The organism is Ignavibacteriota bacterium (genome assembly GCA_013285405.1).
GTDB lineage: Bacteria > Bacteroidota > Ignavibacteria > Ignavibacteriales > Ignavibacteriaceae > IGN2.
The window spans coordinates 2501030-2558700 of record CP053446.1; the positions used below are offsets into that span (position 1 = coordinate 2501030).

Genomic DNA, 57671 nt, shown 5'->3' on the forward strand with positions numbered 1-57671 from the left:
TCAAGTCAGCGTGTTACGTTTCGCGATGTCGCCGGAGCTGATGAAGCAAAAGTTGAGCTTCAGGAAATAATCGAATTTCTTAAAGAACCTACTAAGTTCCAAAAACTTGGTGGAAAAATTCCACGCGGTGTACTTTTGCTCGGACCTCCGGGAACAGGCAAAACTTTACTTGCTCGTGCTGTTGCAGGTGAAGCTGGCGTACCATTTTTCTCAATCAGTGGTGCAGATTTCGTTGAAATGTTCGTTGGTGTGGGTGCAAGCCGTGTTCGTGATCTTTTTGAACAAGGAAAAAAGAATGCACCTTGTATAATTTTTATTGATGAAATTGATGCAGTCGGAAGACACCGCGGAGCCGGACTCGGCGGTGGTCACGATGAAAGAGAACAAACATTAAATCAATTACTTGTTGAGATGGATGGCTTCGAGCAAAACAGCGGAGTTATTATAATCGCAGCAACCAATCGTCCTGATGTACTAGACCCGGCTTTATTAAGACCGGGAAGATTTGACAGACAGGTTGTAGTTGACCGACCTGATGTGAAAGGTCGTGAAGGAATTTTGAAAGTTCACACAAGAAATATTCCTCTGGAAGAAAAAGTTAATCTTGAAGTACTTGCAAAAGGAACTCCCGGGCTTGCTGGTGCAGAACTAGCAAATCTTGTCAATGAAGCTGCTCTGCTTGCGGCAAGGAAGAACAAGAAAAAAGTTGAAATGTCAGACTTTGAGGAAGCAAAAGATAAAGTGATGATGGGGATGGAACGAAAGAGTATGATTATTTCAGAAGAAGAAAAGAAAACCACCGCATATCATGAAATTGGTCACGTACTTGTTGCCAGAATGATTCCGGAAGCTGATCCGGTTCATAAAGTTACTATTATTCCGAGAGGACGTGCGCTTGGTGTTACAAGCTATCTTCCAATCGATGAGAAACATACATATTCAAAAGAATATCTTGAAGCAGTAATTACTTATGCACTTGGTGGTCGTGCTGCTGAGAAAATTGTTTTCGATCACTATACGACCGGTGCAGGAAATGATATAGAAAAAGCAACAAACATTGCACGTAAAATGGTATGTGAATGGGGAATGAGTGATAAGATGGGTCCGATGAGTTACGGTGCAAAGGAAGAGGAAATATTTTTAGGAAGAGAAATTCAGAAGCATCGCGACTACAGTGAAAAAACTGCAATAGAAATAGATGAAGAAGTTCGGGGAATAATAAATAATTCGATGAATCGGGCTGAGAAGATTTTAAGAGATAATATCGATTTGCTTCATAAACTTTCAATGGAACTTCTGGAACGCGAAATTCTTGACTCCGAAGAAATTGAAAGAATAATAAAAGGTGAAGAATTGCCTCCTATTCCTGTTATTCCGGAACCGAAAAAGGAAGAAGAAATTCCTGAACACGTTAAGGCAATGATTCAGCAGCGAAAGCAGAAGGATGCTTCTGTAAAAGATGACGCAAATTGATAACGGTACGATTCAGTATAAAGATGAACTATTCCGAAAGCTGATTCATCTTACTTCGCTGTCCATTCCTATTGTTTACTATTTCATAACTGCAAAGACTGCGGCAATAATTCTCGGAATCCTCACTGCAGCTGCCTTAATAATAGATTTAAGCCGTTACCTTCATCCGGAAACCGGAAAAATATTCTATAAATTTTTTGGCTTCCTGCTGCGTGAGCATGAGCTCGATCATAAAAAGAAAAATCTTAATGGCGCAACCTACGTACTAATTTCTGCTCTTATCAGTGTACTTATTTTCCCAAAGGTAATTTTCATCTCAGCTTTTTCGATTCTGATAATAAGTGATTCGCTTGCAGCATTGATTGGTAGAAAATTTGGAAAGCATAAATTTCTTTCAAAAAGTTTTGAGGGAACTTTAACTTTTTTTATTAGTGCATGCATAGTGATTTTATTTACTCCAAAAATCGGCGGTTTCTTAGAAGAATATTTGATTGGCTTTATAGCTGCATTTGTTGGTGCAATTGTAGAAAATATTTCATTCAGGCTTATCGATGATAATCTGTCAATCCCACTGTCTGTCGGATTTACGATGTGGGGATTATACCTTGCATTACTGCCGAATCTGGAATTAACACTCTCAAATGTATCAAGGTGAATATGAAACAAAAATCATCAGTATATCCGACCTGGCTGTTGCTTACAATTACAGTTGTGGTTATCGTAATTGCATTTTTGTTGTTCTTACTATTATACAATAAACCAAAGGATAGCGCAAAAGGTTCAGAAGATGAAATTTTTGTTGTGGCTGATTCTATTGAGTATGAAGCAATATCAAATTCGCTTAAATCTGTTTTTGAAAAAGAAATAACTACTCCGCAACCAGAAAAATTATACAATCTGAAAAGAATTGATTTAGACGAACTCGATAAAAATAAAAATGTAAAGAACCTCATTATCGCCGCACCAAATAATTCGGGAAGTAGCACCTCACAATTTTTAAGCAGTATAAAAGATACTTCTGTTCAAAATGAACTTAAAGCTGATTCAGAGTTTGTTGCATTTCAATATGACGTTTGGGCGAAGAACCAGATTGTTGCTGTAATATCAGCACCAAATGTTGAAGCGCTGAATGAAAATATTTTGAGCAATTCAAATAATCTGTTAAATACCTTCCAGCAAAAATCTGATGAAAGATTAATCAGTAATCTTTATAATCCTGAGTTCGAGCAAAAAGCAGTTGAAGGAAAATTGTTAAAGGAATATGGCTGGATAATTTATGTTCAAAAAGATTTTAAAATCCTTATAGATGACCCGAAAGAAAAATTTGTTTTAATGGAGAAAGCTCAGGGAAATGATATAAAACTTTTATACTTCATTCACTGGATTGATAACGCAGATCCGGATTATCTGAATCAGGATTCAATAAAAATTATTCGGGACAGATTAACGAGTAAATTCTTCCAATCAGTTGGAGATTCATTTATTGTTTTTGTTTCTGAGGATGGATTTGTTGTCAATGAAGTAGATTTTAACGGAAGATATGCGTTATTTACTCAGGGTTTGTGGATGAATGAATTCGATAACAGTGGACCTTTTGTAAACTACTTTTTCTATGATGAGAAAACCGAAAGAATTTATATGATTGATGGCTCTATCTTCGCACCGAAGTATTATAAAAGAAATTTAATTCAACAAACGGATGTAACACTTCAGTCATTCAGAACAAAAGCTGAGTTGAGTAATGAAAGAATTGATGAATTGTTAAATGCAGCAGAGAAGTGATTTTGTTTTAAATGGAATCTCTCCACATATGTATTTGGCATTATTTTGATCATATGAAATTAAGCAAAAATATATTTTCCTCCCCTCTTGACAATATCAAATCAAAAATCTATGTTCTCAGTGAGAACAAAAAAATATTGTAAATGTAATACAAAATGAAGCCTTTATGGGAGAAATTCAAAAACATAATACTCGCTGCTTGACAAAAAAAGAATCATTGTTATCTTACCATCAACCATCAACCATCAACCATCAACCATCAATCTCTTAATCTTTTTACTTTTATCTTTAATCTTAATTACACCCACGCTTAACGCACAAATAAAAATTGAAGAACGAGTAGAGATAAATCCAGAAGAATCAAAAACAATAAACCCAGCACAGAGCGGATGTGTGTTTGGAAATTGTTCTTACTATGATTGCGATTCGAGCCAGATATATATCCACTTCACACCTGCATCAGTAGAACCGGGAGGTTCGACCATAATAAAACTATGGATTACACCGAATCAATATGAATATAACGAAGATAATTATGATATTCTTCAGAAAACGATAACCATAGAGCCAGAATGCGGGCAGTTAACTTATCTTGGAGGAGGAGAATATCTTTTCACAGCACCTGATACACTCACAGTTGACTCTACAGTTGTTATAATAAACTATGAAAACTACAATCAATTCTGTGCAAGGTGGAATGCAGAGGGAGAAAGAATGATAGTTAAAGATAATTTTGATTGCATAAACTGTCCGATGCCATTATTTAACATTCTGCAGAGAGACTACGCGGCAGAACAACTCACAATTAAGTGGGACAGTCTTTTTGTGGAAGTAAGCCCAACAGAATTATTCCCCGGCGATACGGCTGATATAAATATAAAGAAACGATTACCTGATGGAACACTAACGGATTTTGATACGACACAAACTTTTGAAGCAGCAATGCTTGAAGGTTGTACACTTGGAAACATTTTAGTTGATGACAGTATTGATGTATATTTTTATGATATAAACCAGCCGATAAAATTTGTTGCAGATACAACAGCAGATAGCACAGGATTAGTATTATTAAGAATTGGTTTAGTTGAAGAAATCGCAATGTTAAAAAGTAATAATGATGAAGATGTTTTATTTGATTGTCTGCCGGGACCACCACAGACTTCGAATTATGCAATTGTACAAGCATATATAAATGAAGAACCAACTATACTGCTTGGAGAGACAAAATATTACCAGGCAAGATATAAAACAGTTGATGAATTGATGATTGAAGAAGCCCCCGTTGATGCAAATGGAATTCCTTACCTTGATGGAGGATTGTCTGAAGATGTTTGGGGTAATAATCCTGTAACAGTTATTGATACTTGTAATGATTGTGCTAAGAAAATGGGTGTTTACTGGGAGAAAAAATATCCAACGAATGAATTTGAAAATGTCCCCATCGATGTGAAAGGCAAAACATATAATCATAGTATCATTAAAATGAATCCATTACAGTCCGGATTGATTAGGTTAGTTGGTAGATACTGGGATAAAGATTCAACTTATTTTATAACATTAAAAGCAAAAAGGGAGAATGGAGATTCTGCACAAATACAAATAAAGATTGTGAAGCCATCTATGATATGGAATGGACAAAATTCTTCATTTGAAAAAGCGAAAGATGTACTTAATAATACTGTAAATATAGATTCACTATGTATTTTTTATGGGGGCATACATGGTATTCCTCCTCAATTAATTAAAGGACAAATGTTCACGGAATCAGCGAAAACATATTTCAATTCATTGTCAGATTCCGGATTTGCGCCATCTTACAGGTTTGAACCGTTTACGACTCAATATGAGCCAAATTATAAGACAAACCCTAAATATAATAGTTATTATATCTATGACTCTACTTACACTTATCCTAATATGCCAACACATTACAATGTCCAATTAATTAATTATCCATCTCAAATTTATACCGTTTGGGATATGGTGAAAAATTATTCTAAACTAGTAAACCCGAACCCTGATGTGAATTATTATGGTGGAAGAAATTCTACCACTCACAGAGTTTGGCTCGGTTACACAGTTGTCGATACTATTTATACAAGAATTGCGAATGAATTTGCTGAGTTGTATCCCGAGTTAACTAATGTTCAGAAATATGATTCTACGAATAATAAAATGATTGATTTTTTGAAAAACGAATGGACCAGAAATGATGCACCCAAGGGAACTAAAAATAATATTGCACAAACTCGAGTCGCAAGTTCTTACGGATTAGCCCAATTTTTATATGGAACAGCACGTGACATCGGTTATCCTAAGGAGGACGTTCCTGAGAATATTAATTTGATGAATTATGTGTACCTCTTTTATAAAACTCAAAAAAAATATTTGTGCGATGGATTAGGAATTAATGTTGAAAGTAGTAATAATTGGTCAGAGGGTTATGAGCATTCTTTTTGTAAATGGATATACGATTCTAAATGGAATCCCTATGATTTGGTATATTCAAAAAAAATTATCAACAATTCAAAAAGATTTTTCCCACAATAAAATTTGGTAAAGAAAATGAAAAAATTAATGTTCTTATATGTAATCTTTTTAACTACTATTCAGTTTGCACAACCAGGTGTTACACAAGAAGAAATTGAAGAAATCAATGCAGCAATTGTTGCAAGTTGTGGGTCTGATTATGGAGCATCTGATATAATGAGTGTTAATAGATCAAAAAATACAATGAGGCAATTCGGTTTCGAAGTAGTAGATACATATTCTACTTTGGAAGAATGTTTTATATTTTTGGCTTATACCCAAGATCAAGCAAACGATTTTAAATCAACTGGTATAGTTGGCATATATAGAAATCACACAATATTATGGAAAACTAATCCTGTTATAAAATGTTTTGATATGCGTAATTCTGTGATAATGGGAGTTATGGATTTGAACTTAGATGGTAACATTGATATCATTACCTCTTGGAATAGTGGTTTCAGCGGAGGATTATCGGATATATGGATCTTGAGCTGGAATGGAACAAGCGGTTGGTTTATTAATGATATTGATGAAGATAGTTCAAGTTCTGTTGGGGGCTTTACTGATGATATTGGAGTGCTGGATAGAGATGGTGATGGAATTTCAGAGTTATGTGTTAGTGCTGGATGTTTTAGTTGGAATGGAAGTCTGTATGGGAACTGGGATAATCAGCCATTTCCTGAAATCATTCCTAAAGATGCCTTAGATGCAGAAATTAATTGCAAAGTTGAGAAAGTATCCGGTAATTACAAATATTATTATAAGGTTAAAAATACTATCTCAAGCTTACAAAGAATTATACTATTCGGAATTGATGCTCAGACAGAAAATATTTCTGAATTTAATCAACCACTAGACTGGCACTTCTTTTTTAGGGGAGATGAAAATTTTATATGGGCTTTCATTGAGTCTCCAGAATGGAATTATCCTGAGGCATTTATTAAGCCTGGAGAAGAAAAAAACAATTATTTTTTCACTAGTTCCGGTCTTCCAAAAATTAATAATATTTATGTACAGGGTTATAATACAGAATGCGATTTAGAAATAGAACAGGTCAAATTAAATTCCTTTGTCACAAATACACTATCTCCAAATAATCCTCCGGATTCACTCATCCAACTAGATTTCCTTGACACACTTTTAAACTACACCCAACGCTCCTTCGAACTCGGCTGGATAGCAAACCAAGTGATAGCAGATAAATACGACAGCCTATTTGTCACAACAAAAACACTTCTTCAGGGTAATCATATTCCTTGGGTTGAGTACACACTTCAATCCGTGATTGATGAATGCAATCAAGACAGTTCAGGAAATATTACAAGCGAAGCTTATGCATTATTAAGATACAACACTGAATATTTATTAGAACACCTTCCGGAGGCTATTCCACCAGTCTTAACTTCAATCACACCTCAGATGATATTGAGATATGTATCGGGAGGCAACCCACCAACCGGTTTAACTGTAACTGCAACAGGTGAGAACTTCTCTGATTCATCAATAGCTTATTTTAATGGTAGCGCAAAAACTACAACTGTAATTTCAGACACAGTTCTTACCTTTCCAATTACTGGCTCAGAGATGTCAACTCTTGGTAGTCACCAAATATGGATTAGCACCTATGGAATCAATTCAGATATTTCTGGAATAAATGTAGTTGATAATCTTAATATATTGTTGGGGCTACTTGTACCTACTCTTCAATGTGTGAGAAATAATGGTGGAGGATCATACACAGCATATTTCGGATATGTTAATGATAACGGTGTAAGTATCTATATACCGATTGGCAGTAAAAACAAGTTTGTATCACTTCAAATTGACAAGGGACAACCAAAGCTATTTCTGCCTGGCACACATACAAATGTATTCAGTGTAAATTTCAACGGAAAAAATTTAACCTGGACTCTGGATCAGGCAAGTGTAACAGCAAATAAGAACTCTACACCGTGTCCGTAAGTATTGTAAAATGTATAATTAACAATTAAAAATTTACAATGAAAAATAAATTATTCTTACTCGTACTCTTAATCTTACTCTTACTCAGAGAAAACTTTGCACAAAACATTTACGAAATCCAGCCGGGCACAAAAGGTAACGAGATAACACTAACGATTGCAAATATTTCAGAAACAAATCCTGCAGAAAATGTTAAAGTAAGGCCTCCCCAACCCCTCCAAAGGAGGGGCTTTCAGGAAGAGCCAATTACTTTTCACCAATCAGAGAAAATTATTGAGAGGATAGAACCAACAGAAGAAGCGGAAGTAACATTCACATTTGATATAAGCAGAAATGTTTCAATTACAAAAAAAGATACAATTGAGTTTATGATAACAGATGCAAACGGACTGATGATGACAAAGACATTCATCTTCAGTTACATTGGTCCAAAAGAATTTAAGCTTGAGCAGAATTATCCGAATCCATTTAATCCAAGTACAGTAATCAGTTATCAGTTGCCGGTGATCAGTAAAGTATTGTTGAAAGTTTACGATATACTTGGCAGTGAAGTCGTAACATTAGTAAATGCAGAACAACAGCCTGGATATTATGAAGTTCAATTTAACGCAATGAACTATGCGAGTGGAATGTATGTTTATAGATTGCAAGCAGATAACTATTTATCTGTAAAAAAGATGTTGGTAGTTAAATAAATGAATAGTCGGGTTTTCAATCAATTCAACATTAGGATTAATCCTTTAACACCTGTTGTAAAGCCGGATGAAGCTTAAAGCCCGGTAAGTCATTCAATATTTTTTTAAGATAAATTTTTGCTCTGTCAGTTTTTCCAAATTTTACTTCATAATAAGCTCTGTTCGATAACATCTGCCCGACCATTCTCTCAACCTGATCAATGTAATAGTTTCTGTTTGAAGAAATTCTGATTTGAAAATCCGGATCAGGTGCAGGAACATATTCATCTCCCTGCACAACTTTGTAGAAAAATAAATGCGGAACCAAGTTATATCCATCCGGAATTTTGAATTCACCTCGTTTCATTTCCTGATCAACCAACTCAGGAGCAATAAAATAATCTCTCTTGCTTACATTCGTCTTAATCAGATTACTCATAATAGTTCTGTAAAGATTTTCCAGTCTATTGGCATCAAATTTTTCGTCCCGCTCAAACGGCTGAAGTGCGATCAGGAATTGATCAACTTCATTATTTACTCCACTAAGAATGTTCGGATCGTGATTGTTGATTTGGTTGTAGTACCACGATCGTCTCAGAAGTTCTTTGTCAATTATTGTAATATCTTTTCTCTGATTTTCAACGTACTGGTAGTAATACGAAGCTGATATAAAATAATCCCATTGATAGCTGAATATAATCGAATTTTTTGGTGAAGTATTTAATATTGCTTTGGTGTAATCTTCATAAGTATAAACACCGCTTTGATCCACTTCCCTGAAATTAAAAAATAGTTGAATTACCAAAACCAGTCCCAAGCCAATCAGTCCGTAATTTTTAGGAAGGCTTTTCATTTCCAAAATTTTTAAAGCACCAAAGGATGAAAAGAAAGCAAGCATTATAAAAGCAAGTAAAAAATAAGAATCAATATCGTGAATATCATAATTGATCGAATAAAATAAAGTGAAGAGAAAAGAGATGAGAATAAACAAGCCGAGAGTTTTTGATCTGAATAACGATACAATTAGACCAATCAATACAAAAAGTAATCCAATAAAAAATTCAAAAGGAAGAATGTTCCAAAAATGACTGAACTGTTTTCCCGCAGAATCAAATGATGTGAACAACCAAACCTGATATTGTCTTCCGGTGACGTGACGATAAATTCTTTCCCAATCGATTGGGTTTCCCCAATTCAATATTGGATTTTGTGAAGCTCTCAATGGCAGATAAGAATAAATCGCAATAAGAACAAGGATGAAAAGAGTAATCATCAGTGCTAATTTTTTAAAACTTGCTGAATTGAATTTGTATCGTGAAAAATATAAGTAAGCAGTTCCGGGAAGTATCATCAATGTTGTAAGATGATTTGTAAATCCGAGTGCGAGAAAAAATGCAAACAATAACCAGTTCGAAAGTTTATCATTCTCAAAAGATTTTACGTATGCTTTCAGAAGAAAAAATATGATGAGTGTTATTAAAAGTAAGTGAAGTGAATAAACTTCAACCGAAGTACTTTGAAACCAGAATGTTCTGCTGAATGCAAGTGAAAGTCCGCCAAATACTGCTGTGATCAACTTGAAATTTTCCGGAATTTCAATTTGTTTTTCTGTTGACTGCTCTTTGCTTTTCTTCTTCTCTTTCTTAGCTGATTCTTTTGATAAATTTTTCTTTCTGAAAACCAAAATATTATCAAGACAATATTTTATTGTGTAAGTAAAAACGCCAACTCCGATACTGCAATAAATTGTAGCAAGAATATTTAATTGAAATATTTTTGAAAATGGAAGTGGAATCAGTGAGAACAAATATCCGATCATTGTGAATAATGGATAGCCGGTCGGATGTGCAATTCCAAGTGTTGCCTGAACTGCAGCAAGTTCGCCGGAATCAATCTGAACAACAGAAGGTGCAAGTGTGAATAAATATATTATAAATACAAATATTGAAGTTAGAACAACGTAATACTTTTTTATCCGGATCATTCTGTGATATTAGTTATTGGTTTTTGGCTGATTGTTTTAGTTCTATGGTTGTCTGTTATAATTATTGAACTTACATTACCAGTAATTGTCAGGTATCTCTTAAAAATATTCTTAAACCTGAAACTTAAACATAAACTTAAACAAAGAACTGATGGACTAAAAATAAAAACAAACCAATCAGTAACTTAATTCAATTGTTGTTTTAAAGGATTAAATCACTTTAATAAACTTAGAATAATTCTCTCTGTTGAACTGGAGAACAGAATTTAATTTTTTCTTTAACGCTGAATCGTTTTCATATTTCATAAAACGCGCAAGCTTCCCAAATTTATTTTCTTCGATCGATAACTTTGAAGAACTACTGCTAAAGCTAAGTTGGTTAAAAATTTCTAAATTCTTAATGAAAATGTAATTATCAGCAAGCTCATTTAAAACTTTTTTGTGTTCTGATTTTGTAGAAAGTTCATTTAAAATAACCGGAATAGCTTTACCGATGAATTGATTTGCACTTTCAGGAGTTGAAAGCAGAAGATAATGAGCAGCATACTCAACATCATTTAATCCACCAGAAATTTTCTTGAGATCAATTAATCCCATTTCAGCAGGAAAGCTGGATATTGATTTTGATCTGATATCATTTATTCCTTTTATGATCTCAGCGTCAGATAACTTAGAAATTCTTTTTAGAAATGATGTAGTCAGTTTAGAAAATAATTCTTTATTTCCGCCAACACAACTTGCTTTCAACATTGCCTGAAACTCCCAGATTCTTGCACGGCTACTCAAATATTCGGTGTATTTATCAAAATCCCAAACCAACTGACTGCTTGCACCTTCCGGTCGTAATCTGCAGTCAACAGAAAATGGTGAAAGTTCTTTTTTTAAATCAGCCAGAAGATTCTGAAAATCATTTTGAATTTTTAGATACTTTCCTGAATTCTTTGCTGCAAATATCAGATCAATATCAGAAGCAAAAGTCATTGTCCCGGTTCCTGTACTTCCGAGAACAATAATCAGATAATCATCATTCCATTTTTTCTTTATTCCGAATTCTTCCGAAACTAATTTTATTTTATCGCTTACTGTTTCGCTCAAAGTTCTTGAAGCTGCTACAGAATCAATCTGACTGATAGTTAGCTGAACTGCAAGATTGAATAAAATATTTTTCAAACGGATTTTTTTGGTTTCATCTATTGAAATTATATTCAGAAAATCCCGACTTAGAAAACTCTCTCTTAAAATTTTATCTTCCGCGAAAAGATCGACTGCCAATTGAGAGTTTTCACAAAGCTGTAGAAATATTTGTAGAAAATTTTCATCCGTAAATTCATTATACCAGATGGAAGGGAAATCAGCTTGCTTGATAACACGAACGAAATTTGAAACACATAAATCAGGATCATCAGCATTCAGCAAATATTCGTAGAAATTATTTTCTATTTTGTTGAAGGATTCAAGTGCAGATTTATCAAACTTTCTGCTTACGGTCAATCCTTTTCCTTCACGTAAAAATGAAATGTCTTTCGATGCTTTTTGTGGATTTGTAAACTTTATTTTAGTCAAAATTTTATTTTCATCTTTTGTTTTTTCACTTTCACCAACAATTGAATTGTAAATATCTCTCACTTGTTTTCGAAATACTTTTACATTTTCCTTAAATTCATTCAATGATTTAAATTCAAGATAAGTACTCAGCTTCTCTGCAATTTCCCCGCTTTCGGGAATTGTGTGTGTTTGTGTATTATTCATCAATTGGAGAAAGTGTTCGATTCTTCTATAAAACACATAAGCATCGTGTAGAATTTTATATTCATTCTTCTTCAAAAGTTTTGTATCACTTAGTTTTTCTAAGGCAGAAAAAGTATTACCTGATTTTATTAATTCATCTTTCCCGCCGTTAAGAAGCTGTAATGCCTGAACCGTAAATTCAATATCTCTGATTCCACCGGGAATTAATTTTATGTTTGCATCTTCTGAATCACGTTCGATTATTTTTCTCAGTTTTTTCATTTGCTCAATTGGTGAAACGAAATGAACAGTCGGATAAACAAACCTGTCTATGTATTTCATAAACTGTGAATAAAGTTTTTCATTTCCGCCAAGAAATCCGGCTTTGATGAGCATTTGTCTTTCCCAATCACTTCCACGAATTTCATAATAATCGAGATATTCCTGAATACTTCTGCACACCGATGAACTTTTACCATCAGGTCTCAATCGAAGATCAATTCTGTACAAACTTCCTGCTTCTGATGATGTACATTTTTCAAGAAATAACTGGATAGTTTCTGAAAGTATTTCACTGTAGTATCTGTTTCCGATTTTGCTCTCTTCATTATAAAAAATTATAATATCAATGTCTGAACTATAATTCAATTCACCACCACCGAGCTTGCCAAGCGAAATTATACAGTACTCTTGTTTGACTGTATCGATCTTATATTTATTAAGTACGAAATCGTAACAACTTTCAAATAATTTATTAGTTAACGTTGTTGCAATAATCGAAAGTTCAGATGTGATTCCTCTGACCTCTGCTTGACCAAGAATATCTTTCAAACCTATTCTCAGAATTTCTCTTCTCTTCAGTGAATTTAGAGCGTGAGTTATTGCATCGAGTGATGAGTAACGAGAAATTCTATCCTCAACTTCAGCTTCAAATATTTTTTTATCCAGCTTTGAATTAAGAATTGATGAATCGCTAACGAGATAGAAAAACTCCGGATTGATTACGAGAATATCGCTTAAATAATTACTGTTGGATGCAATGCTAACAAGCATTTCAGCATAATGAGGATAACGCAGACACTCACTCAGGAAAAAGTATTTATCAAACATTCCATTGATTATTCTCAGCAGATTTGATTCGGATGAATGAGTAAAGTAATGCTTATTAATTTCGGTCGTGAACAGTTTTATAAGACGTTCAAAATCCTGCGGTGGAAGTGAACCAGTAGAAAAGCCGGCAAGCTTATTTATAAAATTGTCAGATAATTTTTTTAATCGCAATGAAATGAACTCTTAAATTCAAATAATCAATTATTACTCAAATTTAAGGATAAATGAGATTGTTAGCACTGGGGTTGGATGATGTTATAGTAATGACTTTTTGATAATACCGTTTTTTAATTTAATCTTTATTTTCTTCAATGATTTTATCAACTAATTTTTTTTCCCCAACAATACTCTCATCGCCAAAGAATCGTGATACTTCCATATGTCCATCATCGAAAACGTCTATTTCTGTTCTCTCACCAACAATAGTTAAACTAACACGAATAGTGTCTGGTCTACTTCTTCCAAGAGTGAAAAAAATGTGCGCATCTTCTAATTTTTGAAGTAGTTCATATAGTGGATGACTCATATGCGTAAATTATTCTTCTTTTCTTAAAATATAAATTTCAAATTCAGATTTTTTAGTAAATAGTTTTGAACTTGGAACATTTAGTGATATAAAAACGAATCATTATGATTAGGTTTTATATTAACGATATTCATTACGAATATCCTCAATCTCTCAAAAACAATCAACAAAAATTTAAGAATGATAAACTTTAGCCATATTAGTCGTAATTATTTGTTAAACTTGTTCTTGTTTACAGGAGGTAAAAAATTATCCCCGGTTACTACGTTTCTACCGGTTTTTTGTTCAAGAGCTTTCCTTGCATCTTTAGCAATTTTCCCTCCTTTTTTTGCAGGGATTTTATTTTCTTCAATTCCTTCAGCATTTTCAGATTCTGCTATCTGCCTTGTCGAAAGCTCTGCAAGAGCAGTAAAAATAAGCTCCGCTTCACTCATGTGATCCCGCAGATTCTGGGTCTTTAATCCTTTGAGAGATTTATGCTCCTTAACAGTTAAGTCGCTCCATTCTTTATGGATAATATTTGTAAGTATTGCAAACTCATCATCTTTTTTAACGCCATGTTTATCCCAATAGTCAGTCAGCTTATTGCGAGTTTCCTGTCCAAGCATACGTTGTTGAATCCACTTTTTGCTTCTTCCTTGTTTCTGCCAATATTCGCGTGAACGGTTTAGTGCTATTGCCGGATCATTCATTTCTTCAATTCTTTGATAGCCAACTTTAGCAAGCCAAAGCTTTATTGGTTCAGCTTTTTTGCTTGGAACTGATTGAACGATACGAAGAATTGTTTCAACATCTGCTACGTCGGTTTCTCTCATTTTTCCATCCTGTGCAGTCATTTTCAACCGGTGACAATTTGTCACCACTTCACTTCCTTCACTTTTAAGTCGTTCACTAAGTTTGTTCCAGTATTTTCTAGCTGTTTGAAAATCATGCTGCTCAGTTAGTGCAGCAACAATATCAATTACAGAAAAATACCAGGTTTCTCTTTCTTCATCATAATGGCGGCGGATTTTAAAAGTTTCAAATATTGCAAGTGATTTGTTTTGATTTTCTTTCATAGGAGTCTCAAAATTAATTTTATTTATAAACTCTTTTATTTCTTTAATTATAAGAAAAACTATTTAAAGCCGTTAAGCAAATTTTCCACAAATAATTCTCATATACATCTCAATTATTATCTGTCGTACAAACTTTCCCAATCTAAAAACAATATTCAATAAAATTTTTGGAAAATATTTATTGTGTATGAAACCGATAAATCGGATAATGAATTGAAAAGTTTTAATAACCGTTTCAACGGTTTTTAATCGAATTACGAAATCGAAATACTAATTTGCTTCTTAAGCCCGACTTCAATTATTCTGCTAAAAGTGGAAAATTGAATATCACTTTTCCCGGCTTCTATTCTTGATATATAACTTTTTTTCGTTCCGGTTTTTTCCGCAAACTGTTCCTGTGTTAGATTGGCTTACTTTCTTTCCTCTTTCAGCATTTTTCCAAGTCTGAAAGCGAGTGATTCAGCTTCAAACTTTTCTCGACTTGCAGTTCCTTTTCTGCCATATCGTTTGTTTAAATGCTCTTCGAATGAAGTTAACTTTTTCATTAAGTGCTTATTATTCCTCTTTCATTAAATTTTCTCAACTAAATTACTCTGTGAAACTTCCTAAATCTTCAAATCACAAACAACAAGAATTTTAAGAAAATTATGAACTCACCCTTATCCCTCTCTTAACAAGAGAGGGAATTATTTTCAATAAAACGTAAAATGAAAATTTTTCTGTCAGTAAAAATAATTGAATGGAATTCTAATGATAATCCCTTCTCTTCTGAAGAGAAGGGTAGGGATGAGTTAGACTAATTGTTCTATTACTCAAATTTAAGGATAAATGGGATTGTTAGCACTTATAGGCAGTAAAAAGCAGCTAATTATTTTTTAACTAACCTGTTGACATCGTTTAAAACTCTTTCAGCGAATGAAAATGATTCCTTGCAAATCTTTTCATCAGGATAAAAATCAGGAAGTGCACTTCCGATTGGATACTTTGTTGGCAGATAAATGCTATCGAGAAAATCACATTCGTCATCAGTTAGTTTTATATTAACATCATATTTCAATAAAATAGTTTTCAGTTCCATTATGTTATGTGTTTTCTTAAATGGTATTTCATTTTCTATAAAGAGAGTTTTTAAAGCTTTCTCAATTGATTGTTGAACGGATTGAAGACAGGGATTGAAAAGTTTGCTTTCAAGTAGGACTTTTGCAGCTTTAAGATTTTCTTCTGAATATATAAGCCAGTTTTTAGTTTCCTCTTGCATAAATAATTTCTCCGTTAGTAACTTCATTTAAGAAAAAGTTATTATCATTTTTCTTTGAGATCGGAAATATATCTATTGCAATTTCTTTTGAAATATTTCTTATCAGCTTTCTGTATTTCAATGCAAGAGTTAGATAATTTTCATTGCTGTTTTGAATTACAGCAATATCAATGTCATTTGGTGTATTGCTTTTATTAAACGAGCCAAAGACAATAATTTTTTCAATTTCTCTTTGCTCCTTTAACGAATTTACAATTCTATTTTTTAATTCAGCTTTGTTCATAGTAATTACGGAATTTATTTACTTAAATATAGAACACGTTTATCTTATTTGCTAAATATCCGTTAACAGAACCTCTGCAAAATCCTGCGGTGGAAGTGAGCCGGCAGAAAAGCCGGCAAGCTTGTTTATAAAATTGTCAGATAATTTTTTTAATCGCAATGAAATGAACTCTTAAATTCAAATAATCAATTATTACTCAAATTTAAGGATAAATGGGATTGTTAGCACTTTGATATATTTATTAATTAAATGTGTTGTCGGAATAAATTGAATGGGTAATTCAAATTATTTGCATGATATTTAGATCATAAATTATAAACTGAAATACTAAATGGTTAATGTTCAAATTTGTTGCCACATCTGCTTATTAAATTCTGATATTTTATTCTTATTAAAACTCCCAAATACATAATGACTTATTATAATTATTAAATTACTTCTACCAAATATTTTTATTGCAACAAAAACATTATCTGCTGAATTCTCACCATTAATCTCAACATTATAGGATAAATTTTGCTCCTCATAAATTGGTTCATCAAAGCTAAAATTTCCATTACTTCTCAATTGTAATAGATTTATTCGAGCTTCAATATTTTTAACTATCGTTTCAATAATGTTATCTTTTGACAATGGTGCCCTTTTAGCAATCTGATAAGTAATTTCAATCGTTTCTGTTTTGGATTTATGCATTAATGAAATGTTTTGTTTATCAGAATTGTCTTCCCATTCACCATCGATTGAAAATGAGATGTATTCATCATTATAAATAGAATTATTCCCATCGAATAGTATTTTGGTCTTCTTTTTAAAAAACATATCAATCACCTAAATATTTTCTTTCATCAAACTTCCTCAATCTTCAAATCACAATCAACAAGAATTTTAATAAAATTATGAACTCACCCTTATCCCTCTCTTGCCAAGAGAGGGAATTATTTTCAATAAAACGTAAAATGAAAATTTTTCTGTCAGTAAAAATAATTGAATGGAATTCTAATGATAATCCCTTCTCTTCTGAAGAGAAGGGTAGGGATGAGTTAGACTAATTGTTCTATTACTCAAATTTAAGGATAAATGGGATTGTTAGCACTTATAGGCAGTAAAAAGCAGCTAATTATTTTTTAACTAACCTGTTGACATCGTTTAAAACTCTTTCAGCGAATGAAAATGATTCCTTGCAAATCTTTTCATCAGGATAAAAATCAGGAAGTGCACTTCCGATTGGATACTTTGTTGGCAGATAAAGCCCGATTAGTATTACCGCAACAATTCCTCCAACAAATAAAATAAGCACTGGTTCAAGTAAGGAAGTAAGATTATCCAGGTAATGATCAAATTCACTACTATAGTAAATGCTCATTTGCATCAATACTTTGTCGAGCTCTGCACTTTCTTCGCCTGCAGCCAGTAATCTTGTAAACGTTGGGTCGAAGAATTGAGAAGACTTTACGTTTGAAGATAAAGTTTCCCCTTAAATTGTTTTCTTTAGTAGCAGGTCAATCTGGTTTTTGAATAAATGATTGGAGGTTATGTTTTTGGATATTTTAAGTGACTCTACTAACCCAACTTTGCTCTTTAATAATATTGCCATACTGAGCGAGAACCTCGCAAGCAAACCGGTTATATACATTTTAGAAACTACCGGTAATTTTACAAGAGATTTATCTACAAAATTTTTCTGGAACGATTCATTATTTTTTCCAAAATAAATTAATCCAGCAACCGACAGCAAAATAAAGAACAACAGAGTACTGTTATTTACGAGTCCCCTGCTCAGGATTAATAAAAGTTGAGTAATAACAGGAAGATCTGCCTGCACGGATTGGAAAAGCCCTTCAAAAGTTGGGATGATGAATAGAAGCATAAACGTTACAACACCAACTGCGACCACAAGAACCATTATTGGGTAACGCACTGCCTGCAGAATTTTACCTTTTAAACTTTGCATCTTTTGAAGATAGAGGGAATACTCAACAATCACCTCAGCAATTTCTCCTGTTTCTTCACCAACTTTTAAATTTGCAATAAATATATCCGCAAATTCACGTGGGTGTTTTGAAAAACTTTTTGAAAGGGAGGATCCACTTTTTATATCTTTAAGAATACTCTTTACAATAGCTTTCAACTTTTCATTTTTTGTCTGCTTTTGTATCAGCTCAAATGCCTGGATAACAGAAACCCGCGAGTATAAAAGAAGACCCAATACTCTTGTAAACTCTACAATTTCCTTATGAGGAATTTTATTGAACAAAGTATTCCTGTTTTTAACATTTTTATAATTTACCTGAAGTATTTTAACTTTTTGGAGGGTCAAATGAATCAGTATAATTACTGATATTTTTACTACGTAGTATCTCTGATAATAAATGAAATAACATCTAAACTCTGAAGTGCAAAATTGTTCTATTATGGTTGGTTCATAAGAATGGATGATAAACTCTTACCCGGAATATTTACTCTCACTGTTTCAAGCAGGCAGTCTTCTCTTTCCAGAGAAAGACTTATTGTTAACAATGTCTACACATTTAACATTCTGTCAGAAAAAATAAATGAAATGTTGTACAATGCTAATAGGTCTCTCCCTTTGTAGGGGAGACTTGTCCGCCACTGGCAGAGATTAAAGAGAGTTCAAATAAATTCCCATCTTAAAAGAAAGTGAGACTTACTAAAGTATTAAATAAAGGAGATTATTAAATAATAGATTTTCAGAGAAACAGTTTTCAAATGAAATTATGTAATTAACGCAATATATTTGATATCGTTTTTAAGTAGTAAACTATAGTTTATTTATTATATCATTATTAATGATATTAATTATTTTGGTCATTTTCTTTGCTTCTTCAACTTGGTACAATTCTGGATTCACATAATGATAACATCTATATCCAAGATCATTGCCAATCTCAACTATATATAAGCTTCCATCTAAAATAACATTACTATGAATAACCACCTCTTCATCTGGTAAATTCAGAATATCATTTCCCATTAGCTTTGCCCATAAAAGTTTCGTTTCAATTAAATTACTATCTAGTAAATTTATCTCCGGTTTATATAAACCAACTATATCTAGAATTCTATCGAAGGAACTTTGTAAATCATCCAGATAGTAAACACTCATAATATTATTTTTATTAACAATAAATACACCGTCACATCCATTTGAAACCGAATTCCAAATCCTCACTTCAAAATCAGAATCCTTAAACTCTTTTTTTGTAGGTCAGTTAAATCGTATTTTTCTGTGAAGTCTCTTGCAATTTCTTCATAACCAACTTTAAATGTAGAGTCATTGGGAGTAAAATTATAGTAGGATAATTGTCCAAAGATAGTGAATGTAGTACTCAACATGATAATCAACGCCATTATAAATAACTTCATTGCGGTATTTTATATTGTTTGATTCTGTAATAAAGTAGTTATTCTTAGACTAAAAGATAATAAAAAATTTTAAACTAGATTATATTTTTTTTTGACATACATAAAGTTATAATAGATAGCAAATCATAATTTACTATGATATCCTCACTTAAACCTATAAAAGTATCTCCCCCAAAAATTTATCTGACTATAATTTAACATAAAATAGTTTATAGACAAACCGACATTTGTGTAGCCCCCTCCATTAATTAAATAAATGTTCCAGCAGTCAATTACCGGTGAATCAATCAATCCTTGTGTCAAATCGACTTCACTCGGACCACCTGGGATCGTATGAGAGTGAATAGTCTGAGTTGTGCCTGGTGGAAGAAGTATTTCTTTTCTAATTTTTCTCCCTTCAGTAATTGTTTCACTTTGTTTCCATTTTCCCTTGAGTTGATCACCTTCGAAGATTGACCCCGCTTCATTCCCTTCGAGATGAGCTTCCCTTATTGCATTATCTATTTCTTCCCTATTTTCATCTAGCACAGGAATACCAGTTTTTCTATTATATCTAATTGTTTTTTCAAGATAATAATCGCCAACACTTATTAGACCTCCAATTAAAGCATTTTGTAAATAAGCTTCCTGTGAATTAATTCCGGCTGCTAATCCTCCGCCTACAAACGAAGCAAAAGGTCCCCCTATAGACTTTATTGAACCACCTAAGAATCCAGCTCCGAAACTTCGCCAAAACTCATTGGGCTTATCACCCGATAGCCAAGACATAGCCAAATCATTTAAACTACCGCTAATACCTGCACCAATCCCAGCAGATATCATTGCAGAAGAACCTGCAGTAATAGTCGATGTAAAGCCTGTGAAGGCCATTCCTAAACCAGCTGTTGCTACATTTATTGCCATAGAAGCCCCTATATATCCTAATAATCCAAAACCAGTTACGCCTTTTTCTCTAGCAATTTTTTCACCCATAATAGCTCCCAGAAAGAGAGGTACAACAAACCACCTACCATTTCTATCTACTCTAATAACAGGATTATTTCCCGCATAACCAAAAGGAGAGAAGTTCTGCATAGCAGGATCGTAGGCATAGAACATACCAAGCTCAGCATCGTACATTCTTGCTCTAAAGTTGTACAAACCGTTCTCGTCATCAAACTCCTGGCTTGTAAACTTATATGCTACATCTGTACTTACAGAGGAGTACATTATTCTCCCAAACGGAGAGTAGTTATATTTTGAGTCAACTTGATTACTGCTGTTTAGCACCATCCTTGTAGAACCAAGATGATCTTTAAGCACATAATTAACAGTACTGCCATCTTTGATTGCAACCAAACCTGTGGGACCATATATATAAAGGATTGTATTAATTAGAGTCGAAAACTCGTAATTTTTCTCAATCAAAGGATAATCACTTAAACCTCTAAAGTAAAAAGTTTTAAAAGTATGATCGTACAAAAGGAATTGTTTTAAGACCCGTTCATTCGCAGCATCATAAATGGACGATCCAATACTATTATATTCATCATCAATCGTGGTAGATGTTAAATTAAAATACGAATCATAGGTTAACGATATACTTTTAGGTGTAGAGTATATAATATTTCCATTTTTATCATGACTATATACTGTGTTTGCTGATCCATCCGTATTTTTAATAAGATTTGTGGCATCAAAATATTTATAGTTACGGTTAGTTCCTTCATTTATAAATAACAGGTTGCCGTTTGCATCAAATTTTGTTTCATTGTTAGTTCCGACACCGATATCATAGTTATTATATCCAGCCCACATACCAAAATGGTCTGCTACCTGCATTCTTCCTAAATTATCATACTTAAATTGAGTGATATAGTCGTACAGATTAGCAATACTCTTATCCATAAATGCTATCTGTGAAATATTACCGGTGTAGTACCCGCATTTCCATAACCGTCGGAATGATACAACAACTCTTCTGACATATAGCTATCTTCTATTTTGCTGAGCCATCCATGGTTGTTATAGGTTAATGTACGGGTTACAGCATTGTTGTTAAAATATTCCCATTTCAATGTTCTTATACTCATCTGATTATCTTCTTGCAAGAATCAACTTTTTATTTCTTAAATATCTTTAATATTTAAAAAACAAACAACAAAAATCTTGAAATACCGTTTAACAAAATTAAAAGTCTATTCTAACCAAAATTTCTTAAATTGCATTTCAAAACTTACATAAGTATGTTAAACGCACTTTTATTAAGGAGTTAGACACTGAATGTTAAATGTAATTAAGAAAATATTTGGCGATAAGCATGAGAAAAGTCTTAAGCTTTTATGGCCGGTAGTTGAAGAAATAAATCAGGAATATGAAAAGCTGAAACAGCTTTCCGATGATGAATTACGTGCAAAAACACAGGAATTCAAAAATAAAATAAATGAATTCACCGCTGAAACAAGAAAACAAATTGATGAGTTAAAATCAAAACTTCAAAGCGATGAAGATTTTGACAGAGGTACGGCTTACGATGAACTTGATGGATTAAATGATAAACTTGATGAAGAATATGAAGAAATATTAAGTCAAATTCTTCCTGAAGCATTTGCAGTTGTGAAATCAACCTGTGAAAGATTGGTTGGAAAAAGCTGGACAGTTGTCGGAAATAAAATTACCTGGGATATGATTCCGTACGATGTTCAGCTTATCGGTGGAGTAGTTCTTCATCAAGGTAAAATTGCAGAAATGGCAACCGGAGAAGGTAAAACTCTCGTTGCAACACTTCCTGTTTATTTGAACGCACTCACCGGTAGAGGAGTTCATCTTGTAACTGTGAACGATTATCTTGCTCAACGTGACAGCGAATGGATGGGAGAGATTTATAAATTCCACGGACTTACTGTCGGCTGCATTCTCAACACGATGGAACCTCGCCAAAGAAAAGAAATTTATAATCGTGATATCACATTCGGAACAAACAATGAATTTGGTTTCGATTATCTGCGTGATAATATGGCAATTGATAAAGAAGGACAAGTTCAACGTGGACATAATTATGTAATTGTGGATGAAGTTGACTCCGTTCTCGTTGATGAAGCAAGAACACCACTTATTATTTCCGGTCCGGTTGATGTTGATGATCATAAATTTATGGAAATGAAACCCAGGATTGAAAGGATTTTTAAAAAGCAGAAGAATATTGTTGCAAGCATGTTGGCTGAAGCAGAAAAAATTCTTGAGGAACAAGGTGCAACGCCTGAAGCTGGCGTTCATATTTTCAGAGCATTCAGAGGTTTACCGAAAAATAATAAGCTGATGAAAATTCTAAGTGAAGCTTCTAACAAAAAACTTATGCAGGAAACCGAACTTGAGTATCTCCGCGAAAAAGCAAAGAATATGTACATAATTGATGACGAACTTTATTTTGTAATTGATGAAAAAAACAATAGTATTGAATTAACAGAAAAAGGTCGTGAAGAACTTGCTCAGGGGAGCGGAATGGAAAAAGATTTCTTTATTCTTCCCGATCTTGGAACAGAGATAAGCAAATTTGAAAATGATCCGGATCTTTCCGAACAGGAAAAAATTCAAAAAAAAGATGTGCTTTATTCAAAATACTCTGAAGCAAGTGAAAGAATACATACGCTTCATCAGTTGTTAAAAGCGTACACATTGTTTGATAAAGATGTTGAGTATGTTGTAACAGAAGACGGAAAAATTGCCATCGTTGATGAGTTTACAGGTCGTGTTCTGCCGGGAAGAAGATACAGCGATGGACTTCATCAGGCAATTGAGGCAAAAGAAAATGTAAAAGTACAAAGAGATTCACAAACACTGGCGACAATCACACTCCAAAATTATTTCAGGATGTATAAAAAACTTGCTGGTATGACCGGAACTGCTGAAACTGAAGAGAATGAGTTTTTCCAGATATATAATCTTGAAGTAGTTGTGATACCTACAAATAAAGATTGTGTAAGAGATGATACGGATGATTCAATTTATAAAACTAAAAGAGAAAAATATAATGCAGTAATAGAAAAAATTGAAGAATTGAAAAAAGAGGGAAGACCTGTACTAGTAGGTACAACTTCAGTTGAAGTGTCTGAAACAATCAGCAGAATGTTGAAAAGAAAAGGAGTTCAGCATAATGTTTTGAATGCAAAACAGCATCAGAGGGAAGCAGAAATTGTTGCACATGCAGGTGAAATAAGTGCTGTTACTATCGCAACGAATATGGCAGGAAGAGGAACCGATATAAAACTTGGTGCCGGAGTAAAAGACAGAGGCGGGCTTTATATTCTTGGAACTGAAAGACACGAATCGAGACGTATTGATCGTCAGTTACGTGGTCGTTCAGGAAGACAGGGAGATCCCGGAACATCTAAATTTTATCTTTCACTTGAAGATGATCTGATGAGATTATTTGGTTCTGATCGTATTTCATCTATCATGGAAAGAATGGGATTGAAAGAAGGTGAAGTTATTCAACATCCGTTAATAAGCCGATCAGTTGAAAGAGCGCAGAAGAAAGTTGAGGAAAATAATTTCTCAATCAGAAAACGTCTGCTCGAATACGATAATACAATGAACTCTCAAAGAGAGGTTATCTATACAAAACGAAATCGTGCACTTCAGGGAGACAGGCTGAAAAGTGAAGTTTTCGATTTACTTGATGAATACATATCAGCATTAGTTGACACTTATTTTGATAATGCAGAAGCAGATCTGCTGCGGGAGGAACTAATGATGAAACTTCTTGTTGATATCAAGATTGAACCAGACGAATTTGATAAACTCGGTAAAGATGGATTGAAAGAAAAGATTCTTAATGCTGCAAAAGATTTTTATAATAAAAAAGAACAGATGCTTGGTTCAGAATTAATGGCGCGATTAGAACGTTATGCAATGCTGAGTGTGATAGATACAAAATGGAAAGAGCATCTCAGGGAAATGGATGACCTGAAAGAAGGAATTGGACTTCGGGCGTATGGTCAAAAAGATCCGCTTGTTGAATACAAAGGTGAATCATTTAAATTATTTGTTTCACTGCTTGAACAAATAAGAAATGACGTTGTGTCATTTACATTCAAATTTTTCCCGCACGCGCCGGGAGAAGTTCAGCAGCAGAGACGACAACCTGTAACAAGAATGACTGAGAGTAAAGCTGTGACTACAAATATTGGATTGCAGCAAAAACCTGGCTCACCGCAGGTTGCCGGGAAGATGCAGCCCATTCAGGTTGCAGAAAAAGTTGGAAGGAATGATCCCTGTCCTTGTGGCAGCGGAAAAAAATATAAAAACTGTCACGGAAAATAGGAGGTTCTGTGAAAAAAATAGAAGCGATAATACGACCATTCAAACTTGAAGAAGTTAAGGAATCTCTTGTTGAAATTGGAATTCGAGGTTTGACAATTTCTGAAGTAAGAGGTTACGGCAGACAAAAAGGTCATACTGAAACTTACCGCGGAAGCGAATACCGGATTGAATTTGTACCCAAAATAAAAATCGAAGTTGTGGTAGAGGATTCCAAAGCAGAAAAAATTATCGATGCAATTATGAAAATTGCAAAAACGGGTCAGGTTGGAGACGGTAAGATATTTATTTATAATGTTGAGGATGTAGTCAGGATTAGAACAGGGGAATCAGGCAAAGACGCCCTTTAAATTGCCTTTTTGTTTTATTTATTCTTTAATAGTTTCAAGTGCAATGATCACCGATCTCTTTAAAGATAGAATTTATTTTTTATTTTCAATTTTGATTATTCTAACCGGTTGCGGTGTCTGGGATAACTTCATCACTTACTTCAATCTTTACTATAATGCAGATGAGCTCTACACAAAAATTGAAAAACAGATAACAGATCAGAAAAAAGACCTGTTTTCTGTTGAACCATCCACAATTCCTCCGGCTGCAAATGCAGACGTTCAGAAATTAATAGAAAAATGTTCAGCCATTCTTCAGTTCCATTCAAATTCTTCTTATGTAGATGAAGCACTGTTGATGCTGGGAAAAGCTTTTTACTATCAGAAGAACTATATGAAATCCCAGCAGAAATTTAAAGAACTAATCGCAAGTGATCCGGAAGGTGAGTATGCACTCGAATCAAAACTTTGGATCGGCAAGTGTGATATGAGATTAAGAAATTATTCCGATGCTTTGGCAACTCTTACAGAAGTAAGAGACATAGGAATAGAAGAAGATGAAGAAGAAATTGTTGAGCAGGCTTATATTGAGGAGATTGTTTACAGAAAAACTATAAATGATATTCCTGCTGCAATACAGGTTGCAAATGAATTCCTCGGAATATCAGATAATGAAACAATCAATGCTGAGCTTTGGCACGAAGTAGGTAACCTGAATATGCAGATTGGTGATATCCAGAATGCTGTAATAGCATACGAACAGGTATTTGAACATTCACCAGCGTATGACCTTGAAGTTTCTGCAAAACTCAAACTTGGTAATGCACTCAGGCAAATCGGCGAACCCGAAAGAGCTTATGATATTTTCACTAACATGCGTTCAGAAGATAAGTATGCTGATAAATATTCAGATATAGATCTTGAAATTGGTATTACAGAAAATGCTCTTGGTAATTATGAGGCAGCAATTACTAAACTAACTGTGGTTGATACCACTTATAAAAATACTTCCGTTGCTGGTGCTGCCAAATATGAAATTGGCAGCGTTTATGAACACGGATTAAAATTGCTGGATAGTGCAGCGGTTTATTATCAAAAAGCCTCAACTTCTCAGCTACCAAAAGAATATATTCAACCTGCAAAAGAGAAGCAGCGTTTATTCAACCGGTATGTAATTATAAAGCGGGAATTGACTAAATACGGAAAACAGTTGTTCTATTTGCAATATCCTGAGCAATTCGCAATGGATTCAATAAAGTACGTACAGGATTCATTAGCTATCGCAGAAGAAATTAAAAATGTTCAGGAACTGCAGGAAAGCTGGTCGGGACTTGAGACATTACTTCTTGGTGATACCGATACAACGGGATTTTATTTTGATTCTTTAAAAGTAGCTGATACTCTGGTTGTTCATCTCAAAGACTCGCTGGAGTTTATAAACAGAGATACGATAATGACAAAAGTACGATATCCCAAACCGGAAGATTCATTACTCGTAGCACAATTTGATAGTATGTTTACTAACCGGACTTTCGATCCGAATGCGAAAGTTCTCCTCGAACAAAAAATGCGCGAACGCGAAGCGCTTGCTAACCAACTGATTTCAGCTTTGCCTGACACACTTAAGTTTAAAAATAATCCTCCGAGAAAACCGAAAATAAGTGAGGATTCTCTAAAAACACTTGTTGCAAAAAATCAACTTGATCTTGGCAATCTATTTTTATCTGAATTTGATCTGCCTGATTCTGCTTATAAATATTATTACAGCAACCTCACCGAGTATCCTGACAATTCATATTATGCAAATTCATTGTTTGCAATGGGCAGCTACTATCTTACAGAAGATAATCAGAAAAGTGCTGATAGTCTTTTCAACATTATTTACGATAATTATAAAAATGAAAGTATAGTTAACGCAGCAGCAGTAAAGCTGAATAAACCACTTATAGATTTGAAATATGATCCGGCGGTTAATGAATACAAACTTGCAGAAGAATTTTTACTTGCAGGAGATTATTATTCAGCAATTAACAAACTGAAAGAAATACCTGAGTTGTATCCAAATTCTGATATTGCGCCAAAAGCTATTTATGCTTCCGGCTGGATAGAGGAGAATGAGCTTAAAGATTATCCGGCAGCAGTTACAGCTTACGATACACTCATCTTAAAATATCCTGCGTCTGAATATGTTCGCGTGGTTGCACCAAAAGTTACAGCATATAAACAGGAAAAAAAGAAACAGGAAACTGCATTACTTGATTCTTTGAATGCATTAGTGGTAGCAGATTCAAATGGAGTTAACAATATGGTTAATGTTGACTCTTTAGCTGTTACTCCACTTGATACGATTCAGGTCGCTTTGGAAGAGGAACAGCAGCTTCCCGAACAAAAACAAACAGTAAGCGAGAAGAAAAAGCTCCCTGTAAATAAAGAGCCTGTCTGGAATCCACGCAGGCGAAGATAGTTCCAAGATCAAAGAAGAAAGAATAATATTTTTAATCTTTTGACTTTAATCTTTTATCTTAATTTTTAAACTGTTCATCTCATTTATCTATTTCAATTGAAACATGAACCGACGTCATCTTTTAGAGTTGATCGAAGAAGGGGAAAATCTTCAGGTTGAATTCAAAAGACATTTTACCACACCAGAGAAAATTGCAAGAGGGATGATCGCTTTTGCTAATACAAAAGGGGGTTATATGATTTTTGGTGTAGATGATGACAGAGAAGTCGTTGGTGTTGATAGCGAAAAAGCAGAATCTGAAATGATTAAAAATGCTGCTGAGAATTTCTGTGAACCTCCTTTAAAGTATTCGATAGATTATATTGAAGTTTATGGAAGGGAAGTTGTTGTAGTCAGCATTCCTGAGTCAGATAATAAACCTCATCGTCTTCAGGATTACGAAAATGAATTGGATATTAATAAAGCAATTGTGCTTGTAAGGGTGAATGATAAAAGTGTTACAGCAAGTAAAGAGACGGTTAGGATACTGAGAGCAAATTCTTCAAATCTTGCATTAAAAAAATATCAGATCGGTGATGTTGAAAAAAGAGTTTTTGAGTATTTATCTCTTTATGAAAAAATTTCTGTTAAGGAATTAAGTAATCTTGTAAACATTTCCGAAAGAAGAGCGTCGAGAACTCTTGTAAAAATGGTTCGTGCAAACCTGTTGTTAATTCATACTAAAGATAACGGGGAAGAGTTTTTTACTGCGGCAGTGTAGTGGAAATTCCAAGTCACAAAAAACAAATTACAAATCAAATATTTCTCTTAATCTAAAAACCGATACCCCATAAGCTACTGCAACATTTAATGATTGCTTAATTCCGAATTGCGGAATCTCAATCGAAAAATCACACATATCTAAAATTTCCTGCGATACTCCTGTAATTTCATTTCCAACAACAAGACACAAAGGGAAAATATCTTTCTTCAGTTCATAATAAGGAAAACTTTTGCTCGTTAGTTCGAGCGCACAAACTTTTATTCCATTCTCTTTCATTCGTCTCACAACTTCTTTAGGATCTTTAACATATTCCCATTTAACACTTTCTGTTGAACCGAGAGAAGTTTTCAAAACATCTTTTTTGCCATTTGGAAGTTCAGGATGTGGAGGATACGGTGTGTAGCCGCAAAGGAAAAGTTTTTCGATCATTGCTCCATCGGAAGTCCTGAATATCGAACCAACATTATATGAACTTCTGATACTGTTCAACACAACATAAACAGGAAGTTTTTTCACTTTGTGTAATGAATCTAAAGTACTTCTGTTCTTTGCTATTTCATCGTGAGTAAGTTTTCTCATCATAAAGCCCCTTTCCTTAGGAAAGGGGTAGGGGGATAGGCAAGTTGTCCACAAGCCGCAGCAATATCATCACCTTGTGTATTTCGCAGCATAATAGTAATATTTTTTTCTCTTAGTTTATCAGCAAACTCCTGAATTCTCTCCATTGAAGTTGAACGAAGTTTTCCTGAAAAACCTGTTGGATCCATATGTTCAAGTGAGTTGAACGGAATAATATTTAATTTACTTGGGATTGTACTCATCAATCTTGCAAGAGCTTTTATATCTTCATCCCGATCATTTATTCCGTCAAGCATAACATACTCAAAAGTGATTCGAGTATTAGTTTTCGCAGCATAACTTTTTAACACTTCGATGTTTTCTTTGAGAGAATACTTTTTGTTGATCGGCATTATTTTATTTCTTATCTCTTCAAAACAAGAATGAAGCGAAAATGCGAGCTTAACTTTCAATCCTGTTTCTTGCAGCTCTTGAATTTTTGGAGCAATACCTGCGGTTGAAACAGTTATTTTCTTCAAACTTATTCCTGTCGTTAATTCTTCTGCAAATATTTCCAGAGACTTTAAAGTTTCTTTGAAGTTCAGAAGTGGTTCGCCCATTCCCATATAAACGATATTCGTTATTTCACTTTCTTTATAATCTTTACTTGCAAGCTTGTACTGATCAAATATTTCTCCTGATGTTAAATTTTTTTTGTATCCCATCAATCCGGTTGCACAGAATTTACAATCAAGAGGACAGCCAACTTGAGTTGAAATACACAGTGTCGTTCGTTTTTTCTCTGGAATTACAACTGACTCGATTTTATCTCCGGTATGGGTTTCAAAAATATATTTCTTTGTTCCGGTTGATGGAGAAATTTCGCTGATAGAGTATCGGAGAGTATCGATTGTCAATTTTTCAGAAAGATTATTTCTCAATGATTTTGGAAGATTGCTCATCTCATCAAAACTGTCAACCATATCACCGTACATCCATTTAAATACCTGTTTGGCTCTGAAAGCAGGTTGGCTTTGTGTGATAAAATATTCCCTTAATTCTGAGAGAGTTAATCCTTTAAGTGTCTCTATTGCTTTAATCATAATCCAAAAATAATCTAAGACATCACCTTTGACAACACGAATAATCAATTCAATTTAAAAAATTCGTTGTCTTAGATTTCAGATTGCATTATTTTTGTCAAAGAAAATTATTCAACTCTAATATCTATCTAACTTGTTAAAATAAAATACGGGGTAAAGAATGAATTTTGATTTTACTGAAGAACAATTGATGATCCAGGAATCTGCTCGTGATTTCGCTCAAAACGAAATTGCTCAATCTTCTGTTCAAAGAGATATCAATGCAGAATTTCCAGCAGATATAATTAAAAAAATGGGAGAACTTGGATTTATGGGAATGATGGTTTCACCGGATTATGGCGGAGCCGGATTGGATACGATTAGCTATGTACTTGCAATGATAGAAATTTCGAAAGTAGATGCAAGTGTTGGAGTAATAATGTCAGTCAACAATTCACTCGTCTGCTGGGGTTTAGAAGAATACGGTTCAGAGTATCTGAAGCAAAAATATTTAGTTCCGCTGGCAAAAGGTGAAAAGCTTGGTGCATTTGCTCTTTCAGAACCCGAAGCAGGCAGTGATGCAACCCAGCAGCATACAATGGCTGATAGAGATGGTGATTATTTTATTTTGAATGGAATGAAAAATTGGATTACAAACGGAACGACTGCTGATTATTATTTAGTGATGGCAACAACTGATAAATCTAAAGGACACAAAGGTATTTCGACATTCATTGTTGAAAAAGGAACACCTGGATTCGGTCAGGGAAAAAAAGAAGATAAACTTGGAATAAGAAGTTCGGATACTTGTTCGTTGACTTTTGAGAATTGCAGAGTTCCAAAAGAAAATATTGTTTGGGAAGAAGGTAAAGGATTTAACTTTGCAATGAATACATTGAATGGTGGAAGGATCGGGATCGCATCCCAGGCATTAGGAATTGCAGAAGCTTCACTTGAAGCATCAATTAAATATTCAAAAGAAAGAAAAGCTTTCGGAAAAGAAATTGCAAATCTTCAGGCAATTCAGTTTAAGCTTGCGGATATGGCTTTAAAAGTTGACGCGGCAAAATTATTAACTTTAAAAGCTGCTGCTTTGAAAGATGTTCACAAAAAATATTTTGCAGAAGCTGCGATGGCAAAACTTTATGCTTCAAAAGTTGCAGTAGAATGTGCACTTGAAGCTATTCAGGTTCACGGCGGATATGGTTATGTCAGAGAATATTTAGTTGAAAGATATCTGCGTGATGCCAAGATCACAGAAATTTATGAAGGCACTTCTGAAATTCAGAAAATAGTGATTGCAAGGTCGCTGCTTGATGCAAAGTAAAATCAAATTATTATTGATTTTTCTTTTATCTTCCTCTGCTGCTTTTAGTCAGATTGAAAATCTCAAATGGCAAAAGGCAGATATATCATACGAAAAAGAAATTCATTTTACTAAAAGGAATTATTCATTTGAATCAGAAAGTGCCGGAGAGTTTGTGAGCAAATCACTGGCAAATGCTTACTGGTTTTTTATTTCTGATGTGGATGGTGACAATTGTCCATTCAGACCAACCTGTTCATCATTTTTAATTCAGTCTGCGAAAGTGACAAATATTTTCCAGGCATCTTTGATGTTCTTCGATAGATTTACCCGTGATATGAATATTATAAAGAATCATAATCATTATCCGCGGGTAAGTACAGGTTATTATTATGATCCACCTGATAACTACACTTTAAACAGAAAAAATATCAAATATTTGCCACCAGAATTTATAGTTGATGATGAATGAGAAAATATCTTACACTTTTCTTTCTGATCCATTCAGTAACTTTTGCACAATCTTCTTCTTTCGATTTTTATTCACATGAAAATATAAAAAAATTCGCTGATCATCTTTTTTGCGAAGGTGATTATCTTCGCGCTATAGAGCAATACGCACAAATTGATAATCAGTTAGTTAATGATACCATCCATTTTAAGATTATGATTGGATATTCTGAATTAAGTCTTTATCAGAATTCAAACGACTATTTGAAAACACTTTCAGCCGGCTCAAAACTCTTTCCTGATGCGTATTTATTATCTTTAAAAAATAAAATGCTGATTGAAACAAAACCACTTTCTGTCTCCGATAGTTTATTATTTGAAAATCAGTATGTATCAAGAATAAATAAGCTAAATAGCGTTTCGATGTTATATGCTGACTCAATTATGATATTAAAAGAAGATTTAATCAGACCTTTCAGCGAAGAAGAGAAAAGAATCGTTTCGTTGTATTATGATTTAAAAACAAATCCACCATATAAAAGTGCTGAACTTTCAGGAATTATGTCTGCAATTATTCCGGGCAGCGGAAAGATGTATGTTGGTGAATGGAGTGATGGAATTGCAGCTTTTCTGGTAACTGGTCTTTTCGCATTTCTTGCGTATGATAATTTTCGGGCTGATCACACAACACGTGCCTGGATATTTACTGGTCTTGGAGCTTTTTTCTATGCAGGAAATGTGTATGGCTCAATTGCATCTGCGCAAATATTTAATGCACGCGTTGATTTTAAATTTAACGATGGTTTAAAATTATTTCTCGAAGAAAAAAATTATTTTGTCCCTGAATATGATTTCTGTAATTAAACAATCATTCATCGCAGCTTTTTTGTTATTATCAGCACAAAAGTTGTTTGCTCAAAATGTTTTTGAACAGCAATTCAATTTTGCAAAGAATTTATTTGATGAAGAAAAATATTTTGATGCTGTTACTGAATTTAAAAGACTTCTCTTTTTTGATTCATCAGGAGTTTATGATTATGACGCAAATTTTAAGATTGGACTTAGTTATAAAGTAGGAGCTTACTTTTCTGATGCAGTTCATTATTTCACAATTGCTGAATTACGTTCAAAAACATTCGATGAGTTATTCAAATCCCGAATTGAAATCATCAAAATAAATATATTGAGAAGAACAACCGTCAGAGCTTTTGAACTACTGGATTCATTGCAAAATGATTCAAGATTTGAAAATAAAACTGATGAAATAAATTATTGGCGTGGATGGACATTTATTTTTTCAGATGATTGGGAAAAAGCATCACAGTCTTTTTCTAAAATAAAAACTGACCATCAACTTGCAACTTTCTGTGATTCAATTGCTGAAGACTTGTATAATCCAACTCTTGCAAAAACTTTGTCAATAATCCCTGGTGCAGGACAATTTTATACTGGAGAATATCTTAACGGATTAATTTCTATTGGCTGGAATGTTCTTTGGGGCTATCTTACGATTAATGCTTTTATAGAAGACAGGATATTTGATGGATTTGCTGTCGGAACTCTTTTATGGTGGAGATTCTATTCAGGAAATATTCAGAATGCAGAAAAGTTTGCTGTTGATAAAAATCTGGAAACAACCAATACAGCTCTTAGTCATTTACAAAATAATTTTAGTGGAATAAAACCTTAAAATTTTCAGATAATACAAAATAATTAGAATTATATACTTCATTAATCGTATTTTGGCTTGTCAAGGATTGTATTTTTTATAAATTTCAGAAGAACTTTTCAGAAATTTATCCTGTTTTAAAAATAGGGTTCAAAAATAGAATTAAAATTAAAGGAGAACTGTTATGGCAATTATGATAACTGAAGAATGTATCAACTGCGGTGCTTGCGAACCTGAATGTCCGAATACTGCGATATATGAAGGTGGAGTTAATTGGGAATTATCTGGTAAATCTTATGGTGATGGTGACGCTGCTCCATCTGGTGCAAACGGATTTTATTCTGCCGAATTTTTCTACATAGTACCTGATAAATGTACAGAGTGTAAAGGATTTCATGATGAACCTCAATGTGCGGCAGTTTGTCCGGTTGATTGCTGCATTCCGGATCCAAAACATGTCGAAACAGAAGAGCAGCTTCTTGCCAGGAAAGATTATCTAGATGGATTAGGAAGGTAATAAATTTATTTACGATGAACCCCGGCATTGTCGGGGTTTTTTATTTTAAATCTTTTCTTTCTGTGAATTGAAATCATTCTTTTTTATTTTGGGGAAGAAACAATAAATCAAATTGATTAATTCTAATGAAAATCGGTAAATATAAACTCGGGATTATCAATTCAGGTTCTTTCGGGCTTGATGGCGGTGCTATGTTCGGGATTATTCCAAAACCTCTCTGGCAAAAAACAAATCCTGCCGATGATGTAAATCGTGTCAGACTTGCAACAAGAAATTTATTGCTTGAAAGTGATTCTAAAAAAATAATCATCGATACAGGAATGGGCAGCAAGTGGGATGAAAAATCAAAAAATATTTATGCTATTGATGAAATGTTATCAATGAATTCAGCACTGGAATCCAAGGGATTAAAAGCTGAAGACATTACAGATGTTTTCCTGACTCATCTTCACTTTGATCATACTGGCGGTTCAACCTTTTCTGTAAATGCTAAATTTCAGCCTGCCTTTCCAAATGCAAAATATTATGTTCAAAAGCAGAATTATGAATGGGCAATCAATCCTTCCGACAGAGATAGAGGAAGCTATATAAAAGAAAACTTTCAGCCGTTGATGGATGAAGGAGTACTCAAATTCACAAACGGTAATTCAATGTTTGATGATGAAATTGAATTCTTAGTTATAAACGGACATACATTCGGTCAGCAGATGATTAAAATCTCTGATGGAATCAACACAATATTATTTTGTTCTGATCTTATGCCGTTCATCTCACACATTTCACTTCCCTATATAATGGGATATGATCTTCAACCTCTTGTAACTCTCGAAGAAAAATTAAAGTACCTAAAACTCGCATTGGATGAAAACTGGAAATTGTTTTTCGGTCACGATCCTGATTTTGCTGTTGCAACAGTTAAAAAACTAAATGAAAGATATGCAGTTGATAAATCGTTCAGAACATTTGATGAAACTTGAAGAAGATGGTTATGTTTTTCTTTGTGTAAAAAGTGATTTACAAGAAAACATAGGTAGAAAATTTATTATCAATGATATTGAGATTGCTGTATTTAAAATAAATTCTGAAATATTCGCATTGAGTAACACTTGTCCTCATCAGCAAACTCGTTTAATTTATGACGGATTTGTAGAAGATGAATTTGTTGTCTGTCCAGCTCACGGTTGGAAATTTAATCTTCGGACCGGGAAAAAAGATTCAGGAAGCAATGGTTTGCAAGTTTATCCGGTAGAAGTTGTTGATGATAAAATTTATGTGAAGGTTTCACCAAAAGAATTGAGATGGTAATGCCCCACCTAAATCCTCCCCAAAGGGGAGGACTTTTTTAATCAAACAAATATGAAGTTATCGAATGAAATAGTGGTTGAAAAGGCGAAAGCAGTTGGTTTTGATCTGATCGGTTTTGCCAAAGCCGAAATTCTGAAAATCGAATCTCAGAATCTTCAGAAGTGGTTGGACAAAAATTATCAGGCTGGTATGAATTATATGGAAAAGAATTTTGAAAAGAGGAAAGACATAAATCAAATTCTTACAAATGCAAGATCAGTTATTTCACTTGGACTTAATTACTATACTCCGCATTCATTTTCAAATGAAATTACTAAAGGTAAAGTTTCAAGATATGCCTGGGGAAAAGATTATCATCTGATTATCTGGTCAATGCTTGATAAACTGGAAGAAGATTTAAAAAGTATTGATCCGGCGTTTGAAAGTATTTCGTATGTTGATACCGGACCAGTGATGGATAAAGCCTGGGCAGTTCGTTCTGGAATTGGCTGGCTTGGAAAACACACAAATGTAATCAATCGCGAAATCGGGAGCTGGTTTTTTATAGCTAACATAATTACCAATTATGAATTTGATTACTCCGATCAGATTCCTGATTTCTGTGGTACCTGTACTGCATGTCTTGATGCTTGTCCAACTGGTGCAATTGTTCAGGAATATGTTGTTGATGCAAATAAATGTATTTCTTATCTGACGATAGAGAATAAAGGAAAAATATCAGAAGAATTTATTGGAAAGTTTGATAACTGGCTTTTCGGTTGTGATATATGTCAGGATGTTTGTCCATGGAATCAAAAATTTTCAGTTGAAACTTTAATAAATGATTTTCAACCTCAAAACAAAGAGTTGAAATTGATCGATATTTTTGAAATGAAAGAAGAGGAGTTCAAAGAAAAATTTCGAACTTCGCCTATTAAAAGAGCAAAGCTGAATGGATTAAAACGCAATGCATCATATCTTAAAAATCGTTGAATTAATAAAGGATTTCTCGTACTAATCAACAAATTCATCTATTATACTAATAGCATGTATGCATAAATGCATGTATGTATGATCGTATTCAAAAATGCATTCATGCATGCTCTGTGAATCTTTCGTAAATTTGTAGAATCAAATCTTCAGAAATTAATTTTTAACTATAATTCATTTAAAGGAAAGAAATGTCAGATAATCATCACAAAATAATAATTATCGGATCAGGCCCTGCGGGATTTACGGCAGCGCTTTATACAGCAAGAGCAAATCTGAAACCTGTTATCTTTGAAGGAATGCAGCCCGGTGGTCAATTAACAATCACAACTGAAGTTGAAAACTATCCCGGATTCGAACACGGCATTCAGGGTCCTGCATTGATGGACATAATGAGGAAACAAGCGCAAAGATTTGGAACTGAAAGTATCTACAAAGAAATTACAGAAGTCGATTTTTCAAAGCGACCATTTGTTCTAAAATCTTATGATGATGTTTATACTGCTGATGCAGTAATAGTTGCAACCGGTGCTTCAGCAAAACTGCTCGGTTTGGAAAGTGAAAAGAAATATATGGGATATGGAGTTTCTGCTTGCGCAACTTGTGATGGATTCTTTTTTAAAAATCAGAAAGTACTTGTTGTTGGCGGCGGAGATACTGCAATGGAAGAAGCAACTTATCTTACAAACCACGCTTCAGAAGTTACAGTTGTGCATCGAAGAGAAGGTTTCAGAGCTTCAAATATTATGTTGAATCGAGCCGAGAAAAATCCGAAAATAAAATTCATGCTTAATAAAACAATTAAAGAAGTTGTTGGTGTTGAGCAGAATGGAATAAAGAGAATGACAGGAGTTGTTCTTGAAGATACACAGAATCATTCAACTGAAGAATTTAATGCTGATGGTTTATTTATCGGAATTGGTCATCAACCAAATACAGCAATATTCAAAGGTCTGCTTGATATGGATGAAGTTGGTTATCTGAAAGTTAAGCCCGGTTCAACTTACACTAACATCGAAGGAGTTTTTGCTGCCGGTGATGTGAGTGACAGTAAATATCGTCAGGCTGTAACTGCGGCTGGATCAGGTTGTATGGCTGCTATCGATGCTGAAAAGTGGCTGGAAGCACAAGAGGCCTAACCCCAAACCCCTTCCCAAAGGGAAGGGGCTTTCATTCTAACTACTAGCCTTTTTTTCTAAATCGTATGCACGTCTCAACCTGTTTCCATAGATGTTCGCAATTACAAAACCAATTCCTGTGAAAATAAATATTGAAGCAGGTGTAACTACTTCACGGGTCTCTTCCGCACCAGACATTAAACCGATTCCCAATCCTATTCCAAAGAAAATAGAGATGATGCCGATTTTCATAAGCCAGAAAGGATCTCTCTTCTGTTCAAAGAATTTTTTTATATCTTCAGAAGATAATCCTTTTTCTATCAGCATTTGTCTTTCTCTGGAACGGTAATATATAAATGTAACCCAGATCAATCCGATAATTAGAAACATTACTATCGGAATAAATACGGCAACTACTTCTTCTTGCATTTTCTTTTCCTTTCTGTTGTTTAATAGTTGAGACTTTTATTCCTGCTGTTAGGTTACACTATGTTAGCAAGATTAAAATTACTTTTAGCGTTCATTTATTGTTTTTGTTGTTTTCGCAATATATTTTTCAAAGGAAATAAACTTTGTGTAACCAATATCACCAACTCAGAGTCTAACATTTGAATGAGAAATCTTTCTGATCAGGAAATAATCGATTCGGTTAGAAAAGGCAATAGTTCTGATTATTCAATTTTAGTGAATCGATACAAGAATAAAGCATTTTCAATGTTAAAGAGAATGCTGAAGAATGATTTCGATGCCGAAGAAGTTTTACAGGATTGTTTTTTGAAAGCTTATAAGTCGTTGGTGAATTTTAAAGGTGAATCAAAATTTTCAACCTGGTTTTACAGAATTGTCTATAATTCAGCTGTAACGAAATTATCTTCTCAGAAAAGAAAAACAGAAACTGAAATGACGTCTGTAGAAGATTACATCAATCTTGAAAGTGAATATAATTCTGATGAGATCGAGAAAACAGATGTTAAGGATCTTGTTCATAGAACAATTAGTAAATTACCGGAGAGATATTCAGCGATTATAACAATGTTCTATTTAAATGAAATGACAATTGATGAGATAAGTGATGTAACGGGGATGAGCATTTCAAATGTTAAAGTTATGCTTTACAGATCAAGAAATGCATTACGGGATTTAATCTTAAAAAATAAATTAGCCGAAGAATTACAATGATTCAGATTACAGATGATATATTAAATAAATATCTTGACGGTGAGTTGAGCAGCGCAGAAGCTGATCAGGTAAAATCCATTATTCGTAATTCAGAAGAGCTGCAAAGAAAATTCAATGCACTAAAGTTAGTTCACGATAATTTATCTGCAATTACTGAAGATGAAGTTACTGCTGGCTTTACCGAAAAGTTGATGAAGCAAATAGTAAAAAGATCAACAGTTCCAAAACAGCAGAAATATTTTATTGCTTCAGTAGTAACATTTATAGTATTACTTTGCCTTATAATGTTTGGTATTTCTATCTCTGCAATGATTTCAGCAACTACGTCTGCTGCAAACGGCTCTGAATCTGTTTTTGATTCTGTATCTGGTCTAAGCGAAGGACTGGTCAGAACCATCCATAATTTATTCAGTGGAACAAGCTTGTCAATTATTGGATCGGTCTTTTCTCTGATCCTGTTGATATCTGGTTATTTCTTTTTTGAAATGCAGAAACGGACTAAAACTAATCTGGGGAATTAACTTCTTCCTGCCATTTTTCTAACTTATTTGAAAATATTTATCCATTATTAAGAATTGTTGCATTGCTTTAATGCTGTATTGTTATATCAATTAACTGTTCTCCAACAATAAAACAATTTAACAATATAGCAATTCAATTCCTTCGAGAGTATTTTTCCGAAGTCCTTTTAATTCACTTTGGAATATTCATAATAGATAATGACTAATCACCGGACAGGTTACGCTGCAATACTTGGTTTACCCAATTCAGGCAAATCTACTCTGTTAAATGTTCTGCTCGGACAAAAGCTTTCAATTATCACATCAAAACCACAAACAACAAGAAAAAGAATTCTCGGAATTTTAAGTGAAGAAGATTACCAGATAATTTTTCTTGATACTCCGGGCATTCTTTCGCCATCATATCTTCTTCAGGAAAAGATGATGGAAGATGTTAAAACTTCACTTGATGATGCAGATGTTATTTTATTAGTTATTGATGTAGCTGAAGATCCGTTAGGTGAAATTCTGCTTAATCAGGAATTTATCAGTGAATCAGTTTTGAAATCATCAAAACCTAAATTACTGGTGATAAATAAAGTTGATTTGAGCAACCAGGAAAAAGTCACTGAGCTGTTAAAGCATTTTGAAAAAAGGAAGTCATTTGAAGAAATTATTCCAATCTCAGCAGCACTCAACTTTAATATTCAAAGAGTAAAAGAAGAAATAGTTCGCTTTCTTCCCGAAGGACCGAAACTTTTTCCTGATGATCAGGTGACTGATGCTAATGAAAGATTCTTTGTCTCAGAAATTATACGAGAAAAAATTCTTGAGCATTACCGTGATGAGATTCCGTACAGCAGTGAGGTATTGATTATTGAATTTAAAGAAAGAGAAGAAGGAAAAAATTTCATCAGTGCAGAAATTGTAGTTGAACGAGATTCCCAGAAAGCTATTATTATCGGCAAAGGTGGAACCGCAATTAAAAAACTTGGACAGGCTGCAAGAGAATCAATCGAGGAGTTTTTGCAAAAAGATGTTTTTCTTGAACTGAGAGTTAAGGTCAGAAAAAAATGGCGAAGTGATGAAAATCTGCTGAAGAGTTTTGGGTATTCAATTAGGAACAAAACTTAAATATAAAATTTTCTAAATATGAATATGACTTTCGGGAACCAATGTTCTGGATTAATTGCTAAATTGTTTTATTGTTATATTGCTTTTATCAATTTAACAATAGAGCAATAAAACAATTTTTATTTATAAATGGAAGTTCGTGCTGAAATTGTTGTTAATGGCTTGGTGCAAGGAGTTGGTTATAGATATTTTGTTATTCGTCAAGCGCAAATACTTGGATTAAAAGGCTATACCCAAAATCTTTATACCGGTGAAGTCCTCACAGTTGTTGAAGGTGAGAAAGCCATTATTGAAGAGTTAATTAAGAAATTAAAAGTCGGACCAATCCACGCTTCTGTTAAATCCTGTAAAGTAGATTGGCAGGAAACAAAAAATGAATTCACAGATTTTGAGGTAAAATTTTGATTATAGATTTAAGAACCGGAATTGGATTTGACGTCCACGCATTCGTTGAAGGAAGAAAACTGATTCTCGGAGGAATTGAAATTGCTCACGATAAAGGATTATCAGGGCACTCTGATGCTGATGCACTTTTGCATGCAATTACCGATGCAATGCTTGGTTCACTTTCACTTGGAGATATTGGCACTCACTTTCCTGATGATGATGTGAGATATAAAAATGCTGACAGCACAGTATTTCTGAAGAAGGCTCACGAACTTATACGTAACAGGGGATTTTATGTTAACAATATTGATGCTGTGGTAATGCTTCAGCAGCCAAAAATTTCTCCCTACATACAGAAGATGAAAGAAAAAATTTCAAAGATTCTTGATATCGGCTCTGATCGTATTTCAATCAAAGCAACAACAACTGAAAAACTTGGATTCGTTGGAAGGGAAGAAGGAATATCAGTTATGGCAGTTGCAACAGTAGTAAGAAAATAATGTTTGAAGATATTCTTTCCAGGATTGCAACATTTCCGCCATTCTGGATTTACATTACACTTTTCTTCTTTGCATTTATTGAAAATGTTTTTCCACCATCACCAAGTGACTTTGTTACAGTTGTGGGTGGAACACTTATTGGTACCGGCGATATTAATTTTTTACTTGCACTTTCATTTGCAACTCTTGGTAGCATTCTGGGTTTTTCATTAATGTTTTACATTGGAGCGACTGTAGATAAAAAATTAATTCACTCAGGAAAATTCAGATTTATTCCTGTTGAGTCGCTTAATAAAGTTGAAACCTGGTTCAGAAAATACGGCTACGTCATTGTCGTAGTTAACCGTTTTATGCCCGGAACACGAGCCGTGATTTCTTTCTTTGCGGGGATTAGTAATCTTGACCCAAAAAGAACGATAGCACTATGTTTAATATCGGCTTTATTTTGGAACGCAATCTTACTATACCTTGGATTTATTTTTGGAGATAATGTTGAATCTGTGGATAAATATTTAACAACTTACAGTAATATTGTAATTGTAGTTACTATCGTGATTATTTTATTTTTCATTGTAAGATATTTTTTCAGAAAAAGAAAATCAGCAGTTTGAAATTATTTTCTAAATACAAGGTCCAGCTTTCCCCTGAAGAAAAGAAACAACGAAGAAAAGAAAGATTATTGTTAATTCTCAGTGGAATTATTCTTGGAATATCTTTCCCACCATTTCCTTTCCCCTTTACACTTTTGATTTTTGTTGGACTGATTCCTTACTTCATTGTGATAAAAAGAAGAACAACTCTTGCTTCGATAAGCAGCGCAACTTTTCTTTTTTCATTGGTATTCAGTTTGATTACTATTTATTGGGTTGGAAGCTGGTCATCCGAAGCTGATCCATATTTGATGTTAGCTGGTGTTGCACTGCTTCTTGTTTATCCGTGTGTGATGTTAATTCCATCTACACTTTTTTATCTGACCAGAAAAGTATTTCCAAAATTTGATGCAATCTGGTTCTTTCCGTTATTCTGGGTTACACTTGAATATCTTTTAACACAAACCGATTTAAGATTTCCATGGCTTCTACTTGGGCACGGACTCGCAAAGTTTAATTTGTTTATTCAAGGTGCAGATATTGTTGGAACAAACGGCTTATCATTAATTGCTGCATACCTAAATGTTCTTCTCTTTAAATCTTTCTTTGAAAAGAATTCGGAAAGAAAATTTAGATTGAAACCATTACTGATTGCTGTGTTTATTTTTCTCTGCATGATTATTTACGGAATTTACAAAACATCAACGTTCAGGATTTCAGAAAGAAAAGTTAGAATCGGAATAGTTCAGCCAAATTTGAATCCATGGGATAAATGGTCAACAGGAAATCTAAGTGACCTGTTAAATATGTACCTTACACTTTCACAAAAATGTGTAGATGAAGGTGCTGAAGTTATTCTCTGGCCTGAGACAGCTCTTCCTGTTTATGCGTTTGGTGGAACTTACCCAATGGTTGAAAATTCTATTTATAATTTTCTCGACACAAATCATGTCTCACTTCTAACAGGAATGCCGGATATAATTTATGATCTGAATCAGAATAATATTCCTGAAGATTCAAAATATTCCGGACCGGGAAATTATTATTACAGAACTTACAATGCAGTTCTTGGACTCAATCCTGGTTCAAGAAATATTCAGCGATATGGAAAAATGAAACTCGTACCTCTTGGCGAACGCGTACCATTTGTTGATCAATTTGCTTTTCTTGGTGATTTACTGAAATGGGGAGTTGGTATTACGGGATGGAATATTGGGAAAGATACAACTGTATTTAAAATTAAGAATGAGAAAATTGATACAATAAAAGTTGGTGGTCTTGTTTGTTACGAATCTGTTGATCCTGTTTTTGTAACTGCTTTTGTTCAGAAAGGTGCTGAGTTAATTACTGTAGTTACCAATGATAGCTGGTACGGAAAATCAAGCGGACCTTATCAGCATAAAGATTTTGCAATGCTTCGGGCTGTAGAAAACAGAAGATCTGTTGTTCGCTGCGCAAATGGTGGTGTAAGTTGCATTATTAATGCGAAAGGAAATATTCTCGCTGAAACAAAGATGTTTGTGAAAACAACTTTAGTTGGAGAAGTACCTTTGCAAGATGAAAAAACATTTTATTCAGAGAATCCATTAATTGTACCTATTCTTTGTTCGGTTTTTTCTTTCTGGATTTTTGGAATGAATATCTTAATTTGGCTGAAAAGTAAGTTTAAAATGTAGTAATTGATGAATAGCGATAGATTCTTTATCTTTTAGTATGCAAAAAACAAATAAAAAAAATAAGAAGTTGATTATAACACTACCTCGTGAATCTTTGAAATATCTTGACAATAAAGTAGTTCAGGTTGAAGTGGATGAGAACATCTTAAAGAAAGAATTAAATCTCGAAGTTATAAAGAAAGCAAGAGGTTTGTTAAAAAAATATAATGTTGATGGTCTTGAGTACCAGAAACAAATTAGAAAAGAATGGGAGAGGGAGCTTGCCGTCGGATAATTTCGTATATGATACCAATCTCTTCATTTACTACCTAAATGGTAATCAACACGTCGAAAAATTTTTTACCTCTGAGTTTTTATCAAGCAACAATGTTTATTATTCTATTATAACTGAAATAGAATTACTTTCATTTCCAAAACTTACAGACAATGAAATTTATTCAATCAAATCTTTTCTTAATGGTTTTATTAAAATAAATCTTAATGAAGATATAAAAGACAAGACTATTGCAATAAGAAAAAAACATAAAGCCGGATTAGGAGATTCAATTATAGCAGCATCGTCAATTATTTATCAAGCAAGATTAGTAACCCGCAACATTGATGATTTTCTAAAAATTTCAGATTTAGTAATTTCAAATCCATTCGAGTGAGTTTTGATTGACCTCCGTAGCGACACAGTAACTAAACCATCACCTGAAATGCGGAAGGCAATGTACGAAGCAGAAGTCGGTGATGATGTTTTTAAGGAAGATCCAACTGTAAACAAGCTTGAAGAATATATTGCTGAACTTCTTGGTAAAGAAGCAGCTCTATATGTTCCAAGCGGATTGATGGGAAATCAAATCTGTTTAAATGTACTTACTGAACCAGGTGATGAAGTTATCTGCGATCGCGAAGCTCACATCTTTAATTATGAATCTTCTTCACCTGCACGATTAAGCGGAATACAACTCTATCCGCTTGATGGAGAACTTGGTATTCTGAGATCAGATCAGGTTGAACCTTATATCAGAACGACTGCATATCATATGCCTCGCACAAAAGTTATTGAAGTTGAAAATACTCACAATAGAGCCGGTGGAACCATTTGGTCGCTTGATAATATTATAGCTTTGAAAAACTTAGCGAAAAAACATCAACTTTATTATCATCTGGATGGTGCAAGATTGTGGAATGCTTGTGTTGAAACCAGAGTTTCACCCAAAGATTATGCTCAACACTTCGATACAATTTCCTGTTGTTTTTCAAAAGGACTTGGTGCACCAGTTGGTTCTGCAATTGCAGGATCAAGAGAATTTATCCACGAAGCATATCGGGTCAGAAAAGCATGGGGAGGTGGAATGAGACAGGTTGGCATCCTCGCAGCAGCGGCATTGTATGCAGTTCAAAATAATCGTGAAAGATTAAAAGAAGATCACTGGAGAGCAAAACATCTTGCCGAAAGAATAAAAGAAAATCCAAATCTTGAAATAAATATGGAAGCGGTCCAGACAAATATTATTTTGTTCAAACCACTCAATATGACACCCAAAGAAGGATTGATTAAATGCAGAGAATTAGGATTGATCCTGACTCCGGGTACAATAGATTCACTTCGTGCAGTCACGCATCTTGATATTAATGATGATGATATTGAGAAAGCTGCAAACATTCTTGATGAGGTTTTCAAATGAATCAACAGTTAACTTTAAAGGATTTCAAACATAAATTTTCAGTAACAGTTCGATTTCACGAAGTTGATATGCTCAGGGTTTGTTATAACGCCGTTTATATTAATTATTTTGAAACTGCAAGATTAGAATATGCAAAAGCTGCGGGATTAATTCCTAAAGGTGGAATTTTCTCGGATGGAAATTTGTTTTTTATTGTACGTAATGAAATAAATTACAGTGGTTATGCGCACCACGATGATATCCTTGACGTGTATTCAAGAATAAGTTTTATTAAAAAATCATCTTTCGGATATGATCATTTGATTGTAAATCTGAGAACAAACAAAGTTATCGTTGATGGAAAAGTAGTTATCGTTCATGTGGACCCAAAAACAAGAATGTCTGCTCCACTGCCCGAAAGTTTTATTGAAAAAGTAAAAGTGTTTGAACCAACAGTTCAAATTTTAAGATAATAATCATTTTGTCATAGCGAATCTCTATTTATAGGGATGAAGCAATCTTATTTTAGTCTTAAGATTGCTTCGCTCCTGCCTTGCCGGCAGGCAGGTCGCTCGCAATGACAACAATAAAAAAATAGGAGGCAAAATGAGAAGAATAGTTTTCGATATTGAAACCTGCGCTTATCCTTTCGAATCACTCTCCGAGAGTCAGAGAGAATATCTCCTCCGTTATGCAGATAAAGAACCTGATCCTGATAAACGACAGTTGATGATTGATGATGCTGTGCGTTACACAAGTCTTTATCCGTTTACTTCAAAATGTATAGTAATTGGAATTTATGATGTAGAGAAAGAAAAATCTTATGTCTATTATGAAAGTCAAATGAAAGAAGAATGGACAATTGAATCCGCCACAGACGGAGGAAAAGTGCAATACAAAGGACTTTCAGAAAAAGAAATGCTCGAATCCTTCTGGCGAATCGTAAAACAAATTGACCAGTTTATTACGTTCAACGGAAGAAATTTTGATGTTCCTTTTTTAATGATGAGATCAGCGATGGTTGGAGTTAAAGTCACAAAGAATTTAATGGGTTACCGTTATGGCGATGAACACATTGATTTACTGGAGCAATTTACTTTTTATGGCTCAACAAGAAAATTTAATCTCGATTTTTATTGCCAGTCATTTGGAATCGAATCGCCAAAATCAAAAGACATTTCAGGAATGGAAGTTAAAAATCTTTATGAAGCCGGAAGGATAAAAGATATTGCAGTTTATTGTTCGAAAGATGTTTATGCGACTTATCAACTTTATAATATTTGGGAAAAGTACATTAGTATTAAATAATAGAGTGGTAGCCTCAACCTTTAGGTTGAGGTTTGCAAAGTCAGAAATTTTTCTCAGGCTAAAGCCTGAGACTACCAGATCTAATTTGAAATGAAACCAATACGAGAGAAGAAACACAGGCTTGATTCTGAAATCTATAGAGGTGAGAGAGTTGTATCATTTACAATTTGTATAAAGGATAGGAATAAGCTATTTGTAGAAGAAAGCATCTTTAGAGTATTTGAAAAAATATTATTAGCTGAGTTGATAAAATATAATTGTTCTGCTTTTGTGTACCTCTTCATGCCAGATCACGCTCATTTAACATTGACTGGAGACAAATCAAATTCAGATATAAAAAAATGTTTGGATATGTTTAAGCAAAAAACCGGATACTGGTTATCTAAAAATGATCCTGAGATTAAATGGCAAAAGGGTTATTATGATCATATTCTGCGACGCAAAGAAAATCTTGATATACATATAAAATATATTTTGAATAATCCGGTAAGAGCCGGACTGGTTGAACATTGGAAGCAATATCCTTTTAAAGGATCAACGAATTATAATTTAGAAGATTGGGAATCAAATTGGTAGCTTATCTGGTAGCCGCAAGCTTTAGCTTGCGTAGGATAACGAATATTAGACCCAAGAAATATTTTACCTCAACCTGAAGGTTGAGGCTACCTGCTTTCAATAACATTTACAAATCCTTTATATTTCTTACCTAAAATTTCACACTTAAATTAAAAACAATTGAATTGATGAAACAACCTGAAGTAACTCTCGAACTTGCAATAGAGCACGGACTCAATAAAGGAGAATATGAAAGAATATTAAAGATATTAGGCAGGACGCCAACTTTTACCGAGTTGGGAATCTTTAGTGTAATGTGGAGTGAACATTGCAGTTACAAAAATTCAATAGCTCAATTAAAAACTTTGCCGAGAAGCGGTGGAAGATTGCTTGTTGGTGCTGGTGAAGAAAATGCCGGACTTGTTGATATTGGAGATGGACTTGCAGTTGCATTTAAAATTGAAAGTCATAATCATCCTTCTGCAGTTGAACCATATCAGGGCGCAGCGACAGGTGTTGGTGGCATAATGAGAGATATTTTTACTATGGGTGCAAGACCAATTGCTTCCCTCAATTCACTACGATTCGGAAATCTGGATGATGCACGCACAAGATATTTATTTGCAGGATGTGTAAAAGGAATTGGTGATTACGGAAACAGCTTTGGAGTTCCAACTGTTGCCGGTGAAGTTTATTTCGATGAATCATATCAGGGAAATCCATTAGTTAATGCAATGGCAGTTGGAATTGTAAAGACGAATACATTCGCAAGTGCTGTTGCAAAAGGTGAAGGAAATCCTGTGATGATTGTCGGTTCATCAACTGGAAGAGATGGAATTCACGGCGCAACTTTTGCATCTGAAGAACTTTCGGAAAAATCTGAATCGAAACGTCCTTCGGTTCAGGTTGGAGATCCGTTTACTGAAAAACTTTTGCTCGAAGCTTCTCTTGAAATTATTCGCAAAGGATATTTGATCGGAATCCAGGATATGGGTGCAGCGGGAATTTCCTGCTCAACAAGTGAAATGAGTGCAAAAGGTAAATCAGGAATGAAAATAAATCTTGATAAAGTTCCATTACGTGAAGAGGGAATGAGTGCTTATGAAATTATGCTCTCTGAAAGTCAGGAAAGAATGTTGTGTGTTGTGAAGAAAGGCTATGAAGAAAGAGTTAGAGAAGTTTTTGAAAAATGGGATCTGCATTGTGAAATTATTGGTGAAGTAATTAATGATGATAAACTATTCATCAATTACAAAGGAAAACTCGAGGCTGAACTTCCTCCTTTTGAATTAGTACTTGGAGGTGGTGCACCTGTTTACATTCGGGAACAAAAAGAACCATCTTATATAAAAGAAAAAAGAAAATTTGATTTCTCATCTTTGCCTGAACCAAAAGACCTGCCTGCCGGCAGGCAGGATATCCAGGAAACTTTTCAGAAAGTATTTTCTTCACCAAACATTGCTTCCAAGAAATGGGTTTACGAACAATATGATTCAATGGTTAGAACAAACACAATTGTTGGTCCCGGTTGTGATTCAGCAGTGATTTACATCAAAGGAATAAATAAAGCTTTCGCGATGAAAACTGATTGCAATGCAAGATATGTTTATCTTAATCCGAAAGAAGGTGCAAAAATTGCAGTAGCTGAATCAGCACGAAATATTGTTTGCTCGGGAGGAATTCCATTAGCAATCACAAATTGTTTGAACTTTGGTAATCCCTACAAACCTGAAATATATTGGCAGTTTGCAGAAGCAATTGCCGGAATGGGAGAAGCCTGCAGATTTTTTGATACTCCGGTTACCGGTGGTAATGTAAGTTTTTATAATGAATCTCCTGATCCCGATAAGGTCGGAACAAGTCTCGCGGTTTATCCAACTCCAACAATTGGAATGCTGGGATTAGTTGAAGACCTTTCACACATAACAACTTCCTATTTCAAAAACGAAGGTGATTTGATTTATGTGTTAGGAGAAGATAAAGAAGAGCTTGGTGGCAGCGAGTATTTAAAAGTAATTCATAAAAAAGTTGAAGGTGATTGTCCGCAGCTAAATCTGCATGTAGAAAAGAAATTACAAGATACAGTTCTCGAACTCATCAGAAATAAATTAATTAATTCTGCTCACGATATTTCAGAAGGAGGAATAATTTGTGCACTCGCTGAGTGTTGTATCATAAATGAAGAAAAAAAGTTTGGTGCTGAAGTATCAATCCCGATCAAGTCAAGAAAGGATTTTTCATATTTTTCAGAATCACAATCACGAATCATTGTTTCAATATCACCAGATAAAAAAGATGAATTTGAAAACATCGTTCATACATCCATGCAGCCATGCATTCATGCAGGGGAAGTTGGTGGTTCAGAGTTAAAAATTAACGATGATATTAAAGTTTCAGTGGATGATCTTGCAGATATTTATTTCAACACAATTCCGCGGATAATGACCGGTGATTAATAAACTGCTCGAGAAAATAAAGGAGACGAAAGTATATGAATCATTCAGAAAGCTGCGTTATTTTCTTCATCTGATTCCTGCCTGGCACTGGTTTGAAAAATTTAGCAAACATTATTTCGGAGGATTGTACAACAGAACAGATCACCATCATCTCTTTCTCCTCTCTGGCGGATTAGCATTTTCATTGTTTGTCTGCATAATTCCAATGACATTAATTATTTTCTGGCTGCTTGGAAAATTTCTGAACTCAGTTGAAGTAGAAATGCAAATTAATACTCTTATTGATACTGTAATACCTTATTCAACTTACGCCAACTTTGTAAAGGAAGTTATTTTTGATCGGGTCAAAGAGGTAGTTGAGTATAGAAATATTGCCGGATGGGTTGGTATAATCGGTTTGTTTTTTGCAGCCAGTGGATTTGCAAGTAGTCTCAGAACTGTGTTAAATAAAGTTTTTGGAACAGACACAGACATCAACATATTTCTTGGAAAACTGCGTGATTTTCTGGTAATTATAATTATTGTATTGGTGTTTCTTGTTTTCATTTTAACAATCCCGATACTTGATTTTCTTGTTTCATTTGCTCAGTCAACTCCTTATCTGCAATTTTTTAATCATCCTTTGTTGCAAAGAGTTTTTACTGCATCGTTTTCATTCTTTGTGATGTTTTTCATCTTTGCTGTCGTTTATAAGTTCATACCCATTATCAAAATTCGCAAACGGTCTGTTGCAATCGGTGCAATGTGGGCTGCAATTTTCTGGGTGGGTGCTAAAATTCTTTTCGGTATTTACTTATCTAATTTTACTACATTCAGCAGGATTTACGGCGCTTATGCGTTGGTAATTGTAGTTGCGTTCTGGATTTATTATTCTGCTGCGGTTTTTATTCTCGGCGCTGAAATTGCCAAGTTGTTTGATGAAAGATTGACTGCAAAGATTGTAAAACGAAAAGAAGCTGAACTCATTACACCTACCCCGGATTCGACTGTCTGATTCATAATTAATTATTTCAAACAACTGTTGACTAAGATTAAAATTTTTGTTAATTTTAATCAGACAATTTTATCTGATTATGTAAAATCCTAAAAAATCCCTATTTTTCGATAGAAAAAAGTAAAATCACATCAAACTAATACCATAATAAAGGAATAATATAAATGAGAGTTAGAATAAAAAATGCCTTATCTGAAAATGCCATAATTTCATTAGTGACTGTACTGATGATTTTCTTTTTGTTCGCTTGTGGCGGAGAAAATAAAGAAGGTGATACGGGTAAATCAGTAGATCAGAAAACCAATACTTCCGGACTTTCTGATTGGGAACTTGAAAACGGTTTTGGTCCTGTTAAAAAGAAACTAAACCTTGGACCGATTGACAAAACAATGGCAGCAGATGGTGAGAAAATATTTGAATCGAAATGTGCAGCCTGTCATAAACTTGATGAGAGATATGTTGGTCCGGCACAAAGAAATGTACTGCAAAGAGTCACACCTGAATTTTTTATGAACACAGTTTTAAATCCTGATGAAAATCTTGAGAAACATCCACACAGTAAACAAATGCTTGCTGAGTATATGACAAAGATGACAAATCAAAATGTTTCTCTTAAAGATGCACGTGCATTGCTTGAGTATTTCAGACTTCTCGATGAAGAACTAAAAAATCAAAATACAAAGAAATAATAAAATGGGAGGAAAATTTATGAACCGCAAATATTTGAACACAATTCTTGTTGGTCTTGCAGTAGTAGCTGCATTTGTGATTTTACATTATGGCTGCCAGGAATCAAAAGATTTAACGGCTGGGGATGTAGCAGAAAGAGTTTATGTTGCACCCGGTACTTATGATGACTTTTATCTTTTCACTTCTGGAGGATTCAGCGGACAGATTGGTGTCTATGGTCTGCCAAGTGGAAGATTGTTTAGAGTAATTCCTGTTTTCTCACAAGACCCGGAAAAAGCCTGGGGTTATTCAGAAGAATCAAAACCAATGTTTATGACCTCACATGGTTTTGTTCCGTGGGATGATGCTCATCATCCAAAACTTTCTCAGACAGATGGAATTGCAGACGGCAGATGGATTTTTATTAATGGAAATAATACTCCAAGAGTTGCACGAGTTGATCTTTCAACTTTTAAAACGGCTGAGATAATTGAAATTCCAAACTCGGGTGGTAATCACGGTTCTCCATTCATAACTGAGAATACCGAGTATGTTGTTGCTTCAACCAGATTCAGTGTTCCAATTCCTGAAAAAGATGTTCCAATCAGTTCGTACAAAGAAAACTTCAAAGGCACTATCAGTTTTATAAGCGTTAATAAAGAAGGGGCAATGGATGTTGCTTTCCAAATCCTTGTTCCGGGATTTGATTATGATTTAGCTCATTCAGGAAAAGGTGTCTCTCACGGCTGGGCTTTCTTCACAAGCTACAACACAGAACAGGCAAATACTTTGCTTGAAGTTAATGCTTCACAAAATGATAAAGATTTTATTGCAGCGGTAAACTGGAAAAAAGCCGAAGAGTATGTTAAACAAGGTAAAGCAAAAACTTTTAGTACAAGCTACTTAAGAAATTATTTTGATGAAAAGAAACATATGGGAATTTCGGAAGAGAAAAAGAGCGTGAAAGTTCTGCTTCCTGAAGAATGCCCCGGTTTAATTTATTATCTGCCAACACCAAAATCTCCTCATGGTGTGGATGTTGATCCAACAGGTGAATACATAGCAGCCGGTGGTAAACTTGCATCTATGATACCTGTTCATTCATTCAACAAAATGCTTAAAGCAATTGAGAACAAAGAATTCGAAACTACTATTGATGGAATACCAGTATTAAAATATGAAGCTACGATCGCAGGTGAAGTTCAAAATCCTGGACTTGGTCCACTACACACAGAATTTGATGATAATGGTTATGGTTATACATCTTCATTCATTTCATCAGAAATAGTAAAATGGAAAGTTGGTTCCTGGGAAATTGTTGACAGAATTCCTGCATATTATTCTATTGGTCATCTCTGCATTCCCGGAGGCGATACAAGGAAACCTTGGGGTAAGTATGTAATCGCTCTAAATAAAATTACGAAAGACAGATATCTGCCCACCGGACCAGAGTTGACACAGTCAGCCCAGTTAATTGATATCACGGGTGATAAGATGAAACTGCTTTTGGATTTCCCGACAATTGGTGAGCCGCATTATGCTCAGGCAATTCCTGCAGACATCATTATGAAAAATTCTAAAAAGATTTATCCTATTGAAGAAAATTCTCATCCGTATGGAGTTAAAGCAGAGAAGGATGCTCGTGTTGTCAGAGAAGGAAATGTAGTACACGTTATCATGTCAACAATCAGAACACACTTTGCACCAGATAATATTGAAGGTATTAAAGTTGGTGATGTTGTTTATTTTCACGTAACAAATCTTGAACAGGATTGGGATATTCCTCATGGTTTTGCAGTTAAAGGAATGCAAAATTCCGAATTGCTGATTATGCCCGGCGCTACCGAGACTATTGTGTGGACTCCACAAAAGGAAGGAATATATCCATTTTACTGCACTGATTTTTGTTCAGCACTTCACCAGGAAATGCAGGGATATATAAGAGTATCGCCCAAAGGTTCAAACGTGGCGATCACTTATGGAACAGGGAAATAATTAATTTAATGAAATCGTAGCACAGATTATTTAATCTGTGCTACATATTTATCTTATGAAAACTCAATCTAAAATATTAATCATCGTTGCTTCACTTATTTTAATTTTAACTTTCTTTTTTCCGATATGGTATATTGATCTTGAAGCTCCTCAATATCCTGAAGGAATCGGTTTGGAAATCTGGATAAATAAAATTACCGGACAACAAGAACATGATCTTGAAAACATTAATGGTCTAAACCATTATATTGGAATGAAAAGAATTGAACCGGATGCTATACCTGAGTTAACAATTATGCCCTTCGTAATTATTTTTATGACGCTGTTCGGTCTGATCTCAGGCATACTCGGGAAACGTATTCTCGTTTATATCTGGATTGTACTTTTTGTTGTAATGGCTGCTGTCGGACTTTATGATTTTTATTTGTGGGGATATGATTATGGTCATGATCTTGATCCGAATGCTGCAATAAAAGTTCCCGGAATGGCGTACCAGCCCCCATTAATAGGTTCAAAAATGCTTTTAAACTTCAATGCGGTTTCAATGCCGCATTTTGGTTCTTTGATTATTGCTGTGGTCGTATTAATTGCTGTAATCGCTTTATTTTTGGATAGAAAAAATAAAACAAGCTAGGATTGAATTGTTTAACCGTAACCAATCATCATTTTTATTCTTACTCGCACTCTTTTTTTTCGGAACCACATCTTGTGGAAGCAATCCTGAGCCTATAAATTATGGACAAGATGAATGTGAGTTTTGTCGGATGTTGATCTCAGATAATCGCTTCGGTTCGGAGATTGTTACTGATAAAGGAAAAGTATTCAAATTTGATGAAGTTGGATGCATGATTGATTATGCATTGGTAAAAAATTTAATCGGAGATGCTAATCAAAAATTTTTAGTAACAGATTTTGCAGTTCCTGAAACTTTAATTGATGCTAACTCAGCGTTCTATGTTCACAATGAAAATATCAGAAGTCCGATGGGATTAAATGTGATGTCGTTTGAAAGTGAAGTTTCCAGACAAAAGTTTATAGCGGAAAGTAGTGGTAGCATATTAAACTGGGTTGATGTGATTGAACTAGTTAAACAAAGAAGTATGTGAGCGGATCGTCATTCCGGATTTACTGCTTTGGCAGGAAAGTCCGGAATCTCAAAATATATATTGATTGATATTGTCAGATGCCAACTCAAATAAAACTAATATTCTTTCTTTCCTTTACATTATTTGCAACCCTTACCTCTGCTAAAGTAATTATCGTCTCCAACTCCGGACCAATCAATACAATTCTCAAAGCTATTTCTCAATCAAATGATTACGATACAGTTTTAGTTAAATCTGGAGAATATGCTGAAGGGAATATAATTGTCAATAAAAAGCTAACGATCATCGGAGAAAATTTTCCTGTCATCGATGGAAAAGGTACCGGAGAGATATTTACTATTGTTTCAAATGATGTTCAAATATCAGGTCTTACGATTAATAATTCCGGAATAAGTTTTCTTGAAGAAAATGCAGGGATAAGATTAAAAGAAGTACGGCATTGCGTAATAACTGGAAATAAATTTAATAACAATTTCTTTGCTATTTATCTTGCCAAGTCAGCTGATTGTATTGTCAGGAATAATTTTATCAGAGGCGAGGGAAAAAGAGAATCGAACTCAGGAAACGGAATTCATCTATGGTACTGCCGCGATATTACGATAGAAGGTAATGAAGTATATAACCATCGTGATGGAATTTATTTTGAGTTTGTTCGTCACGGGAAGATAATTAATAACCACAGCGAAAGAAACCTTCGCTACGGGCTTCACTTTATGTTTTCAGATAGTTGTTCATATTCAAATAACACTTTTCTGAATAACGGAGCCGGAGTAGCAGTTATGTACACAAAAAATGTACTGATGTTTGAAAATCATTTTCTAAAAAACTGGGGTGCTGCATCCTACGGAATATTATTGAAAGATATTTCTGACAGTCATATTGAAAAAAATATTTTTGATGAAAATTCTATCGGATTATACATGGAAGGCAGCAGCAGAGTTACAGTTGAAAAAAACAATTTTACCAAAAACGGCTGGGCATTGAAGCTGATGGCAAACTCAATGGAAAATTATTTTTATGATAACAATTTCGCAGCAAATTCATTTGATATTTCAACTAACAGCAGACAGAATTTTAACACATTCGAAAAAAATTATTGGGCTGATTATGATGGATACGATCTCAACAAAGATGGATTCGGTGATATTCCTTTCCGACCGGTTACAATGTTTTCGATGATGATTGAATCTCATCCAACTTCTTTGGTACTTCTGCATAGTTTATTTATAGATATTCTGAATATTGCAGAAAGTATTATTCCGGCAATAACTCCGGAAGCACTCACCGATCCGAAACCACGAATGAGGATGGTGAATTGATAACAGTAGCCAATCTCGTTAAAAATTTTGGAAAGAATCATGTTCTGAAGAATATTAATTTAACTATTGAAGCAGGAAAAGTTACTGCTGTTGTTGGTCCAAATGGTTCCGGAAAAACTACTTTGATAAAAACAATCCTCGGACTTGTAAGACCAACATCCGGAATTATCGAAGTTGATGGAACAATAGTAAAAGATGATTATCTCTACAGAAATAAAATTGGTTACATGCCACAGATAGCAAGGTATCCTGAAAACCTGACTGGTAATGAAATTATTTCGCTGATAAAGTCAATTAGAAATAGTAATGAGTTTGATGATGCAGAAATTCTTTCATCACTGAAGCTTACGCCTGAAATGGAGAAGCCGTTTAAAAATCTTTCCGGTGGGACAAAGCAAAAAATATCTGCTTTGATCGCATTTGCTTTCAACCCTAAAATAATAATTCTTGATGAACCAACTGCAGGACTTGACCCGATTTCAAGCAGCTATTTCAAAGATCTTGTTCTGAAACAGAAAGAACAAAAAAAGACAATAATCCTGACTTCGCATCTAATGAATGAAGTACAGGAACTTTCAGATGAAATTATTTTTTTACTTGAAGGAGAAATAAAATTTAAAGGCAGTGTTCAGTCGTTGCTCGAAGATAAAAATGAAACAAAGCTTGAAAGAGCAATTGCTGAGTTGATGAGTCAGAATCAGAACTCATCCTAATCCTTCTCTTGGGAAGAGAAGGACTTATTGGTATAAGAACAAAACACTTTATATGCTGACAGAAATAAAAATTAAGCCTTATATATTGATAACGATTCTCTCTCTTTTTAAGAGAGAGATACAGAGAGTTGTATTAGTCTCAACAATAAAAGGAAATTAGTCGAAGTTGCCAAGTCTGTGTGTCGTGAACTTAGGAAGAATTCAACCGAATCTGAAAGATTACTTTGGGAATCAGTTCGAGCTAAAAAATTAGGGAAGAAATTTTATTGACAGTATCCGATCTTTCACGATTTGACAGGTAAGGAAACTTTTTTCGTATCTGATTTTTATTGCCACGAAATGAAACTTATAATCGAACTTGATGGAAAATACCATCAATATAGATTAAAAGCAGATAAGGAAAGAACAAAAATCTTAAATCATCTTGGATTGAAAGTGATAAGATTTAAGAATGAAGAAGTGATAAATTATTTGGATGGCGTAGTTGTGAAAATCAAAAAAGAATTCGGAGTGAAGACTTAATTAATGTGAACTCATCCTAATCCTTCTCTTGAGAAGAGAAGGACTTATTTGAGTTCACACTTTTAAAATTTTTTGCTGACAGAAATAAAAATTAAACGTTTTATATTGATAACAATTCTCTCTCTTTGTAAGAGAGAGATACAGAGAGAGTTCGCCAATTAAAATTAGAAATGAAACTCGTTAAAAAAATATTACTTTACGAAATCCACAACACAATCAGAAGCAAGTGGGTTTTGCTTTACACTTTCTTTTTCTTTCTAGTTGGATATGGATTATTTACTTTTAGCGGAGATGTAAACAAAGCATACATCAGTCTGATGAACATAATTATAATAGTCATTCCGCTTGTGTCAATCATTTTTGGCTCGATATATTTTTATAATTCAAGAGAATTTATCGAGATGATGCTGAGCCAACCGATTGACAGGAAATCCCTTTTCCTCGGAATATTTTTAGGAACGGCAATTCCTCTTTCTGCAGGATTCGCAATCGGATTTTCTGTGCCGTTTTTGTTGTTTGGAAAAGTTGGTGAGCAGATTGATGGATTTATTTTATTACTGTTGATCGGAATTTTACTCACGTTCATCTTCATTGCACTTTCGTTTTTGATTTCTGTAAAGCAGGATGACAAATCAAAAGGACTTGGTATTGCAATTTTAATCTGGTTGGTACTTGCAGTTGTTTACGACGGAATCATTCTTTTGGTTATATATTATTTTCAGGATTACCCGCTTGAAAATGCAATGATAATTCTGAGTACTCTAAATCCAATTGATCTTGGAAGAATTTTATTTTTAATGAAGTTTGATATTGCCGCTTTGATGGGTTACACCG

57 protein-coding genes and 2 pseudogenes (2 of these 59 running past the window's edge) are annotated in these 57671 nt (G+C 34.1%); 42 read left to right on the forward strand and 17 right to left on the reverse strand.

Going from position 1 to position 57671, the window contains the following annotated elements:
- From HND39_10880 to HND39_10905, 6 genes are all read left to right on the forward strand, one after another.
- Positions 1–1473: the 3' portion of an ATP-dependent zinc metalloprotease FtsH gene (locus tag HND39_10880; protein ID QKJ96742.1), read on the forward strand. Its footprint begins 606 nt before the window's first position; 1473 of the gene's 2079 nt are visible here — the last part of the coding sequence; its start codon lies beyond the left edge, outside the window; it ends in the stop codon at positions 1471–1473.
- Positions 1460–2128: a dolichol kinase gene (locus HND39_10885; protein QKJ96743.1), complete on the forward strand. Its 669-nt coding sequence runs from the start codon at positions 1460–1462 to the stop codon at positions 2126–2128. Before HND39_10880 ends, HND39_10885 begins: the two co-directional genes overlap by 14 nt.
- A 47-nt stretch (positions 2129–2175) precedes the next feature.
- The gene (locus HND39_10890) at positions 2176–3255 is read left to right on the forward strand and encodes a DUF4837 family protein (protein QKJ97974.1); all 1080 of its coding nucleotides are present in this window, start codon (positions 2176–2178) and stop codon (positions 3253–3255) included.
- 393 nt (positions 3256–3648) lie between these two features.
- A complete protein-coding gene (locus HND39_10895) occupies positions 3649–5805 on the forward strand; it encodes a hypothetical protein (protein ID QKJ96744.1) in 2157 nt (718 codons plus the stop codon).
- Positions 5806–5820: 15 nt separating this feature from the next.
- Positions 5821–7749: a hypothetical protein gene (locus tag HND39_10900; protein QKJ96745.1), complete on the forward strand. Its 1929-nt coding sequence runs from the start codon at positions 5821–5823 to the stop codon at positions 7747–7749.
- Between the two features lie 38 nt (positions 7750–7787).
- Positions 7788–8444 (forward strand): T9SS type A sorting domain-containing protein, encoded by a 657-nt coding sequence (locus tag HND39_10905; protein ID QKJ96746.1) that lies wholly within the window; start codon positions 7788–7790, stop codon positions 8442–8444.
- Positions 8445–8481: 37 nt separating this feature from the next.
- Here HND39_10905 and HND39_10910 read toward each other — a convergent pair whose 3' ends face one another.
- The 14 genes and pseudogenes from HND39_10910 to HND39_10975 all read right to left on the reverse strand — a co-directional run bounded on the left by HND39_10910 (position 8482) and on the right by HND39_10975 (position 21826).
- The gene (locus HND39_10910) at positions 8482–10407 is read right to left on the reverse strand and encodes a DUF2723 domain-containing protein (protein ID QKJ96747.1); all 1926 of its coding nucleotides are present in this window, start codon (positions 10405–10407) and stop codon (positions 8482–8484) included.
- A gap of 210 nt (positions 10408–10617) precedes the next feature.
- A complete protein-coding gene (locus HND39_10915) occupies positions 10618–13416 on the reverse strand; it encodes a hypothetical protein (GenBank protein ID QKJ96748.1) in 2799 nt (932 codons plus the stop codon).
- A 121-nt stretch (positions 13417–13537) separates the two neighbouring features.
- Complete coding sequence (locus HND39_10920; GenBank protein ID QKJ96749.1) at positions 13538–13771, reverse strand: hypothetical protein; 234 nt, start codon at positions 13769–13771, stop codon at positions 13538–13540.
- 209 nt (positions 13772–13980) lie between these two features.
- Positions 13981–14829, reverse strand: coding sequence for a hypothetical protein (locus HND39_10925; GenBank protein ID QKJ96750.1), 849 nt, complete (start codon positions 14827–14829; stop codon positions 13981–13983).
- Between the two features lie 254 nt (positions 14830–15083).
- Positions 15084–15374: pseudogene (locus HND39_10930) on the reverse strand (helix-turn-helix transcriptional regulator).
- 323 nt (positions 15375–15697) lie between these two features.
- Positions 15698–16087, reverse strand: a complete 390-nt coding sequence (locus HND39_10935; protein ID QKJ96751.1) for a HEPN domain-containing protein — start codon at positions 16085–16087, stop codon at positions 15698–15700.
- Positions 16071–16370, reverse strand: coding sequence for a nucleotidyltransferase domain-containing protein (locus HND39_10940; protein QKJ96752.1), 300 nt, complete (start codon positions 16368–16370; stop codon positions 16071–16073). The genes HND39_10935 and HND39_10940 overlap by 17 nt, the downstream gene beginning before the upstream one ends.
- A gap of 342 nt (positions 16371–16712) precedes the next feature.
- Positions 16713–17189 (reverse strand): hypothetical protein, encoded by a 477-nt coding sequence (locus HND39_10945; GenBank protein ID QKJ96753.1) that lies wholly within the window; start codon positions 17187–17189, stop codon positions 16713–16715.
- A gap of 298 nt (positions 17190–17487) precedes the next feature.
- Positions 17488–17781 carry a hypothetical protein gene (locus tag HND39_10950; protein QKJ97975.1) on the reverse strand — a complete coding sequence of 98 codons (294 nt, stop codon included), beginning with the start codon at positions 17779–17781 and terminating at the stop codon, positions 17488–17490.
- Positions 17782–17844: 63 nt separating this feature from the next.
- Entirely contained in the window at positions 17845–18624 is a 780-nt protein-coding gene (locus HND39_10955) for a hypothetical protein (protein ID QKJ96754.1), read from the reverse strand.
- A gap of 525 nt (positions 18625–19149) precedes the next feature.
- Positions 19150–19494: a hypothetical protein gene (locus HND39_10960; protein ID QKJ96755.1), complete on the reverse strand. Its 345-nt coding sequence runs from the start codon at positions 19492–19494 to the stop codon at positions 19150–19152.
- Between the two features lie 62 nt (positions 19495–19556).
- Positions 19557–19754, reverse strand: coding sequence for a hypothetical protein (locus HND39_10965; GenBank protein ID QKJ96756.1), 198 nt, complete (start codon positions 19752–19754; stop codon positions 19557–19559).
- Between the two features lie 144 nt (positions 19755–19898).
- Positions 19899–21641, reverse strand: a complete 1743-nt coding sequence (locus HND39_10970; GenBank protein ID QKJ96757.1) for an RHS repeat-associated core domain-containing protein — start codon at positions 21639–21641, stop codon at positions 19899–19901.
- A 5-nt stretch (positions 21642–21646) separates the two neighbouring features.
- Positions 21647–21826, reverse strand: a complete 180-nt coding sequence (locus HND39_10975) for a hypothetical protein (protein QKJ96758.1) — start codon at positions 21824–21826, stop codon at positions 21647–21649.
- A gap of 190 nt (positions 21827–22016) precedes the next feature.
- Here HND39_10975 and secA point away from each other — a divergent pair, with 190 nt between their 5' ends.
- The 4 genes from secA to HND39_10995 all read left to right on the forward strand — a co-directional run bounded on the left by secA (position 22017) and on the right by HND39_10995 (position 28605).
- Positions 22017–25055, forward strand: coding sequence for a preprotein translocase subunit SecA (gene secA, locus HND39_10980; protein ID QKJ96759.1), 3039 nt, complete (start codon positions 22017–22019; stop codon positions 25053–25055).
- Between the two features lie 8 nt (positions 25056–25063).
- A complete protein-coding gene (locus tag HND39_10985; GenBank protein QKJ96760.1) occupies positions 25064–25402 on the forward strand; it encodes a P-II family nitrogen regulator in 339 nt (112 codons plus the stop codon).
- Between the two features lie 43 nt (positions 25403–25445).
- Positions 25446–27845 carry a tetratricopeptide repeat protein gene (locus tag HND39_10990; GenBank protein ID QKJ96761.1) on the forward strand — a complete coding sequence of 800 codons (2400 nt, stop codon included), beginning with the start codon at positions 25446–25448 and terminating at the stop codon, positions 27843–27845.
- A 103-nt stretch (positions 27846–27948) separates the two neighbouring features.
- Positions 27949–28605, forward strand: coding sequence for an ATP-binding protein (locus HND39_10995; GenBank protein ID QKJ96762.1), 657 nt, complete (start codon positions 27949–27951; stop codon positions 28603–28605).
- 27 nt (positions 28606–28632) lie between these two features.
- Here the strand turns inward: HND39_10995 and HND39_11000 are convergent, their stop codons facing one another.
- Together HND39_11000 and rlmN are read right to left on the reverse strand one after the other, a co-directional pair.
- Positions 28633–29187 carry an RNA methyltransferase gene (locus HND39_11000; protein ID QKJ97976.1) on the reverse strand — a complete coding sequence of 185 codons (555 nt, stop codon included), beginning with the start codon at positions 29185–29187 and terminating at the stop codon, positions 28633–28635.
- Positions 29187–30269 (reverse strand): 23S rRNA (adenine(2503)-C(2))-methyltransferase RlmN, encoded by a 1083-nt coding sequence (gene rlmN / locus HND39_11005; GenBank protein ID QKJ96763.1) that lies wholly within the window; start codon positions 30267–30269, stop codon positions 29187–29189. The genes HND39_11000 and rlmN overlap by 1 nt, the downstream gene beginning before the upstream one ends.
- 160 nt (positions 30270–30429) lie before the next feature.
- On the opposite strand from rlmN, the gene HND39_11010 reads away from it, so the two are divergent.
- The 9 genes from HND39_11010 to trxB all read left to right on the forward strand — a co-directional run bounded on the left by HND39_11010 (position 30430) and on the right by trxB (position 37603).
- The gene (locus HND39_11010; protein QKJ96764.1) at positions 30430–31575 is read left to right on the forward strand and encodes an acyl-CoA dehydrogenase; all 1146 of its coding nucleotides are present in this window, start codon (positions 30430–30432) and stop codon (positions 31573–31575) included.
- The gene (gene yidD, locus HND39_11015; GenBank protein ID QKJ96765.1) at positions 31565–32026 is read left to right on the forward strand and encodes a membrane protein insertion efficiency factor YidD; all 462 of its coding nucleotides are present in this window, start codon (positions 31565–31567) and stop codon (positions 32024–32026) included. Before HND39_11010 ends, yidD begins: the two co-directional genes overlap by 11 nt.
- On the forward strand, positions 32023–32868 hold the full coding sequence (locus HND39_11020; GenBank protein ID QKJ96766.1) for a hypothetical protein: 846 nt from the start codon (positions 32023–32025) through the stop codon (positions 32866–32868). Before yidD ends, HND39_11020 begins: the two co-directional genes overlap by 4 nt.
- The gene (locus HND39_11025) at positions 32852–33694 is read left to right on the forward strand and encodes a hypothetical protein (protein ID QKJ96767.1); all 843 of its coding nucleotides are present in this window, start codon (positions 32852–32854) and stop codon (positions 33692–33694) included. Before HND39_11020 ends, HND39_11025 begins: the two co-directional genes overlap by 17 nt.
- Before the next feature lie 163 nt (positions 33695–33857).
- Positions 33858–34190 carry a 4Fe-4S dicluster domain-containing protein gene (locus HND39_11030; GenBank protein ID QKJ96768.1) on the forward strand — a complete coding sequence of 111 codons (333 nt, stop codon included), beginning with the start codon at positions 33858–33860 and terminating at the stop codon, positions 34188–34190.
- 125 nt (positions 34191–34315) lie between these two features.
- Entirely contained in the window at positions 34316–35167 is an 852-nt protein-coding gene (locus tag HND39_11035) for an MBL fold metallo-hydrolase (GenBank protein ID QKJ96769.1), read from the forward strand.
- Positions 35157–35495: a Rieske (2Fe-2S) protein gene (locus HND39_11040; GenBank protein QKJ96770.1), complete on the forward strand. Its 339-nt coding sequence runs from the start codon at positions 35157–35159 to the stop codon at positions 35493–35495. The genes HND39_11035 and HND39_11040 overlap by 11 nt, the downstream gene beginning before the upstream one ends.
- Positions 35496–35546: 51 nt before the next feature.
- Positions 35547–36467 carry a tRNA epoxyqueuosine(34) reductase QueG gene (gene queG, locus HND39_11045; protein ID QKJ96771.1) on the forward strand — a complete coding sequence of 307 codons (921 nt, stop codon included), beginning with the start codon at positions 35547–35549 and terminating at the stop codon, positions 36465–36467.
- Positions 36468–36655: 188 nt separating this feature from the next.
- Positions 36656–37603, forward strand: coding sequence for a thioredoxin-disulfide reductase (gene trxB, locus HND39_11050; GenBank protein QKJ96772.1), 948 nt, complete (start codon positions 36656–36658; stop codon positions 37601–37603).
- A gap of 36 nt (positions 37604–37639) precedes the next feature.
- Here trxB and HND39_11055 read toward each other — a convergent pair whose 3' ends face one another.
- Entirely contained in the window at positions 37640–38011 is a 372-nt protein-coding gene (locus tag HND39_11055; GenBank protein ID QKJ96773.1) for a hypothetical protein, read from the reverse strand.
- Between the two features lie 183 nt (positions 38012–38194).
- On the opposite strand from HND39_11055, the gene HND39_11060 reads away from it, so the two are divergent.
- From HND39_11060 to HND39_11170, 23 genes and pseudogenes are all read left to right on the forward strand, one after another.
- The gene (locus tag HND39_11060) at positions 38195–38761 is read left to right on the forward strand and encodes an RNA polymerase sigma factor (protein ID QKJ96774.1); all 567 of its coding nucleotides are present in this window, start codon (positions 38195–38197) and stop codon (positions 38759–38761) included.
- Positions 38758–39282, forward strand: a complete 525-nt coding sequence (locus HND39_11065) for a hypothetical protein (protein QKJ96775.1) — start codon at positions 38758–38760, stop codon at positions 39280–39282. The genes HND39_11060 and HND39_11065 overlap by 4 nt, the downstream gene beginning before the upstream one ends.
- Positions 39283–39480: 198 nt before the next feature.
- Complete coding sequence (gene era, locus HND39_11070; protein ID QKJ96776.1) at positions 39481–40395, forward strand: GTPase Era; 915 nt, start codon at positions 39481–39483, stop codon at positions 40393–40395.
- Between the two features lie 129 nt (positions 40396–40524).
- The gene (locus HND39_11075; GenBank protein ID QKJ96777.1) at positions 40525–40800 is read left to right on the forward strand and encodes an acylphosphatase; all 276 of its coding nucleotides are present in this window, start codon (positions 40525–40527) and stop codon (positions 40798–40800) included.
- On the forward strand, positions 40800–41282 hold the full coding sequence (locus HND39_11080; protein ID QKJ97977.1) for a 2-C-methyl-D-erythritol 2,4-cyclodiphosphate synthase: 483 nt from the start codon (positions 40800–40802) through the stop codon (positions 41280–41282). The genes HND39_11075 and HND39_11080 overlap by 1 nt, the downstream gene beginning before the upstream one ends.
- Positions 41282–41893: a DedA family protein gene (locus HND39_11085; protein ID QKJ96778.1), complete on the forward strand. Its 612-nt coding sequence runs from the start codon at positions 41282–41284 to the stop codon at positions 41891–41893. The genes HND39_11080 and HND39_11085 overlap by 1 nt, the downstream gene beginning before the upstream one ends.
- Positions 41890–43548: an apolipoprotein N-acyltransferase gene (gene lnt, locus HND39_11090; protein QKJ96779.1), complete on the forward strand. Its 1659-nt coding sequence runs from the start codon at positions 41890–41892 to the stop codon at positions 43546–43548. The genes HND39_11085 and lnt overlap by 4 nt, the downstream gene beginning before the upstream one ends.
- Before the next feature lie 67 nt (positions 43549–43615).
- Complete coding sequence (locus HND39_11095) at positions 43616–43822, forward strand: hypothetical protein (protein QKJ96780.1); 207 nt, start codon at positions 43616–43618, stop codon at positions 43820–43822.
- Positions 43809–44198 carry a type II toxin-antitoxin system VapC family toxin gene (locus HND39_11100; protein QKJ96781.1) on the forward strand — a complete coding sequence of 130 codons (390 nt, stop codon included), beginning with the start codon at positions 43809–43811 and terminating at the stop codon, positions 44196–44198. Before HND39_11095 ends, HND39_11100 begins: the two co-directional genes overlap by 14 nt.
- 3 nt (positions 44199–44201) lie before the next feature.
- Positions 44202–45221 carry an aminotransferase class I/II-fold pyridoxal phosphate-dependent enzyme gene (locus HND39_11105; GenBank protein ID QKJ96782.1) on the forward strand — a complete coding sequence of 340 codons (1020 nt, stop codon included), beginning with the start codon at positions 44202–44204 and terminating at the stop codon, positions 45219–45221.
- Positions 45218–45673: an acyl-CoA thioesterase gene (locus HND39_11110; GenBank protein ID QKJ96783.1), complete on the forward strand. Its 456-nt coding sequence runs from the start codon at positions 45218–45220 to the stop codon at positions 45671–45673. Before HND39_11105 ends, HND39_11110 begins: the two co-directional genes overlap by 4 nt.
- A 133-nt stretch (positions 45674–45806) precedes the next feature.
- Complete coding sequence (locus tag HND39_11115) at positions 45807–46508, forward strand: 3'-5' exonuclease (protein ID QKJ96784.1); 702 nt, start codon at positions 45807–45809, stop codon at positions 46506–46508.
- A gap of 90 nt (positions 46509–46598) precedes the next feature.
- Positions 46599–47084, forward strand: a complete 486-nt coding sequence (locus HND39_11120) for a hypothetical protein (GenBank protein QKJ96785.1) — start codon at positions 46599–46601, stop codon at positions 47082–47084.
- Between the two features lie 167 nt (positions 47085–47251).
- A complete protein-coding gene (gene purL, locus HND39_11125; GenBank protein QKJ96786.1) occupies positions 47252–49519 on the forward strand; it encodes a phosphoribosylformylglycinamidine synthase subunit PurL in 2268 nt (755 codons plus the stop codon).
- Positions 49512–50513, forward strand: coding sequence for a YihY/virulence factor BrkB family protein (locus HND39_11130; GenBank protein QKJ96787.1), 1002 nt, complete (start codon positions 49512–49514; stop codon positions 50511–50513). The genes purL and HND39_11130 overlap by 8 nt, the downstream gene beginning before the upstream one ends.
- 164 nt (positions 50514–50677) lie before the next feature.
- Complete coding sequence (locus tag HND39_11135; GenBank protein QKJ96788.1) at positions 50678–51202, forward strand: cytochrome c; 525 nt, start codon at positions 50678–50680, stop codon at positions 51200–51202.
- Positions 51203–51221: 19 nt separating this feature from the next.
- Positions 51222–53177 (forward strand): Sec-dependent nitrous-oxide reductase, encoded by a 1956-nt coding sequence (gene nosZ / locus HND39_11140; protein QKJ96789.1) that lies wholly within the window; start codon positions 51222–51224, stop codon positions 53175–53177.
- A 55-nt stretch (positions 53178–53232) separates the two neighbouring features.
- Positions 53233–53811 (forward strand): hypothetical protein, encoded by a 579-nt coding sequence (locus tag HND39_11145; GenBank protein QKJ96790.1) that lies wholly within the window; start codon positions 53233–53235, stop codon positions 53809–53811.
- 7 nt (positions 53812–53818) lie between these two features.
- A complete protein-coding gene (locus HND39_11150; protein QKJ96791.1) occupies positions 53819–54283 on the forward strand; it encodes a nitrous oxide reductase in 465 nt (154 codons plus the stop codon).
- 77 nt (positions 54284–54360) lie between these two features.
- On the forward strand, positions 54361–55602 hold the full coding sequence (locus HND39_11155; GenBank protein ID QKJ96792.1) for a nitrous oxide reductase family maturation protein NosD: 1242 nt from the start codon (positions 54361–54363) through the stop codon (positions 55600–55602).
- Entirely contained in the window at positions 55599–56315 is a 717-nt protein-coding gene (locus tag HND39_11160) for an ABC transporter ATP-binding protein (protein QKJ96793.1), read from the forward strand. Before HND39_11155 ends, HND39_11160 begins: the two co-directional genes overlap by 4 nt.
- A gap of 132 nt (positions 56316–56447) precedes the next feature.
- Positions 56448–56837, forward strand: a pseudogene (locus HND39_11165) (endonuclease domain-containing protein).
- 170 nt (positions 56838–57007) lie between these two features.
- Positions 57008–57671, forward strand: the 5' portion of a protein-coding gene (locus HND39_11170; GenBank protein QKJ96794.1) for an ABC transporter permease subunit. The gene runs 125 nt beyond the window's last position; 664 of the gene's 789 nt are visible here — the first part of the coding sequence; the start codon lies at positions 57008–57010; the stop codon falls past the right edge of the window.

Bases quoted from the DNA above. Each gene is read 5' to 3' on its own strand.
- HND39_10885 (QKJ96743.1), top strand. From the start codon at position 1,460: ATGACGCAAATTGATAACGGTACGATTCAGTATAAAGATGAACTATTC.
- HND39_10900 (QKJ96745.1), top strand. From the start codon at position 5,821: ATGAAAAAATTAATGTTCTTATATGTAATCTTTTTAACTACTATTCAG.
- HND39_10905 (QKJ96746.1), top strand. From the start codon at position 7,788: ATGAAAAATAAATTATTCTTACTCGTACTCTTAATCTTACTCTTACTC.
- HND39_10910 (QKJ96747.1), bottom strand. From the start codon at position 10,407: ATGATCCGGATAAAAAAGTATTACGTTGTTCTAACTTCAATATTTGTA.
- HND39_10920 (QKJ96749.1), bottom strand. From the start codon at position 13,771: ATGAGTCATCCACTATATGAACTACTTCAAAAATTAGAAGATGCGCAC.
- HND39_10925 (QKJ96750.1), bottom strand. From the start codon at position 14,829: ATGAAAGAAAATCAAAACAAATCACTTGCAATATTTGAAACTTTTAAA.
- HND39_10935 (QKJ96751.1), bottom strand. From the start codon at position 16,087: ATGCAAGAGGAAACTAAAAACTGGCTTATATATTCAGAAGAAAATCTT.
- HND39_10940 (QKJ96752.1), bottom strand. From the start codon at position 16,370: ATGAACAAAGCTGAATTAAAAAATAGAATTGTAAATTCGTTAAAGGAG.
- HND39_10945 (QKJ96753.1), bottom strand. From the start codon at position 17,189: ATGTTTTTTAAAAAGAAGACCAAAATACTATTCGATGGGAATAATTCT.
- HND39_10960 (QKJ96755.1), bottom strand. From the start codon at position 19,494: ATGAGTGTTTACTATCTGGATGATTTACAAAGTTCCTTCGATAGAATT.
- HND39_10965 (QKJ96756.1), bottom strand. From the start codon at position 19,754: ATGAAGTTATTTATAATGGCGTTGATTATCATGTTGAGTACTACATTC.
- HND39_10970 (QKJ96757.1), bottom strand. From the start codon at position 21,641: ATGGATAAGAGTATTGCTAATCTGTACGACTATATCACTCAATTTAAG.
- HND39_10975 (QKJ96758.1), bottom strand. From the start codon at position 21,826: ATGAGTATAAGAACATTGAAATGGGAATATTTTAACAACAATGCTGTA.
- secA (QKJ96759.1), top strand. From the start codon at position 22,017: ATGTTAAATGTAATTAAGAAAATATTTGGCGATAAGCATGAGAAAAGT.
- HND39_10990 (QKJ96761.1), top strand. From the start codon at position 25,446: ATGATCACCGATCTCTTTAAAGATAGAATTTATTTTTTATTTTCAATT.
- HND39_10995 (QKJ96762.1), top strand. From the start codon at position 27,949: ATGAACCGACGTCATCTTTTAGAGTTGATCGAAGAAGGGGAAAATCTT.
- HND39_11000 (QKJ97976.1), bottom strand. From the start codon at position 29,187: ATGAGAAAACTTACTCACGATGAAATAGCAAAGAACAGAAGTACTTTA.
- rlmN (QKJ96763.1), bottom strand. From the start codon at position 30,269: ATGATTAAAGCAATAGAGACACTTAAAGGATTAACTCTCTCAGAATTA.
- HND39_11010 (QKJ96764.1), top strand. From the start codon at position 30,430: ATGAATTTTGATTTTACTGAAGAACAATTGATGATCCAGGAATCTGCT.
- yidD (QKJ96765.1), top strand. From the start codon at position 31,565: ATGCAAAGTAAAATCAAATTATTATTGATTTTTCTTTTATCTTCCTCT.
- HND39_11020 (QKJ96766.1), top strand. From the start codon at position 32,023: ATGAGAAAATATCTTACACTTTTCTTTCTGATCCATTCAGTAACTTTT.
- HND39_11025 (QKJ96767.1), top strand. From the start codon at position 32,852: ATGATTTCTGTAATTAAACAATCATTCATCGCAGCTTTTTTGTTATTA.
- HND39_11030 (QKJ96768.1), top strand. From the start codon at position 33,858: ATGGCAATTATGATAACTGAAGAATGTATCAACTGCGGTGCTTGCGAA.
- HND39_11035 (QKJ96769.1), top strand. From the start codon at position 34,316: ATGAAAATCGGTAAATATAAACTCGGGATTATCAATTCAGGTTCTTTC.
- HND39_11040 (QKJ96770.1), top strand. From the start codon at position 35,157: ATGAAACTTGAAGAAGATGGTTATGTTTTTCTTTGTGTAAAAAGTGAT.
- queG (QKJ96771.1), top strand. From the start codon at position 35,547: ATGAAGTTATCGAATGAAATAGTGGTTGAAAAGGCGAAAGCAGTTGGT.
- trxB (QKJ96772.1), top strand. From the start codon at position 36,656: ATGTCAGATAATCATCACAAAATAATAATTATCGGATCAGGCCCTGCG.
- HND39_11055 (QKJ96773.1), bottom strand. From the start codon at position 38,011: ATGCAAGAAGAAGTAGTTGCCGTATTTATTCCGATAGTAATGTTTCTA.
- HND39_11060 (QKJ96774.1), top strand. From the start codon at position 38,195: ATGAGAAATCTTTCTGATCAGGAAATAATCGATTCGGTTAGAAAAGGC.
- HND39_11065 (QKJ96775.1), top strand. From the start codon at position 38,758: ATGATTCAGATTACAGATGATATATTAAATAAATATCTTGACGGTGAG.
- era (QKJ96776.1), top strand. From the start codon at position 39,481: ATGACTAATCACCGGACAGGTTACGCTGCAATACTTGGTTTACCCAAT.
- HND39_11075 (QKJ96777.1), top strand. From the start codon at position 40,525: ATGGAAGTTCGTGCTGAAATTGTTGTTAATGGCTTGGTGCAAGGAGTT.
- HND39_11085 (QKJ96778.1), top strand. From the start codon at position 41,282: ATGTTTGAAGATATTCTTTCCAGGATTGCAACATTTCCGCCATTCTGG.
- HND39_11110 (QKJ96783.1), top strand. From the start codon at position 45,218: ATGAATCAACAGTTAACTTTAAAGGATTTCAAACATAAATTTTCAGTA.
- HND39_11115 (QKJ96784.1), top strand. From the start codon at position 45,807: ATGAGAAGAATAGTTTTCGATATTGAAACCTGCGCTTATCCTTTCGAA.
- HND39_11120 (QKJ96785.1), top strand. From the start codon at position 46,599: ATGAAACCAATACGAGAGAAGAAACACAGGCTTGATTCTGAAATCTAT.
- purL (QKJ96786.1), top strand. From the start codon at position 47,252: ATGAAACAACCTGAAGTAACTCTCGAACTTGCAATAGAGCACGGACTC.
- HND39_11135 (QKJ96788.1), top strand. From the start codon at position 50,678: ATGAGAGTTAGAATAAAAAATGCCTTATCTGAAAATGCCATAATTTCA.
- nosZ (QKJ96789.1), top strand. From the start codon at position 51,222: ATGAACCGCAAATATTTGAACACAATTCTTGTTGGTCTTGCAGTAGTA.
- HND39_11145 (QKJ96790.1), top strand. From the start codon at position 53,233: ATGAAAACTCAATCTAAAATATTAATCATCGTTGCTTCACTTATTTTA.
- HND39_11155 (QKJ96792.1), top strand. From the start codon at position 54,361: ATGCCAACTCAAATAAAACTAATATTCTTTCTTTCCTTTACATTATTT.